The 45479-nt window shown below is 46.1% G+C and carries 28 protein-coding genes and 1 pseudogene (1 of these 29 only partly in view); 9 read left to right on the forward strand and 20 right to left on the reverse strand.

Going from position 1 to position 45479, the window contains the following annotated elements; genetic code table 11:
• Positions 1-357, forward strand: partial view of a mechanosensitive ion channel family protein gene (locus tag NG796_RS10725; protein WP_261206591.1) — the 3' end only. It extends 1785 nt beyond the left edge of the window; only the last 357 of its 2142 coding nucleotides appear in the window; its start codon lies off the left edge, out of view; the stop codon is at positions 355-357.
• 283 nt (positions 358-640) lie between these two features.
• On the opposite strand, the gene NG796_RS10730 is transcribed toward NG796_RS10725, so the two are convergent.
• The 7 genes from NG796_RS10730 to NG796_RS26550 form a co-directional block, all read right to left on the reverse strand.
• Positions 641-1381 carry a glutathione peroxidase gene (locus NG796_RS10730; RefSeq protein WP_261206592.1) on the reverse strand — a complete coding sequence of 247 codons (741 nt, stop codon included), beginning with the start codon at positions 1379-1381 and terminating at the stop codon, positions 641-643.
• A gap of 296 nt (positions 1382-1677) precedes the next feature.
• Complete coding sequence (locus NG796_RS10735) at positions 1678-2427, reverse strand: sulfite exporter TauE/SafE family protein (RefSeq protein WP_261206593.1); 750 nt, start codon at positions 2425-2427, stop codon at positions 1678-1680.
• A gap of 466 nt (positions 2428-2893) precedes the next feature.
• Positions 2894-4273 (reverse strand): aldehyde dehydrogenase, encoded by a 1380-nt coding sequence (locus NG796_RS10740; RefSeq protein WP_261206594.1) that lies wholly within the window; start codon positions 4271-4273, stop codon positions 2894-2896.
• A 182-nt stretch (positions 4274-4455) separates the two neighbouring features.
• Complete coding sequence (locus NG796_RS10745; RefSeq protein WP_261206595.1) at positions 4456-5808, reverse strand: hypothetical protein; 1353 nt, start codon at positions 5806-5808, stop codon at positions 4456-4458.
• A gap of 62 nt (positions 5809-5870) precedes the next feature.
• Positions 5871-5993 carry a hypothetical protein gene (locus NG796_RS10750; protein ID WP_261206596.1) on the reverse strand — a complete coding sequence of 41 codons (123 nt, stop codon included), beginning with the start codon at positions 5991-5993 and terminating at the stop codon, positions 5871-5873.
• A gap of 46 nt (positions 5994-6039) precedes the next feature.
• Complete coding sequence (locus NG796_RS10755; RefSeq protein WP_261206597.1) at positions 6040-6624, reverse strand: Uma2 family endonuclease; 585 nt, start codon at positions 6622-6624, stop codon at positions 6040-6042.
• Positions 6625-6670: 46 nt separating this feature from the next.
• On the reverse strand, positions 6671-6886 hold the full coding sequence (locus NG796_RS26550; protein WP_411268800.1) for a hypothetical protein: 216 nt from the start codon (positions 6884-6886) through the stop codon (positions 6671-6673).
• A gap of 102 nt (positions 6887-6988) precedes the next feature.
• Between NG796_RS26550 and bchH the strand changes: the two genes are divergently transcribed.
• From bchH to NG796_RS10775, 3 genes are all read left to right on the forward strand, one after another.
• Positions 6989-10711 carry a magnesium chelatase subunit H gene (bchH, locus tag NG796_RS10765; protein WP_261206598.1) on the forward strand — a complete coding sequence of 1241 codons (3723 nt, stop codon included), beginning with the start codon at positions 6989-6991 and terminating at the stop codon, positions 10709-10711.
• A gap of 101 nt (positions 10712-10812) precedes the next feature.
• Complete coding sequence (locus NG796_RS10770; protein ID WP_261206599.1) at positions 10813-11526, forward strand: response regulator; 714 nt, start codon at positions 10813-10815, stop codon at positions 11524-11526.
• Positions 11527-11608: 82 nt separating this feature from the next.
• Positions 11609-12226 carry a hypothetical protein gene (locus tag NG796_RS10775; RefSeq protein WP_261206600.1) on the forward strand — a complete coding sequence of 206 codons (618 nt, stop codon included), beginning with the start codon at positions 11609-11611 and terminating at the stop codon, positions 12224-12226.
• A 267-nt stretch (positions 12227-12493) separates the two neighbouring features.
• Here the strand turns inward: NG796_RS10775 and NG796_RS10780 are convergent, their stop codons facing one another.
• On the reverse strand, positions 12494-20746 hold the full coding sequence (locus NG796_RS10780; RefSeq protein ID WP_261206601.1) for a CHAT domain-containing protein: 8253 nt from the start codon (positions 20744-20746) through the stop codon (positions 12494-12496).
• A gap of 446 nt (positions 20747-21192) precedes the next feature.
• Complete coding sequence (locus NG796_RS10785; protein WP_261206602.1) at positions 21193-21363, reverse strand: hypothetical protein; 171 nt, start codon at positions 21361-21363, stop codon at positions 21193-21195.
• A gap of 154 nt (positions 21364-21517) precedes the next feature.
• On the opposite strand from NG796_RS10785, the gene NG796_RS10790 reads away from it, so the two are divergent.
• The gene (locus NG796_RS10790) at positions 21518-22192 is read left to right on the forward strand and encodes a lysozyme inhibitor LprI family protein (protein ID WP_261206603.1); all 675 of its coding nucleotides are present in this window, start codon (positions 21518-21520) and stop codon (positions 22190-22192) included.
• A gap of 182 nt (positions 22193-22374) precedes the next feature.
• On the opposite strand, the gene NG796_RS10795 is transcribed toward NG796_RS10790, so the two are convergent.
• From NG796_RS10795 to NG796_RS10810, 4 genes are all read right to left on the reverse strand, one after another.
• Positions 22375-25518, reverse strand: coding sequence for a DUF2126 domain-containing protein (locus tag NG796_RS10795; protein WP_261206604.1), 3144 nt, complete (start codon positions 25516-25518; stop codon positions 22375-22377).
• 63 nt (positions 25519-25581) lie between these two features.
• Positions 25582-26139: a zinc ribbon domain-containing protein gene (locus NG796_RS10800; protein WP_261206605.1), complete on the reverse strand. Its 558-nt coding sequence runs from the start codon at positions 26137-26139 to the stop codon at positions 25582-25584.
• 698 nt (positions 26140-26837) lie between these two features.
• On the reverse strand, positions 26838-27038 hold the full coding sequence (locus NG796_RS10805; RefSeq protein WP_261206606.1) for a hypothetical protein: 201 nt from the start codon (positions 27036-27038) through the stop codon (positions 26838-26840).
• A gap of 432 nt (positions 27039-27470) precedes the next feature.
• Entirely contained in the window at positions 27471-28247 is a 777-nt protein-coding gene (locus NG796_RS10810) for a DUF2267 domain-containing protein (RefSeq protein ID WP_261206608.1), read from the reverse strand.
• 652 nt (positions 28248-28899) lie between these two features.
• On the opposite strand from NG796_RS10810, the gene NG796_RS10815 reads away from it, so the two are divergent.
• On the forward strand, positions 28900-29022 hold the full coding sequence (locus NG796_RS10815) for a hypothetical protein (RefSeq protein ID WP_261206610.1): 123 nt from the start codon (positions 28900-28902) through the stop codon (positions 29020-29022).
• A gap of 110 nt (positions 29023-29132) precedes the next feature.
• Here NG796_RS10815 and NG796_RS10820 read toward each other — a convergent pair whose 3' ends face one another.
• From NG796_RS10820 to NG796_RS10830, 3 genes are all read right to left on the reverse strand, one after another.
• A complete protein-coding gene (locus NG796_RS10820; RefSeq protein ID WP_261206611.1) occupies positions 29133-32162 on the reverse strand; it encodes a family 10 glycosylhydrolase in 3030 nt (1009 codons plus the stop codon).
• A 750-nt stretch (positions 32163-32912) separates the two neighbouring features.
• Complete coding sequence (locus NG796_RS10825; protein ID WP_261206612.1) at positions 32913-35711, reverse strand: class I SAM-dependent DNA methyltransferase; 2799 nt, start codon at positions 35709-35711, stop codon at positions 32913-32915.
• A 41-nt stretch (positions 35712-35752) separates the two neighbouring features.
• Entirely contained in the window at positions 35753-36610 is an 858-nt protein-coding gene (locus NG796_RS10830; protein WP_261206613.1) for an Rpn family recombination-promoting nuclease/putative transposase, read from the reverse strand.
• A gap of 315 nt (positions 36611-36925) precedes the next feature.
• Between NG796_RS10830 and NG796_RS10835 the strand changes: the two genes are divergently transcribed.
• Complete coding sequence (locus NG796_RS10835) at positions 36926-37273, forward strand: XisI protein (RefSeq protein WP_261206614.1); 348 nt, start codon at positions 36926-36928, stop codon at positions 37271-37273.
• Positions 37274-37435: 162 nt separating this feature from the next.
• Here NG796_RS10835 and NG796_RS10840 read toward each other — a convergent pair whose 3' ends face one another.
• The 4 genes from NG796_RS10840 to NG796_RS10855 form a co-directional block, all read right to left on the reverse strand.
• Positions 37436-38899, reverse strand: coding sequence for a Fic family protein (locus NG796_RS10840; protein ID WP_261206616.1), 1464 nt, complete (start codon positions 38897-38899; stop codon positions 37436-37438).
• Between the two features lie 6 nt (positions 38900-38905).
• Complete coding sequence (locus tag NG796_RS10845; RefSeq protein ID WP_261206617.1) at positions 38906-40168, reverse strand: GIY-YIG nuclease family protein; 1263 nt, start codon at positions 40166-40168, stop codon at positions 38906-38908.
• A gap of 19 nt (positions 40169-40187) precedes the next feature.
• Positions 40188-41336 (reverse strand): Fic family protein, encoded by a 1149-nt coding sequence (locus NG796_RS10850; protein ID WP_261206619.1) that lies wholly within the window; start codon positions 41334-41336, stop codon positions 40188-40190.
• 488 nt (positions 41337-41824) lie between these two features.
• Positions 41825-43864 (reverse strand): DEAD/DEAH box helicase, encoded by a 2040-nt coding sequence (locus NG796_RS10855; RefSeq protein WP_261206620.1) that lies wholly within the window; start codon positions 43862-43864, stop codon positions 41825-41827.
• 258 nt (positions 43865-44122) lie between these two features.
• Here NG796_RS10855 and NG796_RS10860 point away from each other — a divergent pair, with 258 nt between their 5' ends.
• Positions 44123-45091, forward strand: coding sequence for a tetratricopeptide repeat protein (locus tag NG796_RS10860; protein ID WP_261206622.1), 969 nt, complete (start codon positions 44123-44125; stop codon positions 45089-45091).
• Positions 45092-45240: 149 nt separating this feature from the next.
• Positions 45241-45402 (forward strand): annotated as a pseudogene (locus tag NG796_RS26555) (transposase family protein); the annotation flags it as partial.
• Between the last annotated feature and the right edge of the window lie 77 nt (positions 45403-45479).

The following is a 45479-nucleotide window of genomic DNA, read 5'->3' on the forward strand; positions in this document are numbered from 1 at the left end:
AATGTAGACCGGGTATTGGAAGTGCTGCAAGAATTATCCTTAGAGATTTACAGCGAACCCGAATGGCAGGAGAAAATGATTGATTCCCCGGAAGTGTTGGGGATCGACCAGATTGATCATACGGGAATTTTAATTAGAATTTGGATCAAAACGAAGCCGCTGCAACATTGGAGTGTGGGGCGAGAGTTTCGCCGCCGGATGAAGACGCGGTTGGATCAAACCGGAATTGCGATCGCTGTACCGCAACAATCCGTAGTATTTCAGAGTTCCTTGGAACTCTTGAAACAGGCTCGAAATGGCAACGGGGAACAGGCCCCCAAGATCCTGATAGGAAATTCTGATCAGGCTTTATCCTAATCTGGAATCCGTTTCTAGGACATGGATACATCAAGGTTTAGAACTTGGGTTTTTTAACAAAAGTTCTGAGGATTAATAACCCAGGAATACCAAAAAATCAGGTTTTTATCCTCTTGATTTAATACTATACTGAGGCCCTAAGCCGTTTGCCAAAATAGACAACTAGGAGTGCGATCATTATCTCCACTTATCACTAAAAAGGGATATCTACACAAATCCCCCACCTTAAACAGGTGGAGGATTTTTTAGACCTAATCTAAACCCAATTCATGATGACGGGGCCTTACTTACGCTGTTGATTTAAGTATTGAATCAGGTCATCAGACCCCCCAATGTGTTTACCGTTGATGTAAACTTGCGGAACAGTCGTTGCGCCAGAAATAGCGCGTAAAGAACGGGTGGTAATATTGTCTTTTAAGACAATTTCTTCATACTCAAACCCATGTTCTTTGAGAGCCGCTTTAGCGCGAGCGCAATAGGGACAACCTTCTTTAGTTAACAAAGAAACACATTCAGGTTTCTTCGCTTCCGGGTTGATATACTTGAGCATAGTCTCTGCATCGGAGACTTCAAAGGGGTCGCCTTCCACCTCGGGTTCGATAAACATTTTTTCAATGGTTTTATCTTTGACTAACATGGAATAGCGCCAGGATCGCTTGCCAAATCCCAGGTCTTCTTTATTGACCAGCATTCCCATTTTTTCCGTGAATTCGCCATTTCCATCGGGAATGAAGGTGATGTTATCTGCTTTTTGTTCCTTTTTCCATTCATTCATCACAAATGGGTCATTGACAGAAATGCAGATAATGTCATCAACACCATTGGCTTTAAAAGTGGGGGCTAATTCATTGTAGCCGGGAACGTGAGTGGAGGAACAAGTGGGGGTAAATGCGCCCGGTAGAGAAAAGACGATTACGGTTTTCCCAGCAAATAGCTCATTGGTGGAAAGGGTTATCCAATCTCCATTTTGACGGGTTTTCAAGGTAACATCAGGAACGGTTTGACCTTCACGATTTTGTAACACGATAGATTCTCCCAGTAGTTAATTTAGTCATGGATGCCAGAATTGAGGGTTAATTCAGGCAAGAAACCCCCTTGTTTTTCTCTTGGGCTAGAGTGGATAAAACCCAAAGCAACGGCGGTCAGCTTTCGTTTCTGTAAGGGGGGAAAAGAAAGCCGGGGATTTGGTACTTCACTATTCTAGCGAATCTCAGGGACTGTTCAAGTATCGGCCAAGGGTAGGGGTGAGCGATGGATCAAGGCGATCGCTATTATGTCTGACGATCCTTGACAAAAATCACCTTCCCCGGTAACAGCGCCTTAATGAATAAATTGTAATAACTCACGCTGTTGCCAGAGCATTAATATGCCTGTAATTGCCATTGTTGCCAGTGCAAGCTGACGAAAGTGCTGGGTGCTCATGCTGCGGAGGACGTAGCGACCCAAGAGGTTACCCGGGGCTGCGGCGAGTCCGATCGCCAATCCATATCCTAGGTACTGCGGTGTCATTGCACCAAAGGCCAAATAAATCACAATCTTGACAATATGAATTACCACTACATTAGCAGCTTTGGTGGCAATCATTTCTTCTTTGACTAATCCATATTTAAGATAAAGGGGATTTAAGAGGGGACCGCTACTGCCGATGAGTCCGGAAATAAAAGCATACAGAAATCCGGCCGGTAAAAAATACCAGGTGGCAATCTGAAAACTACTTTCTTGTTTTTTTACTCCAAATCCGACTACGCTCAAGATCAGAAATAAGCCGATCAAGAGGTGTAGCCACTCTATATTTATTTGGGTAAACAAATATGCTCCTAAAATTGCCCCTACAATCGCACCGGGTAGATACCAAAGGGTAATTTTCCAGTTGATATCATTCCAGAATAAAACAATCCGTTGCGAGTTGCCTAGCAACATTCCAATGGTAATTACGGGTGCGACTGAACCCGATCCAAGCAAAAGGTTAACCAGTGGAATTAGGAGGAGTGGACTACCTGCGGCTGCTAAGGTACTGGTAAACCAGGAGAGGAAACTAGCGAGGGTTAACCAAACAAGGAGGATGGACACGAATGGAACGGCTGTTAAAGTTCTTTATGTCTTATTCTCCCATCTTTAACCAAATTTTAACCTAGGAAGTTCCGCAGAATGAGTCAGGTTGGGGCGAAAGTCAAGCAGTCTGGGGAAGACAGGCACATAAACAGGGCTTTTAGGGAGATTGTCGAAAGATCAGGTTAAACCGCTTGATAGGCAGGGACCTCTTTTGGCTTAAGTTGACACCCGTGGAAAGGGAAGCCCCCTATTTTTAGGGTTGGCCCTCCCACTATGGGTCAGTCTGGATAGTCACTGGAATCTGGCATTTGGAATGGGAAAGGTGGGGTTTTGAAACCTCAGTTGTGTTTTGGGTTGAGAGATAATTGCCCTGGGGTTTTAATGAGTAAATACAGGAAGAAACGACTGAAGTCGTTACTACCAACTTAAGAAACGACTTCAGATGTTTTTGAGGTTTGCCCTTGATGCAAATTGTCTAATTTACCTACCCCCCGATGAACCGTTTGATAAAGTCCAATTTATTTTTATAAGGTGGGTAGCGAAAATCTAAATCAAAGCGGAAGGACTTCTCTAAGACACTTTTCCGGTGAGAAAAGGTATCAAAACTGGCTTTGCCATGATAAGACCCCATGCCACTTTCTCCGACGCCTCCAAAGGGTAATTCAGAAACTCCCAGATGCATGATGGTATCGTTGAGGCAAACCCCACCGGAAGAGGTTTCTCTCAGGATTTGTTGCTGCTTTTGTTTATCGTTGGAAAATAGATAAAGGGCGAGGGGTTTAGGTTTTTGGTTAACCAGGGCGATCGCCTCGTCTAGTTTGTCATAATCCAAAACCGGCAGAATGGGTCCAAAGATTTCTTCTTGCATAATCGGTGAGGTGAGGGAAACGCCATTGAGGACGGTTGGTGCAATATAGCGATCGCCTGCATCGGTTTGACCTCCGACTATAATTTCTCCCTCCTGGAGTAACCCCTGTAGGCGATCGAATTGTTTGTCATTAATAATCCGGCCATAGTCTGGATTATTGATGGCATTTTGACCATAAAATTCGGTAATTGTGCGTTCAAGTCCGACCAACAAATCGGCTTTAATCCGACGATTGACGAGGAGATAATCCGGGGCGATACAAGTTTGACCAGCATTCATAAATTTGCCCCAAACAATCCGCTTGCAAGCGGTAGGCAAGTCAATATCAGTCTCAACAATACAAGGACTTTTTCCGCCTAGTTCTAGGGTAACGGGAGTGAGATGTTTGGCCGCCGCTTCCATGACAATTCGGCCAATGTGAGTCCCGCCGGTAAAGAAGATATGGTCAAATTTTTGAGATAATAATTCTTGGGATGCTTCGACCCCGCCTTCTATCACGGCAATGTAACTCGGGTCGAAGGTTTTGCGGATTAAGTCGGCGACTATGCGCGAGGTATGGGGAGAAATTTCAGAAGGTTTTAAGGTAACACAGTTTCCCGCAGCAATGGCTCCAAGTAAGGGAGAAATAGTTAGCTGAAAGGGGTAATTCCAAGGACTAATAATCAAAACAACGCCTAACGGATCGGGATAAATGCGCGCCACACTGGGGAATTGATCCAGCGGACGGGCGACGGTTTTAGGTTTGGTCCAGGATTTAATATGTTTGAGGACATAATTGATTTCGCGAATTACTCCGACTTCGAGCAAATAGGCTTCAAATTCAGATTTTTTTAGGTCTTTATTGAGGGCATTAATGACGAGTTCCTTGCTATCAATAACGGCTTGTTTCAGCCGTTCCAGTTGTTCGATGCGAAAGTCGATATCTTTAGTTTTACCTGTGGCAAAAAATTGGCGTTGTGCCTCAATCACGTCATGAATGCGGGATGTGGTCAGCATGAAGGATATCCTTAAATTGATGGTAGAGGTTAACCCAGGGCGATCGCCCTTTTTCTATTGTATCTATTGTAGAGACGGTTGGAGGGTTGCCGACTTCTGACTGAGGTTTGGGATCGATCAGAAGCGGTTATCCTCATGAGTTACTTAAGTGATAATCACCAGGGTTTACCCCTTGGGGCGTGTTACAAGGGAGTTTTCGCCAGAGAATTCTTCCCAGGTGAGGAAGGGGGGAAAGGCTGTAACCATTGTTGGGACTGTTGAATAGCATGATCTAACGCGGTTTGATAGGCGGTGATTTTTTGCGCGACTAAAGGATGTTTACGATGAGAGGGAGGGACGGTTTGCAGGAGTGCGATCGCCTCTTGCCATTGAGAGGCGATCGCATTCCAGTCATAGAGAGAAAAGGCGGATTTTGTGAGTTGACTGGCAGTTTCTGCCGTGGCGACAGCACGCTCAAAGGGGTCAGTCTGTCTCACTTGTTGTCCGGCATAAGTCAGATTTAGCTGAGATTCGGCTAAGAGTTGTTCCGCCAAGGCACTTTGGGAATGGCTGGCAGGGACGCTGGAAAGATGAGCGATCGCCTTTTGCCACTCCCCCCTCACCGCTTCCCATTCACCCATTGAATTCGCCGTTTTTTCCAGCTTTCGGGCGCTTTCTATTTGAGCGACTGCGCGATTATAGGGGTCAAGCTGGGCAATTTTTTGATGGACTTGAGTGAGATGACTTTCGTATTCTGGGATTTTTGGGGCGGCTAAGATCGCCTTGTCATCGTCGGGGGAAATGCTCACTAAGATTGCGATCGCTTGTTTCCACAACAGGGCAACGCTCTCCCATTGTTCCATCGTTGAGGCGGTTTCAGCCCGTTGCTTGGCTTCCTCTGCTTTAGCCATTCCCTGATAAAAGGGGTGAAATTGTAAGAGTTGTTGTTGAGAAAATGTGAGGTTTCTCTGATATTCAACCCGTTTTTGTTGGACGAGGGAATACTGGGGATAGGTCGGTGGAATGATCTGCAACTGCGCCAATGCGTCCTCCCAAGCTTGTACTCCTTCGTCCCAATCTCGTTTGTCAACAGCAACGCGAGTCCGTTGTGAGGCTTGTCCTCCTTTAGTGAGGGCCGGTTTCAAGGGGTCTAAACGGTCAAATTGCTGACGGGCATAAGTGAGATTTTTCTGATATACTGGAAGTCTGGTTTGGGCAAAATCTCGGTGAGGATGTTCGATAGATACAGTTTTTAATCGGGCGATCGCCTCCTGCCAATGCTGGATGACTCTATCCCACTCTTCCCATGTGGCAGCGGTTTGGGTTAAATTAGCCGCTGAGGTTGCCTGGGCGATTGCTTGTGAAACCGGGTTGGGATTCTCCTCTGCCGATTCGGAAATTGACTCCGCAGGAGGTGCCGCAGTTGCCGTGAAGAGGATACTCGGATTACATCCGGCAATCATCACCGCCAGCAGGGCGATCGGAATCGTCGGAAGGGATACCCCCAGGCAGGCGGGGGAGATGCCATGAAAAGGGGACATACTTGGCAGTTGCATAACCTGATTTGGAGATAGAGAATTGGCGATTAACAGAGGCAATTCATGCTCTTTGTATCGTTTTAGCGCGATCGTAAGGCGATCGGGTCACTCCCAGTAATTTTTATGCCTTTCGACGTATATCGGTTACTATCTTTAGGGCTTTTATATTTAGGTGCGCGATGATTACATCTATCTACAGACATAAATTATAGTCTCCTCTCCCTCTATGCCACGGGATGGAAACAGGGATTACGGGGAGATTGCTGGAAATATGCGATTCAACTCCCAGCTAACCCCTTCAACCCCAGGAATAGTCGTTGTTTCATTCGGTAGTTTGACTTGTTTTTGTCGATAGTCAAAAGTTCCCGTTGATTTTTGGTAAGGAGTCGTATAAATTTCTAGTTGCTTTTCCAATAAATTGACAATCCAATAGTCTGAAATTCCCGCTTCAGCATACAAAGGTAATTTCACTTGGCGATCGTAGTCCAAGGAAGAATCTGCAATTTCAATCACTAGCAAAATATCATCCGGCATGGGATGATGGGAGAGGTAGTTATCCTCTCGGTTTTGTACCAGGGTAAAATCCGGTTCTGGTTCGCTATGATTGGGGAGAGTAATCGGGTCCTGACAGCGGATTTTCCCTTGCCCTGATACCCTTAAAATTAGTTGTTCGTTCAGGTTCATGCAACACACGGCATGAGGTTTTCCTTTGGGGACCATCTGGATTGCTTCTCCTTGGATTAATTCAGTGCGATCGCCTTCCGCAAAAAACCCCAGTTCGATGAGACGGTGATATTCTTCAATGGTAAAGCGTTTGGCCGTAGTTAGGGTCATAGGAGTGAGGGGGTTGATGACTTTTGTTATTCTACCATACCCTTTCCTAAATTCTAAATTCTTCCGCTACAATTAAACCTGTCAAATTAATCGAATTTTCGTTCAGGTTCATACCCAAACTGGGAGGGGGGTTCCCTGGGGGAAATTTTAGGATTATTTGGCCTCGGATTAATTCAGTGCGATCGCCTTCTGGGAAAAACCCCAGTTCGATGAGACGGTGATACTCTTCTATGGTAAAGCGTTTGGCTGTAGCTAGGGTCATAGGAGCGAGGGGGTTGTACGACTATTATTAGTCTACCATAACCGTTCCTAAAGACCCATTCTTCGGGTACAATTAAACTAGAAAAATTAATTAACTAAATTTATGAAACGGATTGTTTTAATTGCAGGATTTGAATCGTTTAACGCTGAGTTGTACCGGCAGGCAGCACAGGTGGCAATGTCGCGTTGTCCTGAATTGAATATTCAGGTTTTTAGTGACCGAGATCTCACGGACAAAGCGGACGGGGTTGCCAGGGCACTTCAAGAGGCAGATGTATTTTTTGCCAGCTTAATTTTTGATTATGATTGCGTCATTGAATTGCGGGAAAAAGTTCAGCATATTTCCATTCGCCTGGTGTTCGAGTCTGCCTTGGAACTGATGAGTTTAACGCAGTTAGGAAAATTTGCGATCGGGGACAAACCCAAAGGAATGCCGAAACCTGTTCAATTTATTTTGAGTAAGTTTTCTAGTGGTAGAGAAGAAGATAAACTCGCTGGATATATTAGTTTTCTCAAAACCGGACCTAAACTGCTCAAATATGTTCCACTTCAAAAAGTCCAAGATCTCCGCAATTGGCTGATTATTTATGGATATTGGAATGCCGGGGGTGCAGAGAATGTGGCCGCTATGTGTTGGACTTTGGCCGAAAAATATCTAGGATTAACCGTTGGGGAAATTCCCCCTCCAATAGAGACTCCTAACATGGGATTACTCCATCCCGAATATTCAGGTTATTTTGAGTCTCCCCGCCATTATTTAGAGTGGTATCACACTCAAAATCTATCCTCGGAGAGTCCCGTTGTGGGAATTCTCCTTTATCGTAAGCACGTTATCACTCAGCAAGCTTATATTCCTCAATTAATTAGACAGTTTGAACAAGCGGGGTTAATTCCACTGCCGATTTTTATTAATGGTGTTGAGGGTCATGTTGCCGTTCGGGATTGGATGACATCCGCCGATGAAACCTGGCAACGACAACAGGGAAATAATCAAACCCGATCCTTATCTGCCGAAGCAGTTGAAGTCGATGCGATTGTTTCTACCATTGGATTTCCCTTAGTTGGAGGTCCGGCAGGTTCAATGGAAGCAGGACGACAAATTGAAGTAGCAAAAGGTATTTTAGGCATTAAAAATCTCCCTTATTTTATCGCAGCACCGTTATTAATTCAAGATATCCATTCCTGGACTCGCCAAGGCATTGGGGGATTGCAAAGTGTCGTATTATATGCCTTACCCGAACTCGATGGGGCGATCGATACTGTCCCCCTCGGCGGTTTAGTAGGGGAAGACATTTATTTAATTCCTGAACGAGTCAAGCGGTTAACCGGACGGATTAAATCCTGGATTGAACTGCGCAAAACACCCCCAGCAGACCGAAAAATTGCCATTATTTTATATGGATTTCCTCCGGGTTATGGTGCAACGGGAACCGCTGCCTTGCTGAATGTTCCCCGCAGTCTTCTCAACTTCCTCCAATCCCTCAAAGATAACGGTTACACTGTAGGGGATTTACCCGATGACGGAGAAGAATTAATCCGCCGGGTCAAGGTCGCCGATGAGTCACCCCTAGAGACAAAATTAACGCGATCGCAAGGCATTACTCCGACTAAAGTCAATATTAAAACGCTGGATAAATGGTTAGGGTATCTCCTCACCCGGCGGATTGAAAAACAATGGAAATCTCTCACTGATACCGGCATCAAAACCTACGGCGATGACTATGCGATCGGGGGAATTCAGTTGGGAAATATTTGGATTGGGGTCCAACCCCCTCTCGGAATTTCCGGCGACCCCATGCGGTTGATGTTTGAACGGGATATGACCCCTCACCCTCAGTATGCCGCCTTCTATAAATGGCTTCAACATGATTTTAAGGCCCAAGCATTGGTTCATTTTGGAATGCATGGAACCGTCGAATGGTTACCGGGGTCTCCCCTGGGAAATACGGGATATTCTTGGCCGGATATTCTTTTAGGAAATCTGCCGAATCTTTATATTTATGCCGCAAATAATCCCTCGGAGTCAATATTAGCCAAACGGCGGGGATATGGGGTGTTAATTTCCCATAATGTACCGCCTTATGGTCGGGCAGGATTGTACAAAGAAATGGTTTCATTGCGGGAATTGATTGGAGAATATCGGGAAGATTCGGCAAAAAATTCGGCATTGCGAGAGGCGATCGCCAAAAAAATTGTCGATATTGGCCTGGAAATGGACTGTCCTTTTGCCGAAGCCAAAAAATTAGGCATTGACTTCACCCCTGAAACAGCTAGAATGTTTAGCCCAGAGGTATTAAACGCTTATTTTATCACCATTTACGACTATTTACAAGTCGTCGAACAACGCTTATTTTCATCGGGACTGCATACCCTGGGAGAACCTCCCAATATAGAGGCATTAAAGTCTTATCTCAATGCCTATTTTGACCAAGACTTGGAGGAGGAACTCGTAGAAGAACTCACCACAGGCAAAAAGCCCGAATCCCTCTCTCAACTCATCCCTAATCCCGAGGAAGCCGTACAAATTTGCCAATTATTAATGCAAACCTCCGACGAAATGACCAACCTCATCCGAGGATTAAATGGGGAATATATTCCCCCTGCACCCGGTGGGGATTTATTGCGCGATGGACCCGGAGTCTTACCTACAGGACGAAATATTCATGCCTTAGACCCCTATCGAATGCCCTCCCCTGCTGCCTACAGCCGAGGGCGAGAAATTGCCCAAAAAATCATCGCTCAACATCTGGAAGAAACCGGAAAATATCCGGAAACTGTAGCCGTCATGTTATGGGGATTAGATATTATCAAAACACGGGGTGAATCCCTAGCTATTCTGTTAGAATTAGTAGGGGCAGAACCCATCAAAGAAGGAACCGGACGGATTGTCCGCTATGAACTTCAACCCTTAGACCAACTAAATCATCCGCGCATCGATATTTTAGCCAATCTCTCCGGCATCTTTCGCGATAGCTTCGTCAACATTATTGAACTGTTAGATGACTTATTTTTACGGGCTTCTCAAGCCGATGAACCGGAAGACAAAAACTTTATCCGCAAACACGCTTTAGATTTAAAATTACAGGGAATTGAAAATGTTTCTGCCCGGTTATTTTCTAATCCCGCCGGAGATTTTGGGTCTTTAGTGAATGACCAAGTTATCGATAGAAATTGGGAATCCGGCGATGAATTAGCCAAAACTTGGGAAAGTCGCAATGCTTTTAGTTACGGACGGAAAGATAAAGGTAAAGCGCGTCCGGAAGTGTTGCAACAGTTACTTAAAACGAGCGATCGCATTGTCCAAGAAATTGATTCCGTCGAATATGGACTCACCGACATTCAGGAATATTATGCCAACACCGGCGGATTAAAACGCGCCGCCGAAACCCAAAGTGGCAAAAAAGTCACCGCCAGCTTAATTGAAAGCTTCTCTAAAGATACCACCCCCCGTAAATTAGAAGACCTCTTACGCTTAGAATATCGCACCAAACTCCTCAATCCAAAATGGGCGGAATCAATGGCAAATCAAGGGTCTGGCGGTGCGTATGAAATCTCTCAACGAATGACAGCCTTAATCGGGTGGGGAGGGACCGTTGATTTTACAGATAATTGGGTGTACGATGGCGCATCAGAAACCTATGCTTTTGACCCAGAAATGTCAGAAAAACTCCGAAAAGCTAATCCTGAAGCCTTCCGCAATATTGTAGGAAGAATGCTAGAAGCTCACGGACGAGGTTTCTGGAATCCAGACGCAGATAAGCTAGAAAAACTGCAAGCATTATATGCGTTAACCGAGGATGACATTGAAGGAGTTACCGTGGCATAATAGGATTAAATCTCGGTCAGAACCAACCTTACCCTGAAGTTTCTGTTATAAAGATTAGGGGAAGGTTCGTAATGAGTGATTAATGTTGTTTTAAGTTGATTATGAAATCTGATACAATAACCGATATTTTTAATGGAATTCTCTCTCTAATCCAGATTATAATTTGGCCTGCTTTTGCTGTTTTTTTCGTAACTTACTTTGGAGACTCTTTAAAGACACTCCTCAATAATATTAGCGGATTAACTTTAAAAGCAGGCCCCTCGGGAGTGGAGGCGAGTTTTACTCGGCAACTGGAGTCGGCAGCGATGCTTGGTGCAGCATCGGAACAGAAGAAATCCAGTCAAGACTCCTCTGAGAGGAGGGAAAATACCGATGCTAATCATGAATCTCAAAAAATTATTCATGCGATCAAGCGCGTTTCTGACCCTCAAATTTCTGAAGAATTACTGACCAAAAAAGTGCTATGGGTAGATGATGGCTTAGAAGAAAATAGTTATGAGCAAAAAGCCTTAGAAGTATTAGGGGTTCAATGTAGTTTTTCTCGGAATACCGAAGAGGCGATCGCCAAGATAAAAGCGAGTCCTTATCATGCCATTATCTCTGATATCGAACGTCCCCCAGACGATCGCGCCGGTTACACCCTACTCGAAGAACTCCGGCGATCGGGCTATTATATGCCTTATATTCTCTACGATCGCATCATCCTCCCGGAACACCAAAGCGAAGCGAAGAGACTCGGTGCAAATGGCTGTACCACCCAACCTACTGAACTCTTTGAAACCATCATTTCTGCTTTAATTGGCGATCGCAATTAACCCAGGCAGTCGCCTTCCCTAAACCCCCACCTAAATTCTGCTAAAATCCAGTTAGGTTTCCTTATAAAGTTACCCCAAATCCATGATAACATCTGTAACTAAACCCCGACGCGATCGCCAACAGTTAGGATTTGTTTTCCTGTTGAGTCTCCTTAGTTTATTCCATGCCGATCGCCCATTACAGTCCCAATCCATTGCCCTTTCTCCGGAATACCAAGCCGCATTAGCGGCCCTGAATATTCCCGTAGCCGTTCCAACCTACATCCCCGATGGATTTAGCCTATCTCAAATTAAAATTAACCTTTGTCCCTCCGATATTCCCCAACGTGGCGAATGTAGAGAAGGAACCTCCTATCAAATCATTTATCGGAACCCAGACAATACCTGTTTAATGATTGAGGCCATTGGGGGAGGACTAGGCGGACCGGATAGTGAATTTCATTATACCACTCAAACCGCTCTTTTAGGAGAGGTTGAGATTAGATTTGGACAAATTCCCGGAGATAGAAATACCCCCCGTCCTCAACAATTAACCACTCCTCAACCTGGATTATATAATTTCCCCGCAACCGGGAGATCCGATCAGTCGCCTTATTATGCTGTACGCGTAGAAGAAAACCGCTATTTATGTGGGCCGAATACTAACATTTCCCCTATGGAATTCGAGCAAATTCTTCAGTCTTTAGTATTGTTAAAATAAATTTTTGCAAAATTCTCTTTAGCCCCCCAAGAACTAAATATTTATTCCTCTGACTTCCCCCGATAAATAAACATTCATTCCTCTGGCTTCCCCCTTCTTAAGGGGGACGCGAGGGGGATCTAAGGGGGACGCGAGGGGGATTCAAGGGGGACGCGAGGGGGATTCAAGGGGGGTTGGGGGGATCAATCCAGAATATTGGCGAAATCTAATCCTAAAATAGCTGTGAAAAATGGCAAGTAGCTGTTAAAAAATCGCCATTTTTAAAGGCTACCACGGACTACCAATTGTGATAAATCCGGACCAATAGTAAGGATGAGAAAGGTCCATTCCATTCAAATGTTCTAATTCCTTCGGCAAGGCGATCGCCGCATCAGAACCCACCAATTGTCCTCCTTCAAACCGGACCTCCCCGCGTAAAAGTTGCAGTTGTGCGCGACGCAATCCTTCCGCCCGAATGGGGGCCGATCGCAACTGCTGATATAATTCGCTCATTAATCCTAACGTTGCCTCATCATTCACATACCACACCGAGGCGATCGCCGATTTCACCCCGGATTGCACTGCTAATCCGGCAAATCCTAACTCTGACTGTTCATCTCCTACCGCAGTCCGACAGGAACTCAACACTAATAATTCAACGTCTGGCTCACTCCATTGTAGCTCCTTCATCTGAGTAAAATCAAGCCGTTTATCCCCCAATTGGATATAAGAATTTTCCGGGTTTCCAGGCTGGAAATCGGCATGAGTTGCCAAATGAATCATGCGGAAATCTCCCGAATTTCCCCGCTGATTCAGGGTATTAAATGTAAATGCTTCGTTTAAAAATACTTCACCCGGCCAACAGTTATTGCGGTTCGCTTGGTTGTTGCAAATAATCGTGTTTAATTCCAATTCTACTGAAGGTAACGGGGGTAAATTTTCAAACTTACTTGAACCCATTGCCAGCACTCGTTCATTTTTTAAATTCGTATAGTGAGGTTGAGTCAAACTAAAACTGGGAACTAAGGCCATACTATAATTTTCAATCAGAAATTTTTCTCCGTTATGGAGTGCAGCAAAAGGAATTGAGCGCAATCCAGCATCAGGAATAAACACGAGATTTTGAATGCCGCGTTTTTTCAATGCGGGTTCAATGGGTTCCATGACTAAGTGATGTAATGCTTGAGCTGTTTCTAAATAATTATCCGTAAACTGTAGCTTAAAATCCGTGACTTGGTTTCGTAAATCCACAGCCAATTGTTCCACTAATTCGCGATACGCTTCGGGGATTTGAAAACGCAGGGGTTCTTCAACTCCCGTCACTACGAACAACTCGACAGGATCTTCGGGATGGGGGTCACAAGGCCATCCTAACTCTTGTTCCCCCGTGCGATCGCCAAGTTCATCTTCCAGGCGATCGCTGGTAGGACAAAGCAGTGCTGAATTTTCATTCAACTGCTTTCGTCCAAACATAATATAAATAACCGCTGTTTTGACTTCGGTGATTTCCTCCGTTTCTCGGAGCACTTCCTGGATTTCATCAAGGGATAGGAGTTCAAGGCTATCATCAGGATAGTTAAAATAGGCCATAAACTCCCGAGAAAATGCTTCTTCCAGGGTCATAATCTGGGTATCTAACTTGAGGGGGGCGATCGCTACTTCAGTCCGGTCATTAGACCCTTCTGAGACTTGTAACCGTGAGAGAGAGCTTTCTATAGTGGCGATCGGTACAGCTTCCACGCCTACTGTAGTCGGTTCAGCGTTTGAGGTAATTTCAGTCGATAGCCCTACATTGACCACAGATTCCGGTTCTAAGGGAGACGACAACGGAGAGAGACTCGGTGTGGGAGAAACTGTGAGAATCGGTTCCGGTGTAATCGCTGGTGCCGGTCTAATTCTCGGGGGTTGGACGGGCTCCGGTTGTCGCACACTATCATTGACTGCCGGTTCCTGGGGAATTTCTGGTGTTACCACAGGTTCTGGCGTTGTTACAGGTATCACCCGAGGTTCCCCTGTAGAAATGGGTTCCTCGGGGACAATTTGCGGGGGTATCGGTTCCGATCGGGGTGGCGGTGTTGAGGTGGGTTCCTCTGGAAGGGTCTCTGGGAGGATGGGGTTCTGAGATGTTGTCGGTGTCGCTGTGAGTGTGGGTTCCGGTGTGGGTTCCGGTGTCGGTTCCAGTGCCGGTTCGGGTGTAATATCATCAGTTGTAACCGTAATATTTCCCCGAGTAAAAGAATCTGGAAAGATTTCCCCCTGATTCAGGATAGATGTCCCTGTAATCACCACATCCTCAGTGCCGTTTAACACGGGATTCCCAATTTCAAATCCTGCAACGGGATTGCCAGCTTTCCCTCCGGCATGGTTCAGGGTGATATTCCCACCACCCGTCCCGCCAGCGGTGGAAATACTAGCAAATCCCGTGGGAGAATAGTCACTGGCAAAGGACTCTATAGCGCGGAAATATCCCCCGGTGGTTGAGATAGATACATTACCGCCTCGGCCATTCGTTCCCCCTTGTGCGTTAATCCAAGAGACTTGGATATCACCAATCGGGTCCAGGAATACGTTCCCGGCATCTCCGCTGGTAGCACTAGAATCAATCTCCCCCGCAGTAATGGCAATTTCAGCAATGATGGTAATATCTCCCCCCTGTGTCACGCCGGATGCGGTGAGATTCTCCGTAGTAATTTCTCCGTTCTTACTGGTGACGGTAATTGATCCTCCAGTGGTTGTAGAGGATGTATCTAAATTCCCGGTGGTGATACTTGTGTTTTGACTTTCTAGGGACAGCGCTTGTCCGTTGGTAGTAATATCAGCAACAGTAAGCTGATTTGCCGACTGGATTTGAACTCCCGGTGCAGCAGTGGTGGTTAAGTTTCCATTCAGAGCAATAGTTCCGCTACTCAAGGCGCGGAAACTGGCGGCAGCAATGGTATCCAGTGCCGTAATATTCCCGGCATTCAAGATATCTACATTCCCCAAGGGTTGCAGACTGCCGATCGCACTGTTAAAGGTAATTGTCCCGGTCCCAGCACTTAGGGTCAAATTTTGCCCCAAGTTCGTCTCACTGTCAACGGTTCCAGCAAAGGTGATGTTCCCCCCGCCTTCTCCAGTAGACAGTTGTAGTGCTTCAGCGAGGGCGATCGCGCCATTAAAGGTGATATCCCCCCCATCAGTCATCACATTTCCTTGAACCGTCCCCCTGTCACTCGTCACTGTCACACTCTGCAACGGCGTTGTTTCACCTAAATTACCCCGGAGATTAATCGCACCCGTTCCCGCATTTAACGTTAAATTGGCGCGGGTTCGATTAACCGAATTACTGTCAATATTTCCCACAACAGTAATATCACCCCCTTCGCTGTTTGTGTCGAGAGTAATATCAGTGTCCAGAATTACATTCCCAATCAAAGCAATATCCTGATAGTCGGTGATAATATCAGAATTGAGTTCAATCGTAGCCGCCTTCAAAGCAATCGCGGCATTATTTGAACCCGTAATTGTTTCATTCACGGCAATTCTTCCCGAACCTGCTTCTATCGTTACCGGGTCAAGAAAGGTTAGAGGATTGACAATAGAAATGCTTCCCGATGAGTCAGGACGTCCCATAGTAATGGCGGTAAATCCATCTTGGATATACTCCAACTCCATGCGGGTTAGATGTAAGCTCTCTGCATCAATATTATTATCTCCCAGGGTCATATTCTGGGTTGTTATTGCCGGTTGTAGCGTCAGCGTATTACTTCCCGTAACGGGTCCATTAAACTCAATTTGTCCCGCAGTTAAGGTGAGGGGATGATTCCCCGCATCCAGAGGGGAACCGAAAACTAAACCCCCCGTTCCAGCATTTAAACTCGCCTCCCCAGTTAGGGTGACTGGTGCAGTAAACTCAATATTATGATGATTGGTTGTAATTTCACTGTTGAGGATGACACTTCCCATGCCCGTTTGCTGGAAGATACCCTCTACATTAAACGGTGCCGCAATTTCTAAAATTTCTGCATTGTCTAAAGTTACGCCACCGCCTCCCGTTGTCGTAATCGGAGCGTTAAACGTTATTTCACTCGTGGTCAGATTAATCCCATTTGGACCCGTTGTCACAATTTCGCCGTTAAAGATGGTGCTTCCTGTCCCCGCCAATTGAGTCAAACTCACGGCGGTTATAGATTCAGTCGTGACATTGTTGGCATTCAGAATAGTGAGGTTATCCAACTCGGTTTGACTGCCTACAGTCCCCTCTATAGCAATATTGCCGATTCCTGAATTTAAAGTTAGATTAGAGTTTCCATCAATAGTATTCGTAAAGGTAAGATTCCCAGAATCGGTGGTAAATGTAACCGGATTGAGCAGGTTAACCTCACCATCTAGGGTAAGATTTTGGGTATTGGTAATAATGCCTCCATAGACATAAATCCCTTGACCCGTTTTCAGAGTTAGGTCATAATTAGCATCAGTAAGGTCAATACTTTCATCTAAAGACCCGAGATAAATATTGCCGACTGTTTCCGAACCCAGGGTGAGAATACCACGGGGAACCTCTAACATGAGCAATTCTTCGGTAGTGATATCGTACTCAGCGGTAGTGTTATTGATTGATATGTCACCACCGGGGGCGATCGGTTCTAAAGTGAGCATCCCATTGGTAAAGATGCGACTCTCACCTATCAGGCGAATATCGTTACTTCGTAAAATGGCATCGCCACTGCCAGTTCCTAGATAATTGATAAAACTATTCTCTAACCGAATCCCCTCCACACCATTTGCACCCATCCCTTGCAGGGTAATAGTACCAGTTCCGGTCGATTCAACGTTACTGACGGGAGGAACATTACCAAGTTCGGTGTTATTGAGAGTTGTTAACAGAAAAATCCCTTGATTATTTTCTCCAGTACCATTGCCTGTACCTATGAGAGTAATATTTCCATTCCCGGATTTGATGGTTGTATTAGTCTCTGTGTTTTCTGGATTAGTGCCAATAAATATTCCCGTATTCCCATTTGTACCAGTGCCGCCAGTGCCTGTAATCGCGATCGCCCCTCCTGTGGATTCCACAACACTGCCATCTAAAATCGTAACACCTGGGTTCAATTCTCCCGTACCCCCGCCCTTACCAGTCAGGGTAATATCTCCGTTTCCTAATACGGTTGTATTGGTATTAACAAATATCCCTTCGTTATCATTAGTACCAGTGCCGCCGGTTCCTTCGATAGCGATCGCCCCTCCTGTGGATTGCACCCTGCTGCCATTTTGAAAACTAACGCCTATATTGCCTTGTTCTGTGCCGTTGCCGCCAGTGCCGGTAAGGGTAATATCTCCGTTTCCTGATATGGTTGTGTTGTTATCAACCAATATTCCCTCATTATTATTTGTACCACTGCCGCCAGTGCCGGTGATGGCGATCGCCCCCCTTGTGGATTCGATCCGGCTGCCACCTAAAAGACGAACACCTCGGTTAACTTGTCCCGTGCCTTCGCCAGCAATGCCAGTGAGAATAATATTTCCGTTCCCGAATAGGGTTGTGTTATTATTAATTCCTATCCCAATGTTCTCATGCGTGCCCGCACCGCCGGTCCCTTCGATGGCGATCGCCCCACCTTTAGATTCCACAATGCTGCCCGTAAGACCAACACCTGCATTCTGTTGTTCCGTCCCATCGCCACCGTTTCCAGTGAGGGTGATATCTCCATTCGCAAATAAGGTTGTGCTATCGACAAATATCCCGAGGTTTCCAAGCGTGCCAGTGCCGCCGGTTCCTTCGATGGCGATCGCCCCGTCGCGGGATTCCAACCTGTTGCCACCTTCAAGCGTAACACCTTGGTTGTATTGTCCCGTCCCTTTGCCACCAGTGCCGTTGAGGGTGATATCTCCGTTTCCTGATATGGTTGTGCCAGTATCAATAACTATCCCAGTGTTGAGATTCGTGCCAGTGCCGCCAGTGCCGGTGATGGCGATCGCCCCACCTGTTGATTCCAATCTAATGCTACCTTGAAGAGAAACGCCTGAGTTGGATGCTCCCGTGCCGTTGCCACCGCCAGTCCCGATGAGGGTGATATCTCCATTTTCTGACTTAATAATAGTTGTGATAGGAACAGTATCTGGAGTGTGCCTGACAAATATCCCCCTGTTCTCAGTGAGACCATTACCGCCGATGCCTTCTATAGTAATCCCTCCACTGGTTGATTCTATGTTGCTACCCTCCACATCGATACCACTATTGGAATTTCTAGTTCCACTCCCTCTACCAAAAAGCCTTATATTTCCTTGTTCAGATCGCAGAGTAGATTCTTGAAGAAATATTCCATCATTTTCTTCCAGTCCATTACTATTAACTATGCCAATCAGCTCGATTGTTCCCGTTCCCCCTGTTGACACTGTATTATTTCCAAGAAGAATCACGCCATCAGTATATTCCCCTGGGCCACTGTTTCCTAAAATAGTTATATTTCCATTATTCGACTTTATAGTTATCCCATTAAATAAATTAATTCCATAATTGTTAGAACTGTTAATTCCTGCATCTTGACTGCCCCACCCCTCTAGGCGGATTGCCCCGCCTGTGGATTCCACGGTGCTACTTTCTTCAAGTGAAATACCTATGTTGAAGTTTCCTGTACCCTTGCCGCTGCCTCGGAAGGTTATCCCTCCATTTTGCGATCGGACAATGCTATTAGTATTCAAAAATATTCCTCTGTTGGCATTTATACCGTTACCACCAGTACCCTCTAATCTAATAGTACCATTTTCGGCAGTTTGTACCCTGCTACTATTATTAATAAAAATGCCATAGTTATCACTATTGTTAATATTATCGAATCCTTTTCCTGTGATGTTAATATTTCCCCCTCCAGCATTTATAACTCCCGCATTAAGATAAATTCCCTCCCGGAACGTATCAGCACTCCCATTACCTGTTGCTATGAAATTCCCACCCCTTGTATTAATTGTGGCATCGGTAATCGCAATTCCCCCATCTGCGATTAAGTCAACATTTCCTCCATTCAGGGTAATATCTGCATTGACTCGAATATTCTTTCCCGCTTCAGCCCTGAGTCCTACTCCTAGATTTGGATTATTAATAGCTGCACTAAAAGTAATATCATTATCGGCTTGTAAAATGACATTAGCGGTAGCGTCATTGATAGCCGTTACATCAAGTTTTGTATCCCCATCTGCGCCTATATCAGGTTTATTAAAAACATTGACTTGATTTAAGTTCAATGTTTCTCCTGTCCCTGCGGCGACTATTTCTATATTTGTGGGATCTAATAATAATGTGCCGAGATTTCCATTAGGGGCAAAGGTATCAACTTGACCCTGATACTCTAGGAATTCTAATCCTGAGACTTCTACAAATCCGCCATCCCCAAATTCTGGGCCACCTTTGGCGCTGATATTGCCAAAAAATTGGGTAGTTTCATCGGCCCAAATAATGACTCGTCCCCCATTTCCGCTTTCTAGGGCATCGGCATGAATGGTGGTATTAGGACTAATAAAGGTTTGTATTGCATTCGGAATTGAGCCATTTCCTTGATAGTCCCCACCTATTAAAACGGTTCCTCCGCCATTGGTTCCGGATGCGTTAATATTGGCATCAATGACCGCAACTCGATTTCCTAAAAGGGTGATTTGTCCTTGGGATGTGGTGATGGTTCCTGCGGCAATATTATCTCCGATTTGGGTTGGAATGGGAATTTTTGAATTGGATAATTCCACACTACCATCAGGGTTGACGGTGACTTGATTGGCATGAGTGATACCGGACCCTGTGAGCAATTCTGGTAAGGATTGGGGAGTGGAAATTGAGAGTTCAGATATGCCGGTTCGGATGTCTAAACTTAAGAGGTGATTCTCTTGAGAAATTCGGACTAAACTTTCTCCGGGAACTGCTGCAATGGTTATATTGCCTCCAGGGACGGATAAAGTACCTGTGTTGAGGAGGGTTCCGCCTAATAGGGTTAAGTTGTTACCCGGTTCTAGGGTTAAGTTTCCCTGGTTAATAATCGCACCGGGTTGGAGGGTGGAAAAGACAAATTGAGAGGGGGTTCCGACTAGGTTGGACCATTGGGTATCGCCTATGGCATTGAACCAATTGCCTTGACTAAATCCGATGCCGGTGGCAGTGGTGGCGAAAAAATCGGCGGGGACATTTAATTGAGCGTTGGGTCCAAATAATATCCCGGCAGGATTCATGAGGTAGAGGTTGGAGTTGCCGCCGCTGAGTTGAATTAATCCGTTAATAATAGAAGCATCTCCGCCGGTGATGCGTCCTAAAATATTTTGAATATCGGGGTTGGAGAGGAAGTTTGCAACTTGTCCGGGGTCGAGTCCAAATTGTTCAAAACTATGGAATAAATTTGCACCATCTTTGGAAAGTTGTCCCCCTTCGATGTTAAATTGTTGCCCTTCTGGGTTGACAATTGTGCCGGTGTCATCGGCGGCGGGGGTGATGGGTTGTGCTTGGATAGGTTTTGTGGTTCCGGTGAGACAGGAGAGAAGGAGGAAGAAGGCGATCGCCCTGAGTTGGTTGTGGGTTATCATTAGATTTCTTGTAGATAAAGGTGGACAATTTATTAAAAGGCCAGCCAAATATTTAGGAAAAATTTATAAAATATTTCATTAAAGTCAAATGATTTATGCTTATTTAATATCTCCTTTCAAGGTTTAAATTGTGGTCCGGGGAATGCCGGAAAACTGATCAAGTTAAATGTACTGGAAGCGTAAAAATCCCAATTTAGCATAGTTTTTGGATTCTGTCCCTAGCCAAAAGTACAGGTTTGGGTGAACATTTGGACTGAATGCGAAGTTTTTAAATAATAAATCCCTGGTAAAAGCTCAATAGCCTTGACCAGAGATTAAATTATCAAAAAGCTTGTAATACAAGGATTTTTTAGCCCTAGGTCGGACTAAGAAGAGGGCAAAATCTTGGAATGAAACCTTGCACTATTTTTGCGAAGGTTAATTTAATAAAAAACGCGGGATTTTTATCAGGGGTTGCCGATCGCCGTAAATCTGGCCGAATCAAAAAGATGGGATAGGTCCCTTCTGGTCAGGTGTGTGCGTTCCGCTGGCAGGGCGATCGCCCTATGAGAACCCACCCCTTCTCTGTGTTCAAATCGGACTTCCCCGCGCAAGGGTTGCAGTTGTGCTTGCTGCAATCCTGATCCAGAAGGATTGCGAGAAGTCTTTACACCTGAGAAAAATTTGATATAATTAGAGTAAAAATTAGTAGAATTTTATAGGGTAATGGCTCAGTTTTAGGGTAAAAAATCAGGGTCTCATTAACCATAGAATCAGGAGAATTAACCCAAGATGAAAGTTATAACTCGGGGTCAAGTTTGGCGGAATTTGAGAGGATTGGGTTTGGTGGGATTGATGACGATCGCCGCTATGGGGAATCAACCCAGTGCGATCGCTCAACCCCGACTCAATTGCGACAATCCCCAAAGTCAAAGTGAAATGAATGCTTGTGCCGGACAACGGTGGGAGGCAACTGATCGCGAACTGAATCGAATCTATCAAGCACTCATCCCGCAACTGTCCAATAGCAGGCGGCAACAATTAGTTACAGCCCAACGAGCTTGGATTACTTTTCGCGATTCTGAATGCGCCTTTTACAGCAGTTTAGCAGAAGGGGGGTCAATGCAACCGATGCTGCGATCGGGCTGTTTATCGAATTTAACGGAGATTAGAAATTCTGAGCTTTATCAGTATCGTCGAGGACAAATTCCCCCGGCACAAGGACAAAGTTATCAAAGCGCTGATAACCGTTTAAATGCGATTTATCAACAAGTGATGAAGGAACTTTCCGGGGAGCGTAAAGAACAGTTAAGGACGGCACAATTGGATTGGATTCAATATCGCGATTCCCTCTGTGCTTTTGAGCGCAGTGGTGGGGGAAATGCGGGGTTTAATATTTGTCAAAGTCGATTGACGGAGGTGAGAACCAAGCAGTTAGAATATCATTTAGAAGACAGTACCTTGTAACCATTGAAGGAAATTAGTGACAGGTTGTTAAGGATTTCAGACTGGCGAGATTAGGCTATTCCTCACTTATTTTATATTCTAGTTTCTGTATAAAATATGGGCTACAACTCCGGTCCCCTCCCCTTAGCAAGGGGAGGGTTAGGGTGGGGTCCCCCCGGCTGCTACCTCACCCCCAGTCCTCCCTACACCCTCCGTAAATCCAACGTGAGAGGATATTCTCGGCTGGGTAAAACCGATCGCACCTGAATCTCCCCTGGAGTATGTCCCAAGGGAAGAAAGCGGGTGATCAGGCGGCTGTGAGCTTCTCGGGAGTTGAGGGGGTAGGTGTTCCAGTCTACACCGCCTGGATGTTCGGTATAGTATGTACAACCTCCGAGCGATCGCCTCTGCCAGGTATCGACGATATCAAAGACTAACGGAACATGAGGGGCGATCGCGGGATGTAGTCCTGCTGCCACTTGGCGGGCGCGATAGCGCACTCCGGCGACGCATTCTCCTGCTGTATCGGTTCCTTGCAAGGGTACGGGATAGCCGTTACAGGTGACAATGTGCCTCTCGGGGGTGGCATTCTTCAAGAGGACCTGGATGCGCTCCATTGATGAATCTACAAACCTGGCAGTGCCTGTGGTTGTGGTTTCTTCTCCTAGCACATACCAGGGTTCGATCGCCCGTCGGAGTTCCAGTTGTACTCCTTCTCGAACGATCGCCCCATAGCGAGGGAACCGGAACTCTAAAAAGGGTTCAAACCATTCCCATTCAAAGGGATAGCCGCTATTGATTAACTCCCGGAGGATATCTCGAAAGTCTGCGGCAATGTAATACGGTAATAAAAAGCGATCGTGTAACATTGTTCCCCAGCGCACCAAATTTCCGGTATAGGGTCGGTGCCAAAAGCGGGCAACGAGGGCGCGAATCAGTAATCCCAGGACCAGTGCCATGCGCGGGTGAGGAGGCATTTCAAAACCGCGTAGTTCAAGCAATCCCAGTTGATTTTTCCAATTTTCCACCGGATACAGTTTATCGATGCAAAACTCACTGCGATGGGTGTTGCCGGTGACATCTATCAGGAGGTTTCGTAATAGGCGATCGATGACGTTGGGGGGAATCTCGGTGTTAGGGACTAAATGTGCTAGGGCAATTTCTAGTTCATATAAACTTTCATACCGCCCTTCATCAACTCTCGGGGATTGGCTGGTAGCCCCGATAAATAAGCCGGAAAATAGGTAAGATAAGCTGGGATGATGCTGCCAGTAAGTGATTAAACTCCGCAGTAAGTCGGGGCGACGGAGTAAGGGACTCTCCTCTAGGCTAGGACCGCCCAAGGTGATATGAGAACCTCCTCCAGTGCCGATCCGGAGTCCATCTTTGGTATATTTTTCTGTATCTAGGTGGCTGAGACGGGCTTCTTCGTAGAGGCAGGTGGTAGTTTCTACCAGTTCTTGCCAATGGGCGGCAGGATGCAGATTGACTTCGATTACGCCAGGGTCTGGGGTGATTTGAAAGCCTTGTAGACGCCGATCGCGCGGTGGGGTAAATCCTTCGATATGGATGGAATAGCCCGTTTCCGTGGCGGCATCTTCGAGGGAGGCGATCGCATCGAGGTAGTTTTCTGCCGCACTAATCGGGGGCATAAAACAGTATAATTTTCCCTGTCGCACTTCCACACATAAGGCGACTTTTACGCTATTAACGGTATCTACTTTGTGAGCCTTGTCACTTCCCCGACTGCTAACTCGGGCAAAAATATCCCCTAGTGGCTGAAAACTGTCCTCGGGATTGATTTCGGCTTCGGTTTGCAGTTCTTCCTCAGAGGCCCAATTCATCGCACTTAGGGGTAACCGAAACCCAGCGGGAGAATCTCCGGAAATTAAGTATAGGCGATCGCCGGGAGGATGCCAAGGACCTGTTACCCAGCCCTCGTTTTCCTCTATTTTAGTCCAAATTAAGGGCAGAACATAAGCACAGAGGTCTTTTTCTGGATTTTTGTCATAAGCAGCCACGACACAGTTCCGATCCACCCCTAACCGTTGGGCGACTGCGGTGATCAAAATTTTTGCATCTTGGGCGGTATAGTTTGTATCAGTATTTTCGGGGACCCGGGGACTGCGCCAAATTGGAATCCCATCTTTGCGCCAATAACAGCCTAATGCCCAACGGGGTAGGGGTTCCCCAGGATACCACTTACCTTGACCCTCATGCAAGAGTCCGCCGGGGGCGAAGCGACTGCGTAATTGGGACAGCAAAACCTCAGCTAATTGGCGCTTTTCTTCCCCTAGGGCCCCGGTGTGCCATTGGGACGACTCGCGATCGCCCTGGGAAACAAAGGTAGGTTCTCCCCCCATCGTTAATCGCACATCTGCCCCTTGTAACTGCGCCTCGACTACCTCCCCTAACTGGGTAATGGCTTGCCATTGTTCCTCGGTATAAGGTTGAGTTACCCTGGGTTGTTCTTCAATCCGGGTTACAGTGACTGAATAGGTTAAGTCGCTCTCACAAGGACCGATTGACCCGGTGACGGGTTCGGCATTTTTGGGGTCTGCCGCCGCAGCAAGGGGAATATGTCCCTCGGCGGTGAGGATTCCCGAGGTGGGGTCGAGTCCAATCCATCCCGCCCCGGGAAGATATACTTCCGCCCAAGCGTGCAAATCGGCTTTATCTGCCTCGGGTCCTGGAGGACCTTCTAAGGGGGTTTGATCCGGTTTGAGTTGGATTAAATAGCCGGAAACAAATCGTGCCGCTAACCCACAATGTCGCAAAATTTGGACTAATAACCAAGCAGTATCACGACAGGAACCGAGGCGTTTGGAGAGGGTTTCTTCACAGGTTTGAATTCCCGGTTCAAATCGGACGGTATAGGCGATATCTTGTTGGAGTTTTTGACTGAGGTTGCCAATAAAGGTAGTGATGAAGGGATTGGAGGTTTCTAGTTGATTGACCCAAGCGGTTAATAAAGGTCCTGCTTCTTGAATTTGTAAACAGGGTTGCAATTCGGCGGCGAGTTGTTCGTCGTAGGTAAAGGGGTAGGAACCGGCGTACTGTTCAACTAAAAAATCAAAGGGATTGATCGGATGAAGTTCGGCGATTAAATCAACGTGAATATGAAGGTGACTGGTTATTTCCGGAAAGTTAACTCGCGCCATAAAATCACCGAAGACCCCTTGTCGCCAATAGAGGGAATGATTATCCGGTTCAAGGGTTAAAGCATAACTTTGAATCGGGGTCCGGCAATGGGGAGAAGGACGCAATCGGAGGACATGGGGGCCCAAAATTGTAGGGCGATCAAAACGGTAGAGGGTTTGATGGTTGAGGGCAACTTTAACAGACATTTAGGGTGACACAGGGAGAGTGTAGTGGAAAGAAGAAATGGGGGGAATTAAGCGGGCGATCGCCTAGGATAACCCATGACCACAATTCGCACAAAATCGGTCATTTTCTTTCACGGGAGCACCACATTGGGGACAGAAATTCTGCCGGTATGAGGGGGGGTTTTCTCCCATACTCATGGACATATTTCCCATGCGCATTTCCATTGGATTCATTCGCATTTCCATATCCCCCATTTTCATCGGTTTCAGGGGTTCCATTGGTTTTAGGGGTTCCATTGGTTTCATGGGTTTCATGGGTTCCATTGTTTCCCCTGGGGAATTTTCTACGGTTTGCATTGGGAGAACTTCAGCCGTTTCTAAATTGGGGGGAGTACCGATCGCACTCATCGAGGTCCCTTGCAATTGCACATAATGGGGACCGCGATCGCTTTCTATTCGCAAAATAAAGCCCCCGTCATTGCGATATAAAATCGGGAGGGCAGTCCATTTTCCTGTTGAAAATCCGTTACTTGATTGTTGCTGTTGACCGGGACGAGTCCCACTGAGGGTCACAATCGTTTGATTATCCTGATTGTACACAAAAACCTGCTGGCCGTTCCCCAGGTTACACAGATATGCCATAACTGAGCCTCAAACGTGATTAAACGAGGATCTTTTCTAGTTTAGGATAGTTTGGGGCAGAAAAAACTATAAAATTCAAAATGAAACAAATTGAAATTAAATGCAGCATTATTTAATGAACTTTTTGCCTAATTCTAAAAAGTACCCAGTCATTCAATAGATCTTTTGGTTTTATTTCGGATTGATCCCCCCAACCCCCCTTATTAAGGGGGCTTAAGAGTATTGATGCAAGAGGTCTAATATTTATTCTTCTCGCCTCCCCCGGTAATTAAATATTTATTCCTCTAGCCTCCCCCTTAAAAAGGGGGACGGGAGGGGGATCACCCCTTTTTTTTTGCAAGAAATCTAATGAAAAAAACCCCGATTATAAGATTGGGTTGGGTTTGAAGGTTTTTTTGATATCAAGAACCTGTGACACAATACGCAATGGTTGCCGTAGAGTTTCGAGGAAGCCTTGCCCAACATCAAGAATCCGTGACAATTTGCGGGACTTGAGAGGGTTGTGAAATCAGTCTAATAAAAGTAGAGAGAAACTGACCCGAGTCAGGAACCCTGGCATTGCAGCACTCTAAGCCGAATTTGCGGGCTTTATGCGGGTTGAACAGGTCCTGTGGTAAGTAACATTAACAGTCTGTTTAAATATAAAGGAAAAAAGCCCGGTTAATTTTTGAACACCCATCAGTTTTGGGGCTGATTTTTCAATCGACAACTTTGATTAATCCCATGTGCAATCCTTGATAAATTTTATCCACTAAGTCTTGTTCTTGTTCTCCAACATAACTGCCGCAGAGGAGGCGCATCAATTGGGATTGATCTTGACGGCTAATTCGACGAGAATTCAGAATTTTTTCCGTCAGTTCGCCTATGGTAGATTCTGATGATCGCTGAGAGGCGGACATAAGTATAATCACGGTTAAATTATAGTTCCTTACTTCTCTAATTTATGTGTTTTTCCCCTTGACGGGTGTGATGTTTTTGGTGTAATACCGCGATCGCGATCGGTCAGCGGGAGTGATAGCAGTCACTAAAAACCCTTACTATCAAGGGATTGCGGCATTATCTACCGATCCCTCCTTTGCCCTTACTCAATTCTCCCACCCCTGGGCGATCGCAGCCTCTGGCTTTTCCCAGTTGGGTCAAGGTTCTTAAAATTTCGCAATCTGACTTGACTAAATTTGACGTAGAGACTTCCCTTCCCTATTTAAGTTACATGAAGAGGGTACTCTACCTCAATCTGTTTCCCTGAAACAGTTTGAGGCACGGTCTTCCCGGTGGGTTAAGGTGGGAAGACTGCGCCTCATGGGGTTATCCTATGGGGATAACCGTCAGAGTTAGGCTTGATTCCAGAGTTGCTTCACCTTACCCGGTAGCCATTGGGCAATTTCTGCGATTCGCTCACTGGAAAGTTGCTCTTTGGTGGCTGAAAATACGGCTTTAACCACTCTTTCTGCATCGGTGAATTCCGGCATCGAACCTTCTTGAGCAATCCGGAATAAAAAGCGCTCGTCTTTAATAATTAAAGGCTGACGAATCCGGCTGATAAATCCTACAAAGGGATTCGTATCTTTCCACAAATCTGCAACTTCCATTTGCAGGGTTTTATCGGCGGTGGGTTGGGCTTCCTTATGCAGTTCTGCACCGACGCGATCGGCAGCTTCGGTGGTCATTACATCGCGCATTACCCGATAGACCACCACGGTCAAATCCCGGGCATCAAAGATATCATTCAGGTTTGCTTCTAGCATTACCTTTTCCAGAAATCCCACATTCTCCGTAGCAATGGGAGCCCCGGGACGTCCAAACCCATCCGCTGGAGAATGAGACTCCATTTTTGCCAGGGTTTGGCGACCTTTATCGGTTAACGTGGCTTGTTCCAAAATAATCGGAGAGGGTGAATTGGCATCCCCTGAATTGCCACTAACCTGAGCGTTAATATAGGCTTTTTCCTGCAAGTAGTCTAAATTGTCGAGCAATTCTTTTTGGGTAACTTCTTGTTGAGAAAAATCTCTCAGGTTTAAGTTAACTTGAGCTTTTTCCTGATTTTCGCTGCTTTCCTTAATTTTTTTCAAAACGACGTAAGCTACATCGTCTCGGACTCCGATTGGCATAAAATTCTCCAAAGTTTTTAACCTGCAATTCCTAACGGCGATCGCCCTGGTGATTCCCCTTGCTTCAGACGGTTAGCACGATCGCTCACCCTCGATTTTCAGAGAGAATCGGATTAAATTCAGATAGAATTTATCCCAGGGCAATAAACCAAGGATTGCTGACATTTATTTAGTCTTTCCCTACGCTATCGTTTCGGCCACAGAAAATCCTCTGTCTCTAGGAAGACAACTCCTTCAGTCTGGAGAAGGAAAATATCAAAAACCCGCAGGCTCAAGCCTGGGGCTATACGAACAACGCCTGCCTTCGCAGGCTGTTCGCTAAAACTAACTTTTGAGAAGGGGATTAAATATGATATCAAATCGGGTGGATTAATTTTAAAACCTATTTTTTTTCTTCTCCCCTTTCAGCAATAAAAAAAATTTTTTATTCTCCCCCTTCTCTCTGTAGGGGGGGGAAAGAAGTCTTACAAAATTCGGGTTTTTACCTTTATGGTGATTCCCCTTACTATTAACTACAAATCCGGTCCCCTCCCCTTGGCAAGGGGAGGGTTAGGGTGGGGTCATCAAATCCGGTCCCCTCCCCTTGGCAAGGGGAGGGTTAGGGTGGGGTCATCAAATCCGGTCCCCTCCCCTTACCAAGGGGAGGGTTAGGGTGGGGTCATCAAGGCGATCGCACCTCACCCAACCCTGGATGCGATCGCACCTGTATGGAAGCTGGGGAAACCGCTTTTTTGGTGATGTGCTGAAGCGCATCACCCAGAATACCCCACCCTAACCCTCCCCTTGGTAAGGGGAGGGGACCGGAGGTGAAAAACATACTTTTGTAGATGAGTTGGGCGGGTAGTTTACAAGCGATGAATGAAGGTGAAATCCTCTATTTTTGGGTTATCTTTGCAAGAGGAATTGATCGCCGTAATTTAATAAATCTTCCAGAGTTTGGAGGCGATTTTCCCAGGTTTGAATTTGATAAGGTTTTTGCAAAGAATAGAGATTCATCCAACGGGGAAACTGGCCGCGAAATTCCCTCAAAACTGAACGGGCTTGCTCCAGATTGGGGGCGGAAGGATCACTCGTTAACTGTTCTAGGGCTTGAGTTAATTGCAATCCCTTCTCATCAAACTTGTTAAAGTCAGTCTCTCTCATGGATAACGCTTCGGTATCCCGCAAAAATTGCCATTCTCGTTGCAATCCAGTAAATCGCGCAGCGGCGGTGGCAAAGGGTTCGCGGTAGGGAATGGGAGTGCGATCGCCTAAAGCAGAAGGTCCTTGAGTCCGCTGAAAAATCCCATTTAACACGGGGTTAAGATTTTCCGCTGCAAATAGCGCATATCCTCCCACAGACTGATTCCTTAATGCCTGGATTTGGTCTACTGCAATAATCTCTGGGAGATCCAACAGACGAATTGCCGGTAAGATTAAAGCTGCCCCCAAATCCTCCTGATTAATCCAAGGTTGTGCTAACTGTTCCAGGCGGTTGGTATCCATTGCATAAGTCATGGGAACAATTAAGTCAACTTCCCCGCGACGGGCCCATTCTTCCCAATTTTGTTGAATTTTGTTGCGGCGATCGTGAGGATTCAAGGGAAACACTGCCACGGACAAGATTAAATCCGAACGCAGCGCCCGCAACCGTTGAGACGCTTCTGAGACAAATGTATCAATTTGACGGACTCGAAAATCAGTCCATTGCTGCCACAAATCCCGATCGCCCGGACTAATCGTCATCGGGTCCACGCCGGTTAAGTTCTGAAACTCCTGCCGTGCAACCTTTCCATATCCATAACTGCGTTCCGCACTCGGGTCTTGAAAAGGATAGCGAATATAATCTAACTGCACCCCATCCACGTCATACCGGGTCGTAATTTCCTCTAAAAGACTCAACAAATAACTCCGAACTTCGGGATTTGCCGGGTCCAGAAAAGGCTTGGTTTGCCCTCGGGGTATCATCTGTCCCTCATTAGTATAACCGGCCCAATCGGGATGAGCGGCAATCACAGGACCGGGATAATTGGGGTCTAAATTGAGTAAAACATTGTGTCGCTGATTCCCGGCAGCAAAGGTCCAAATCCAAGCGTGTAACTCCATGCCGCGATCGTGAGCCAATTTGACCGCTGAAGCTAGGGGGTCCCAATTTCCAATCAAAGGATTCTGCTGCGGCGCTACCTGGGAGGGATAAATGGGATATCCAGCATTGATGGTTTCAAAAAAGACTGTATTAATTCCCGTAGCAGCGAGATTGTCAAAAATCCGGGTGAGACCCTGTTCTGAACCCGCCCGCACAATGGAACCACGATCTAACCAGATCGCACGGATTTCCGGTTGCGCGAGTACGCCATTGGTGGGATAGTTTTCCCAAAGTAGGTCCCGAATTTCCACCCATTTAGCGCGGGCACCGGCATAGTCTTGTTCTTGAACCAATTGGGGAAATTCCAACAGCAACGATCGCGCCGTGACGATCGCCTCCTGAGTGGGAAGAAACGCCTGTTCCGCCGAGGCGATCGCCTCAGCAGTTTCTATCTCCGTCTTCTCCCCCACCGTCACCAGGGATGCAGAGGCGATGGGCAATTTCTCCCTCATCTCCTCTTCCGTCTCAGAACCAGCTTGCTGAGGACTTTGAGTATGGACTGAGGCGGTAATCAAAGCACTTTCCACCCGTCCTAACAAATTTTCCAATTCTTGCCGCATCTCGATCGCCTGGAAGGAGGGAATCGGCAACGGCCCTTGTTCCACCCGGAGTCCCGGAGGTGCCGTTTCTTCCGCCGGATCCAACCCCGGAGGAGAAACCGTTTCTACCTGTACCGTACTCGGTTGAGAGGGCGTCGCACTCCCGGGCAATGAGGGCAGACTATCCCCACGAGAGGGCCGCGCAGGTGCGGGAACTGGACTGCTGGCGGGGGCCGCTTCTGGCTGTTGCCTCCGTTGCGCCTCCGCTTCCCGCAATTGTTCCGCTTCACTGGAAACCGCAGAAGATGGGGGCTGAGTTGGGGAATTCGGCTGACCCGCGATGGTGCGATTCACCACGGGACCTCGTTGGACCTCACTGCGGACAAGGGCCGCCCGTAACCAGGCGCTATCATACTCAACATCCGCATGGTTCCCCCACTCCCAGCCTAAAAAAGTGGTGCGATCGCTAATCAGAACCGCTGGATTCCCCGGTGCAGGACCCCAAGTCGTCATCACTTCCGTGTTATAGCCACTGGGCGCTAAAATTCCCCCAGGAATCGCGATGCGGTTCACCTCTGGGGGAATCCAATTCGAGGGACAAAGCATTTCAGTCCGGCAATAGAGGGGTTCCATCGGCGTAGGTTCGGACAATTCACCTTGCCAAGTCCCCCCTAGGGTAGCGGTTAAAGCATGACGGACCCCTGTTGCCGAATTTACCCCTAATGGTCCGGAGACGATCGCCTGAACCCCTTGGCTGAGTAAACTTTCGAGGGCCAGGGCCTGTTCAACCGTCCAAGTGGAAATATTGGGGATAAACAGAACCGTAATTTCGGTAGAGAGGGAATCCTCCAACAGGCGATCGAGTTCAATCGTCTCATAGACCAATCCTGCCGCCCGTAAACGTTCATCGATCGCCTCCCATTGGGCTTCATTTTCCGAACTGCGAACCACCCCTAAGCGCAACGCTGAGTTTTCCGTCAGGGGTTGGGAGGGGAATTGATTCGGAGTCGTTTCCGGCGCAGCTTGACTCAGGGAAGTCTCCGCAATCCCCGCCCCTTCTGGAGTTTGCACTGCGATCGCCCCCGGGACGGAGGTACTCAGTAACCCCAAACTCGCCACTAAGGTTCCCAGGACCCATTGCCCTCGGTGGGGAATCGATGGCCCCTCACCCCGGTGGGAGTGGATGATGGGGTCAAGGCAGAATTGCACCTTTTTGAAAGATTTTCCCCGATGATAACGGCGATCGCTCATCACACTGTTGTTCCTTATTCCTGAGTCAAGACAGTAAGGAGCAATTCTAACAACTTTGGGAGCGAATCGATAATTATTCTCAGAGGGGATATTGATCCCGCCACCCGCCCTAAAAAAGGGGCGCTTAAGACAATGCTGCAAACAGGCTGTTATAGATTGCGTAAGTCCTGAGACTTGTTCATACCCAATTGAGTAGACCTCTTGCAAAAAAAAGGATTGATCCCCCCAACCCCCCTTAAAAAAGGGGGGCTTTTTAGAATTTTGCAAGAGGTCTAGTTATCAAAAGTAGTTTTTCTCTCTACGCCCGCACAGGCGGGCTTTCTTGCAAGTATTTAATCTCACTTCCGGTCCCCTCCCCTTAGCAAGGGGAGGGTTAGGGTGGGGTCATCCGGTCCCCTCCCCTTAGCAAGGGGAGGGTTAGGGTGGGGTCATCGTGAAGGGCGATCGCCCCTCACGATGCTCACGATGTAAAGATAAAATAGGGTGGACCAGCCTACATACAAGCGCGGAAAGCGGAGCTATCCCGTAGGGAATCGCCTCTTGTGAGTGCGTGACGTGGCTGAAGCCCCGTCAGGAGGACCCCACCCTAACCCTCCCCTTGCCAAGGGGAGGGGACCGGAGGTGAGATTAAATAAATGATCCAAATTCGATGATTAAGTGCCTCTTCGACGGTTTGACGATTGACGGCACAAAATTGTAAACTACTGGGTAGGCGGCGAGTTGGTTTTACTTGAATTATAACCGATAAAATTATGATTTAGTTTTCCGTTTAGTAGACTTTTTCCCGGGCTTTTCTTGGCTAGTCATTTTAGTATAAAGCTCAAATAGTTTCTCTAGGCGTTCCGTGTCATTTTTGAAGCGACGACCGATATAAATACGTTCGATAACTTCATCATTGCGATCGTGCGCTTCCCGGACTAGGGGGAATTCGCTATCCATCCGTTCGGGGTCGTACATATCGGCAATTGTAGCGGGGAAATAATGCTCTCGGGCTAATAGGATTTGTTCCGCGCAACGGGTCATATCGATTTTGTTTTGTTCCGTTAGAGTGGGGACGGGAAAAGTATTCCAGCCAAGAGTATTGGAGTAGCGAAAATCAGTTTTTAGCTTGCCGCAAACCGTGGCAATCCAGACTAGGTGCAGCCGTGAAGCGATTAGCGCCAACTGCCAGAGAGGAGCGTCAAATATAGCAAATGCTTCACTTGACACAATACTTTCTGAACTGATTAGTCCTACTGGAAGATAGTATCGAGATTCAGAAGAGGTTCTAGGCATTACAAACGTACAAATTTTTGCACTCCGCATTTCTCTCATTTGATGAGGGCGCACTGCCATAGCACGCCCTCCATTATCAGGACTTTTTATACGCATTTCTTTAACAGATTCAATGCGTTTTTTTATTGAAGCAATTTCCATTGCTTCGGGTAAATTTTCATCTATAATCCACAAACAATATCGTTGTAAGTTATTAATAAACTCACTAGAGCCATAGATTCGACGAATCAACTTGCTGCGTTGCATATCCGTCAAGCCCAGGTCTTCAAGATTTTGCCTGGTGAGCAGTAGGTTTCCCCCATCATAAGGCATATTACCAAGATCCATAGATGACAGATCGCTTAGAGGAGATGAGCGCTTTTTTACAAGTACATTCGCTCCACTCACCAAATAAATATTAATATAAGAAACTTGTCTTACAATAGTGGTTCCGTCCTCTGAGATTGCAAATAAATTACAAACCTCTCTTGGTTCCCGCGAAAGCCCGATAATTGCCACTGTTACACCAGCATTGTTACTGGCAAGATTGGACCATTTAAAAGATGTATGAGCAAAAATTATTTGATGTTTAGTCTCCAGAATCAACGGCCAAATAATGGGTGCTTGATGCCCTTGACAAATGGAATTTGTAGTTACAAATGCACAGGCAGATTTAGTGAAGACACCATAATCAGCAGCTTTCATAAACCAGCAGCCTACATAATCTATATAGCCATGTTTAACTTTTCGAGGGCCAAAAATAAACTCCATATCATCAATCTGTTGTGATGATTTCTTACCTTTTCCTGCATAAGGTGGATTCCCACAAATATAAGTTTCCCCGCCCTGATTCTCAAAATCAATCTCTGCCTCCTCCCGCGTTTCCCCCCACAAATCCAAATCCTCCCGCTGCACCTTCACCCCCGTTCCTGTGGATGGAAATAAACTCAACCAATCCAACCGCAAGGCATTCCCACAGGTAATCCAATTCTCCTGTTTCAGGGGTAGAAACTCCAATAATGCCAACTGCGGCCCCCGATACAACACATCACACTGAAACTCCGCAATAATCAACGCTAACCGAGTAATTTCTGCCGCAAAATGGCGAATTTCTATCCCCCGAAAATTGGTTAAGGGAATCTCCGAACGACGATCCGCCTCTCCCCGACGCCGGTTAATTTCCGCCTCAATCTTCCGCATTTCCTTATAACCAATCACCAGAAAATTCCCCGAGCCACAAGCCGGGTCAAACACCCGAATTCGCCCAATCCGTTGCCGCAAATTCAACAACTTGCGCCGATTGTCCCCCGCCTCTTCCAACTGACTCCGTAACTCATCCAAAAACAACGGATTCAGCACCTTGAGAATATTCGGCACACTGGTATAGTGCATCCCCAAAGCCCCGCGTTCCTCCTCATCCGCCACCGCTTGAATCATCGACCCGAAAATATCAGGATTAATCTTTTTCCAGTCCAAATTCCCCACATGAAGCAAATAAGAACGGGCAATTTTGTTAAAACGCGGCACTTCCAAACTGCCAGAAAATAGCCCCCCATTCACATAAGGAAACCGATCCGCCCAACTGCGTATTCCCAACCCTTCTCGTTCCTTCAGGGGAGTGCTCATCGCCCGAAACAACTCCGAGAGCACCTCATGGGTATTAGAAGCATCAGGCGCACTCATTTGGGCGATCGTCTGGGTAAACAATCCCTCACTATGGAAGATATTTGTATCCTCTGCAAAGAAGCAGAAAATCAGCCGCGCCATAAAATGATTAAACTCTTCCTGACGTTCCGCCTTATCCCAGTCTGGATTCTGCTTCTGTAACTCCACATACAGCCGATTCAGGCGACCCGTTGCTTTAATATCAAAGGCATTCTCGCGGATTTGCCGTACTGTAGTAATCCCCGCCAAAGCCAGGAAAAACCCAAAATGGTCAGAAAAATTCCGGTAATCACAAGCAATTATTTCCCCATCCGCCAGATTTTCCGCCTCAAAACTTTTGCCATCCGTCGCCAGAATAAACTTAGCCTTATACCGACTCGTAGCAGCACTCTGGCGCAACGCCGTCAGCGTAGCAGTAACTTCCCCTTCCGAGCAAACTTTTACATGAATATTGTTCCGCTGAAGCACCCCACCGGGTAAATCCGATTGATTGGAATTCCCACTTTTGATCCGCTTAATCGTCGTCCCCTTGTTCCCAAATGCCTCTAAGAAAGCATAGGGAAATTCTTCAGGGTCAAAAGGTGCTTCCGCAAGTTGGGAAACGGCTTCTTCGATTTCAACAGGGTTCATAATTACAGATAAAAAAGACTAGGGTTAGATTTCAAATTTAGTTAATTATTCGTCATTTCCTGCCGTAAAGCTGCGATCGCCTCCAAACTTAATCCCGTAGCTTGGGCGATCGCCTCCTCATTCAGTTGACCCAATAATTTTCTAGCAACATCCAGTTTTCCTTGTTCGATTCCTTGTTCGATTCCTTGTTCGATTCCCAAGGCGATCGCACCCTGTTGGTCATAAATAAACATTTCCCGCCGTTCTAACTCTTCTAATTCCTCTAGGGTTAATCCCGCTTGATTGGCAATTTCAAAGGCTTGATTAAGTTCGGCAATATCATCCATATTCTCCGGAATCGAAGTGAGCGATCGGGCAAACTTCATAAAATAAATCCATTTATCTGTAAGCGTTTCTAGCTCGTGCAATTCTTTGGTAAACTTCGGCAATTCCACAAAAACCAACTCCATCTCATTCTCCGGGTAATACCACCCTTCAGACTTCTCTCGATAAACAAACCGAGAAATCAATTGAGTCTGTCCCGGAAACATCTCAAAATCAGTTAAAGTTAAAGCAATCACCGGCTTCAAGTATCGATACCCCTGTCCCCGTTGCAGTTGAAACGCATAGGTTTTAGCCGCATTAAATACAACTTGTTTACCAGAAGTTGGCACATTTAACACCTGCATTTCCATAATTACAACTGTGCCATCATTAAGCTGGGCTTTCACATCCAAATAAGTATCTTTTAACCCTTCCAATTCTGGGGGCAAATTCGGACTAATCATTTCCCAGTCTTGAATCATCGAATTGCCATCATAGACCAAAGCATTCAGAAAACTGATTAAAATGTTCTTGCTTTCTGCCGAACCAAATATTTTTTTAAAAGCGTAGTCGGTTTTGGGGTTAATAAATCTCATAGCCAGCCTACCCAAATTTTTTTAATTAATTTTACCATAACTTCCCTCTTCTGGAGTACCACCGGCCTCTAATTCCTAGGGAGTTTCCATCCCAATTCGCCTCTAGGTGGCTGACTGACGCATCAAATTGAGTCCGATGTCAAATGCCCTCTCAACCCAATGACTCCAGCCTCTCAAAGGTTCCAACTTCTAGGCGATCGCTATCACAGCTTACTATAATAAGTTGGGATAGCATCAGGCTTAGGGTAGCGTCTATTATGGGTAAGGCTTGTTAAAATTCATTGTTTATGACATTGAATTGGAGCAAATTGTGCTATGGAAGGAGTGACAGATAAATTAAAAACTTATCAAGAAATTGTGCAGCAATTGTTAATAGATTATGCAAAAAGTAAACCAGCTTATGGGGAAATTGAGGTTCAGACTATTTTTGATACCCACCGAAATCATTATCAAATTGTCCATCTGGGTTGGCACCATCAGCGCTGGATTCATCAGTGTGTTATTCATTTAGATATCCGCAATGAAAAAATTTGGATTTTTTGCAATTCAACCGAGCATGATATTGCGGAAGATTTAGTCAACTTGACTGTACCCAAACAAGATATTGTGCTGGGCTTTTACCCGCCTTTTATGCGGGAAATGAGTGATTATTCAGTAGGATAAAAGTAGAGCAAAGAGGGCAGCATTCAGTTTGTTAGGAGTAAAATATTTTATCTTCCTAATGGGCGGGATTTTAATAATAGTTTATGTCCCAATTAGGAGACTATAAATTAGCCAATTTGTTGGCATTTTGGTATATTTCTGAGTGGTTTATTGGAAATACTCTTAAATGCTCTTGTTCCAATACTCTAATCCCGTGACAATCACATTTTCTAGCCACTGCTGGAAACGGGGAATTAAATTTTCTTGTTCATCAGCGTAGGAAAATTGAAAGGGTGAATCGGTTAAAGGCTGAAGATCGCTAATAGTCGGTTCCCCTTCGTCCCCATTATCTCGATGGTAAGCACAGGCACTACAAATCAGTAAACCACGATATTCATGTCCGAGAACATGGAAAGAAAGAAGAACAGTTATAGATGTTTCTATATTAATCACCAATTGAATCCAAGTGTGATAATTCCGCAAGTTGGCAAAATATCCGAGTTGTTTCGCAGTTTCCACCACTTGATACCGATGGTAATGAGAGCGGCGATCGCCAACTGGCGCAGCAATGGCAAAAACAGCGCCATCATTTAAGAAATCTTTGATAGATAGTTTAATGTCATCAGCAATTTCCAGGAAGCGCTGAGAAGCCATATCAAATAAAAGGTCAGCAAACCTTTCCGATTTTTGACATTTTTCTTGAACCGAGGCTAACTGATTTTGTTGCAATTTATCCGCAATGGCAGCTAGAATAACTTGGGTTCTTCTCGTCTCTGATAATACCTGCTCGGATAACCCTAGGCTTCTTAAAAAAGCTTGCTTTTGACTCTTAGCAAAGAGATGAATTAAACTCGATAGTTCACCGCGATCGGCATCTTCCAAAGCAGCAATATAAACGGCGCGATCGTCACGGGTTATGACTAAAGGAAACCAACTTGCTTGAATAAAGACTAAACTCGCTAAACAACGAGCAACCCGACCATTTCCATCTTGAAAGGGGTGAATTTGAGTAAATCGATGATGCAACCAAGCCGCCTCAATTTCAGGCGGAATTTTTTGTTCTTGATGTTGATGATGTAAGGAGATTAATCGGTCCATTTCCGATGCCACTTGTTCCGGAGGACAATACTCGTGAATTGTGCCGTCTCGTCGGAGGGGGTTATTCGGTTGAAGTTTCCAGTCCCCTTTAATTAAGGAAACATTAAAGATTTTTCCCTGTGGGTTTAAGGCTTCTGTGCTATCCTGACTCTGCGTTAAAACTTGATGTAACTGCTTGATATAAGAATTAGATAGATTTCTTTGTCCTCCAACAAAATCAAATAATCCTTCAATAGCAGATTCTTGGTCTTTAATCAAGGAAACGACCTGTTTAACCGGAATATCTGTAGCTCCATGAGGAATTAATGCCTCATTAATGCCCTGTTCGATTAATAAACGAGTGATACCGCGATCAAGGGTGTACAACCGTTCAATAATTCCCGTTTCAATTGCTATTTCCCGCCGCAGCTTTTCGCTGAAGGTTTGAAATTCTCCAGATTGACGCAAGCGATCGGCTTGCTCGTTCCAAACCGTGACTAAAGGTGGCAGTTCAACACTAGCTAAATCTTGCCAGTTCAACTGCAAATCTTCGATGGGTTTCCACAACATAAATTTTTATGGCTCTTTCTTGCTAAAATTTGTTCTAATCTCTTCTCTGACACTAGCAGTTTCCCGCTCATATCGGAATTGATCAAGGGTTCCGTCCTGGATTTTAGCGATCGCCTCCTCAATCGCCTCTAGTGGCACTAGAAACCACTCCCTCGGCTTAACGGGCATATCAAAGCGATCGCGCAATTCCAAATCTAATCGCACACTGGCGAAAAACTTTTGTAGGATTGCCTCCAGTTTTTTTCGGTTAATATTAGCCAGCTTAAACGTTGCCACAATTTCTACATCGGCTAACAAATAAGTCGGATCCTGTTTCGCGTTAGCAATCCGCTTTTTGACATCCCCACCCGTCACCCCAATTTTATGAATAATCGACCGATTTTGAGCAATAAAAGGATGCTCAGACTCACTCCGCAATACATAAATATAACCCGTGGGTAAATCCTCTTCGGATTCAACTTCCGGTTCAGCTTGAAAGGAAAATAACGGGCCTAAATCCAGCTTAGTAATGCGACGGCTCTTTTTATCTTTATTTAAAGCGCGCTGAAATGAGCGAAACAAAGGATTACTCTCAGTGCCATTGTCAAAAATCACCCGCATCCGGCAATTTTTAAGCCCATACTCACTAACAAACATCTCCCCCATCTCAACCACCCAAACTTTTTGTCCCTCCAGAATAAACAAATCCCCCGGATTAATCGTGGCATTATCTTGATATTTCACCGTTTGCCGTTCCCCAGTTTTTAACTGACGGGCAACTTCATCAAACTTGGATTTAAATTCATCAAAATCCTCACAAGGAAAGCGCTGGGCCACTTCCTCCGCTGCCTTTATTTCTCGACGCGATCGCACATGAATGAGCTGAGTAACATCGTTTTCTGAAGCCGCATCAACCCCAAGAGAAGCCAACAGCGCCGCATCAATTTCGTCTTCTTCGAGTTCTGTTTCTAAAGCCCAATTGACATCATTTTCCGCATTTAAAAGCCCTTGGGAGTCCAAAGGTTCTAGGAGGGCGCGACATTCCTCTGATGCCCGCAGGCGTTCCAGGCGCACCGCATAGAGGCGATCGAAAATATCCCGATCTTCCCCATGTTGAGGCAGTCTACCTGTTTCCGCGACAAACCGCTCAATTTCCTCAAAACCGGCGATAATCCGCTCTTCTCTGGGGGAATATTGGCGAGTGGGTTCCGGGGTGATATCTATCCCCAACTCAGCCAACAATTCTAAATCTTCATCAGTGGTGGATTTGTTAGGGGTGGATTTAGGCATAGTTAGGTTGTACTTGTTTTTAGGGATCTTGGAAAACAGCCAAATAGGGGGCGTAAGAAAATGCTCGATTGCGTTTTTGTCCAGTAATTTCTTGCAGAATACCTATAGCGCTAAGATCTTTAATCAAGGTATTGGCGTTGGGATAAGACAAACTGGTAAGGTCTTGAGCGTGTTCCACAGTGAAAATTGGTTTGAAGTAAAGGCTTTCAAGCAAGGCAATTGCATTACCGGCTCTACGTCCCATTGCATTCAGCACTAATTGCCGATGCTCCTCTTTCAAATTAACTATTTTACGGGCGGTAGCGGCAGCTTCTTGAGCCACTTCATAAACACCACGCAGAAAAAATTTTAACCAACCTTCCCAGTCGCCCCTATCTCGTATGGCCTGAAGGCGATCATAGTATTCAGCGCGATATTTTTTAAAATAGTAAGAAATGTAGAGCAAAGGACGTTGCAATATATTCTGTTCGCACAACAGAAAAGTGATTAACAATCGTCCTGTTCTGCCATTTCTATCTAAAAAAGGATGAATCGTTTCAAACTGAGCATGAGCTAACCCAACCTTGATGAGAGTAGGCATAGGTCGTGGATTATGCAGAAACTTTTCTAAATTATCTAGGCATTGGAGCATTTCATGGGGTGGTGGAGGAACATAAGTCGCTTCTGAGAGGGAACACCCTCCTGCACCAATCCAATTCTGACTACGACGAAATTCTCCAGGATTACGCTCCGATCCTCTTACCCCACTCATTAGCTTTTGATGAATTTCTCGAATTAATCGCAAAGAGATAGGCAGTTCCTTAAGACGTTCCAGACCATAATTAATGGCAAAAACATAGTTTACGACTTCAGCAACTTCTTGCGGATTATCTGGTTCTATAGCCTGAGATTCAAATTCTAGCACATCTATTAAAGACGCTTGCGTACCCTCAATTTGACTCGATAAAACTGCTTCTTTACGAACGTACATAAATACGAATAAATCGGGGTTTGGGAGCGCATCCGTTGCACCATCTAAACGACCCAATGCCCGATCGGCTTGAGATAGCAAATTCCACATTTCCTGATCCATCATAATCTCAGGGTTAGGCGGCAAGGGTTTGGGGATAAAGGCCCTGTAGCCTTCTACCTGTTCTATGTATTGACCTGCTCTCGATGTCCCAAGCATTGTTATCGGTTCCGATAATACTGAGTCGATTTTGATTCTATATTATCAATATTAGCCTCTTTTCGTTAATAAGCCTCTGGCTGCCAGACCAAAAATAAGGGGCCTACTACATCTAGCTTACTAATGCGACGGCTGGCTTTATCCTGATTTAAGCTTACCTGGCGCGATTTCCTCGCCTCTGGCTGTGCAAACGCCACAGTAAATCTCGCTCGGTTCCATTTGTATGCATCATCTGCAATCTGTAACGAACAGGGTCTGATCTCTATCCCCAACTCAGCCCACAATTCTAAATCTTCATCAGTGGTGGATTTGTTGGATGTGGATTTAGGCATGGTTAGGTTGTACTTGTTTTTCATGTCGCTTTGGAGGCTCTGCCTCCAGTCCCTAAGTAAGGGTTTAAGCTGCCTATTGTACCTGTAACGACTTTACCTCGTCATCAAAGGTACAGGCGGCTACAGGCAGTCGGCAGAAATCCCTTCACGAGGAACCTATCCATTTTTTTCTTCTATAACTTTTCGTTTTAGGACAGCAATCCCTTCCGCCATTTGTTTTTCCCAAGGATCGGCTGCAGTGAGGGAAGGCAAACGACCTTTTTCCTGTTGGAACCGCCGGGCCCGTTTTGCTAACTCTCGCGCTTCTTCTAGGCTGAGATTAGTGCGCTTGGCGGCGATCGCCTCTGCTACCTGCTTGAGTCGTTCTTCACTCATGGACTTGGCGAGAATCGCATAAGCTTCCCCAAAAGGATTAATTCGGTCAATCAAATCAATATCTAAATCCGTTACAGATAGGGCAAATTGCCGCACTCCATCAATTAGAGCCGTGTTTTTTGTAACTAACCCCTCTCCTTCATTCAGGGTTTTCTTCGCTTGTTGCACCAAATTGAGAGCGGCGATCGCGTGTTGGCGAACTGCTTCTCGATCCTGTTCATCAAGGTTCGGGAATTTGTCTTTAATAATCTTACCCATCCGCAATTGCGTCAGTTCCTCGGGTACTAATTCCTCATCAAATAACCCGCGCTCAATACTTGGCTTATCTTGCACAAAAGCCGTTACCAATTCCGTTAAATCTTCCTGACAAATGCGCGCAGCTTCCGGGCTTTTGGGTAGGGTTAGTCCCTTGATTTCTAGCTCAATTTGCCCCGTTTGTGGATTAACGCCCATATTGCACCGACTCGAATCATAGCCACTTTCTGCATACTCAAAGCCGGGAGTCGGTTGATTGTCTGGGCGCTTCGGTTTGAACTCAAAGCGGGGGGCGAGGACCTGTTCCATCAGCAGACTAGCGGCGATCGCCTTGATGGTATCATTCACCGCCTCAGTCACCATCATTTCGCTGGCATCCGGTTCAGCAATTAAGTTCGTAAACCGGGCGCGGGTTTTACCCGGTGCATCGCGGGTCGCCCGCCCAATAATCTGGACAATTTCTGTTAAACTGGAACGGTAGCCAATGGTTAAAGCGTGTTCGCACCAAATCCAGTCAAACCCTTCTTTTGCCATCCCCAAGGCGATAATAATATCTACATGATGAGGGTTATTTTTCTGGCTGGAATCTTTCAGGGCAGCGGAGACTTTCTCCCGCTTGTTGGGGTCATCATCTACCAAGTCGGCAATCTTCAAAATCTTGCCATCGGCAGTTTTGACCTGTTGAAATCCGGTATTCGGGTCAATGCCCTGCCATTCTCCCAGGGCCTCAATAATATGTTCCACTTCCCGGATTTTATCTTTGGTACTTTCCCGGGAATTAACATTCGGAATATGCAGAATAGTTTTTTCATGGGGGTTGAGAACCTCCATAATTTCATCGGTGTAGTTACCCGAGTAAAAATAATAGCCGATATCCAGTTGCTTTAGATATTGATAGCCATTGAGTTGTTCATAATAGGTGTAGGTAACCGGGTGAAATTTAGCTGCGTCTTCGGGATGTAGCACCTCTTCCGCATCGCCGCGAAAATAAGAACCCGTCATAGCGACGATGTGGGTTTTGTCACGAGTCATGAGTTGGCGGATATGATCCCCCAGCTTGTTGTCCGGGTTAGAAGAAACATGGTGAAATTCATCCACGGCAATCAGGCGATCGTCTAACATTTCCACCCCGAATTTATCCACCGCAAACCGAAACGTAGCATGAGTACAAACCAATACTTTCGCTTCGCTATCGATAAATTTTTTTACCGCTTCTACTTTACCACCATCATTACCCGGGGCGTTGCAGAGATTCCACTTCGGTTCAACTTCCCAATCAGCCCAAAAGCCAAATTCACTCAGGGGTTCATCGTAGAAACTAGCCCCGATCGCCTTTTCGGGGACAACAATAATCGCTTGTTTGAGCTTCTGGTGAGTCAGCTTATCCAAAGCAATAAACATCAGCGCCCGACTTTTTCCAGAGGCGGGGGGAGATTTAATTAGCAGATATTGTTCCCCCCGTTTCTGGTAGGCGCGTTCTTGCATGGGACGCATCCCAAGGGAGTTGATGCGGGTGGAAGTGCCATCATGGGCGTAGGTGACGGAAACGGAGGGAATTGCGATCATTAGGCTAATGGGTTAACGGGATAGTTTAGGGTTAGGCAATCAGACAGTCACACCCTTGTCACAGTTTAAACAAAATGAGCGAGATCCCTGGTGGAGTCGGCAGCGCGATCGCCCCGGATATTGGGTTACTCATACACCATCCGATTGTGATAGACGTTTAAAAAACCGATGCGTTCTGTCAGTCCCAACCACAGTAAAATCAGGATATCCCAAATTCGGGTAGGTGTTCCATAGACCAACGAGCAGGCGGTAGGAAAAATGGGTCAACAGGGCAAGGACTTTGAGATTGAGTTAGAGTTAGAGCAGTTGCGTCAGGCGATGGCAGCGCCACCAGCAGAAGAATCGGCGCACACCGAGACAGACGATCGCCCAAAAGCATCACCGAATCCAGTCGCGTCACCATCTTCCCTGAAACCCAAACCATTAATCGCTGTGATCGCCTTGTTGGGACTGACGGTGGGGGGAAGTGCGATCGCCGCACTTCAGGTTCAGCAGTGGGCGCTAACCACCTCCACTACCATTGGCACTCAGATAGAAAGTGCGCAAAAAACGGTAGATATTGACCGGCTGAAACAGCACCGAAAAACTCTTAAAACTGCCATCGTTGTCCTTGAAAAAATTCCTAATTTACCGGGTTTCAACTATCAACAAGCCCAGGCGAATTTACCGCAATTGCGATCGCTTCAAACTACGGTAGAACTAAACCTAACCGCCACTGAACGCCTCAAACGAGCAGAAACTCTGGCAATGGAAGCGGCAGTGCTCGTCCAAAATCCTCCTCATCCGCTACAAGTTTGGGCAAAAGCACAGGAGAAATGGCAGGAAGCGATCGCTCAATTAGAGAGCATTTCACCGGATACTATCGTGATTTCTACCGCCGAACAAAAGTTATCAAGCTATCAAACTAACTTGACCACAATTAACCAACAAATGGCGACTGCACAAAAATCAGTAGACTTTAATAATCGAGGTGCTGCGGAAATTAGTAAACGAGACTATCGGCGCGCCCTTCAATATTTTAACCAGGCGATCGCCCTGAATGCCAGCCAACCAGAAGCCTACATCGGACAAGGAATCGCTTACTCAGAACTTGGAAATAATCTCCAAGCTATTCAACACTATGACAAAGCCATCCAACTCAATTCTAACTTTGCCGAAGCCTACTACAACCCAGGGCAACCTCATCTAATTTGGTATAAATTGTACTTGACAAAAAGGCAATCATAGGGTGTGTGCCATTTAATGATGGGCAATTCTATAATGTCTAAAATAGTAAGTCGGCAACGCTTAGGTAAAACTCTATGAATAAAGGATTCGCACCAGTTCAGGCCACATCTAAATCAAAGTCAGGGCTGAACAAAAACCAACCCCTTTCCATGCAAAAGTTACAAGGGAGCTTGTCACATTATTTTGATGACGTACCGGATCCAAGAGTAAACCGAACCAAACGCCACTTAATTAAAGACATTATTGTGATTGCGCTCCTGTCTACAATAGCTGGGGGTGATGGATGGGAGGACATGGAAAATTATGGCCTAATACCAATTTAAAATGAAATAGCATAAGATGGAAGCAGTATTTGATAGAGGTGGCTGATGGCAGGTCGGATGAAGCT

The organism is Laspinema sp. D2d (assembly GCF_025370755.1).
Classification (GTDB): Bacteria; Cyanobacteriota; Cyanobacteriia; order Cyanobacteriales; family Laspinemataceae; genus Laspinema.

Bases quoted from the DNA above. Each gene is read 5' to 3' on its own strand.
- NG796_RS10830 (WP_261206613.1), bottom strand. From the start codon at position 36,610: ATGAGATTTATTAACCCCAAAACCGACTACGCTTTTAAAAAAATATTT.
- NG796_RS10800 (WP_261206605.1), bottom strand. From the start codon at position 26,139: ATGGCATATCTGTGTAACCTGGGGAACGGCCAGCAGGTTTTTGTGTAC.
- NG796_RS10750 (WP_261206596.1), bottom strand. From the start codon at position 5,993: ATGTCTGTAGATAGATGTAATCATCGCGCACCTAAATATAAAAGCCCT.
- NG796_RS10855 (WP_261206620.1), bottom strand. From the start codon at position 43,864: ATGATCGCAATTCCCTCCGTTTCCGTCACCTACGCCCATGATGGCACT.
- NG796_RS10850 (WP_261206619.1), bottom strand. From the start codon at position 41,336: ATGCTTGGGACATCGAGAGCAGGTCAATACATAGAACAGGTAGAAGGC.
- NG796_RS10755 (WP_261206597.1), bottom strand. From the start codon at position 6,624: ATGACCCTAACTACGGCCAAACGCTTTACCATTGAAGAATATCACCGT.
- NG796_RS10845 (WP_261206617.1), bottom strand. From the start codon at position 40,168: ATGCCTAAATCCACCCCTAACAAATCCACCACTGATGAAGATTTAGAA.
- bchH (WP_261206598.1), top strand. From the start codon at position 6,989: ATGAAACGGATTGTTTTAATTGCAGGATTTGAATCGTTTAACGCTGAG.
- NG796_RS10825 (WP_261206612.1), bottom strand. From the start codon at position 35,711: ATGAACCCTGTTGAAATCGAAGAAGCCGTTTCCCAACTTGCGGAAGCA.
- NG796_RS10860 (WP_261206622.1), top strand. From the start codon at position 44,123: ATGGGTCAACAGGGCAAGGACTTTGAGATTGAGTTAGAGTTAGAGCAG.
- NG796_RS10775 (WP_261206600.1), top strand. From the start codon at position 11,609: ATGATAACATCTGTAACTAAACCCCGACGCGATCGCCAACAGTTAGGA.
- NG796_RS10835 (WP_261206614.1), top strand. From the start codon at position 36,926: ATGGAAGGAGTGACAGATAAATTAAAAACTTATCAAGAAATTGTGCAG.
- NG796_RS10770 (WP_261206599.1), top strand. From the start codon at position 10,813: ATGAAATCTGATACAATAACCGATATTTTTAATGGAATTCTCTCTCTA.
- NG796_RS10740 (WP_261206594.1), bottom strand. From the start codon at position 4,273: ATGCTGACCACATCCCGCATTCATGACGTGATTGAGGCACAACGCCAA.
- NG796_RS10745 (WP_261206595.1), bottom strand. From the start codon at position 5,808: ATGCAACTGCCAAGTATGTCCCCTTTTCATGGCATCTCCCCCGCCTGC.
- NG796_RS10790 (WP_261206603.1), top strand. From the start codon at position 21,518: ATGAAAGTTATAACTCGGGGTCAAGTTTGGCGGAATTTGAGAGGATTG.
- NG796_RS10840 (WP_261206616.1), bottom strand. From the start codon at position 38,899: ATGTTGTGGAAACCCATCGAAGATTTGCAGTTGAACTGGCAAGATTTA.
- NG796_RS10820 (WP_261206611.1), bottom strand. From the start codon at position 32,162: ATGAGCGATCGCCGTTATCATCGGGGAAAATCTTTCAAAAAGGTGCAA.
- NG796_RS10805 (WP_261206606.1), bottom strand. From the start codon at position 27,038: ATGTCCGCCTCTCAGCGATCATCAGAATCTACCATAGGCGAACTGACG.
- NG796_RS10810 (WP_261206608.1), bottom strand. From the start codon at position 28,247: ATGCCAATCGGAGTCCGAGACGATGTAGCTTACGTCGTTTTGAAAAAA.
- NG796_RS10795 (WP_261206604.1), bottom strand. From the start codon at position 25,518: ATGTCTGTTAAAGTTGCCCTCAACCATCAAACCCTCTACCGTTTTGAT.
- NG796_RS10780 (WP_261206601.1), bottom strand. From the start codon at position 20,746: ATGATAACCCACAACCAACTCAGGGCGATCGCCTTCTTCCTCCTTCTC.
- NG796_RS26550 (WP_411268800.1), bottom strand. From the start codon at position 6,886: ATGACCCTAGCTACAGCCAAACGCTTTACCATAGAAGAGTATCACCGT.